The sequence below is a fragment of the Sorangium sp. So ce185 genome (assembly GCF_051526825.1).
Taxonomy (GTDB): Bacteria; Myxococcota_A; Polyangia; order Polyangiales; family Polyangiaceae; genus Sorangium; species Sorangium cellulosum_D.
This window is the reverse complement of the sequence record NZ_CP150316.1, coordinates 2,420,607-2,477,271: the sequence shown is the minus strand read 5'-3', so window position 1 is coordinate 2,477,271 and position 56,665 is coordinate 2,420,607. Positions and strand designations below refer to the sequence as shown.

Below are 56,665 nucleotides of genomic sequence, written 5' to 3'. Positions count from 1 at the left end.
CGCTTCCGCCCGTCCCTCCCTCGCCGCCCGCTCCGCCCGAGGACGCGCTGCCGGCGCCGGCGCCGGACGTGGTGGTGCTGCCGCCGGTCGTGACGCCACCGCCGCTGCCTGAGACGGCGGCCCCGCTCGTTCCGGCTTGAGGGTCGTCCCCCGACGAGCCCGTGCCGTCATCGCTGCACGCCGAGAGAGCGAAAGAGGCGACCAGGGCCGCGCATCGTGTGATTCGAGCGATAGCAGATTTGTTGGTCATTTGAATACCCAGGTGCGGCCTTGCCCCTCGCTGGCAGCGTTCCACGAAAGCGCGTCCTCAGCGTGAGGTGGGCCATTGTGAGCGCTCACATCTCCGGTGTCAATACTTGTCGGTGGGACCGTGGATATCATCGATCCCGAGGGGAGAACAAGGCTGGCGGAGCTCCCCCGGAGCGGCGCGTCAAGAGAGCGGGCGCCGGACCGCGGTGGCGACCGGGTGTGCCGGACCGCCCGACGGGCATCTCGTCGGTGATGGAGACGCACGGCGCGCCGCCGAGATCGGACTTCCACTCCGGCGGCAATCCCATTAACATCTACAAACATCTACAGTGTGAGCGTTCACACCCGACCGCGGCCTGATCCTGCCGGGGCGACGCAAGGCGTTCCCCAGCACGAACCGGCTCAGCGCAGAACCAGGACATGACAACAATGAAGAGACCTATCTTCTCCATGACGGCGGTGTTCCTCATCGGCGCCCTGCCCGTCTCCTGCGGGATCGACGAGCATGTAGCGCCCCTCTCGTATCCGCTCACGATCGAGGCGACGGGCGACGGGACGACCGACCCGCCGCCCGGGACCTACCTGCACGCGCCGGGCACCGTGATCACCGTCACCGCGACGCCCGCTCCGGGACAGAACTTCCTGGGCTGGAGCGGCGCCGATACAGGGCTGGACAACACGGCGACGTTCACCATGGGCATGGGCGGGACGCTGACGGCCACGTTCGGCGCCGCGTTCAGCCCGACGACGTACCAGAACCCGGTGCTGCCCGGCGATCACCCGGACTTGAACCTCTACCGGGAAGGCGACACGTTCTACGTGGTCGGGTCGAGCTTCCACACGATGCCCGCGTTCGAGATCCTGCGCTCGACGGATCTCGTGCGCTGGGAGCGCGTGACCCGGGTGGTCTCTTCGACCGCGGCCGCGCTCGACGAGCAGACCGGCCCTGGCAAGGGCACGTGGGGCGGCTTCATCGTCAAGGCCGGCGATGTGTACCGGGTCTACTACGCGATCGGCGCCACGCAGCATTTCTCCTCGGCGAAGAGCCTCGAGGGCCCGTGGTCGGAGCCCAAGAAGGTCGATATCTTCCCCTACACGCCGCCGGGGAGCGAGATCGCGTACGAGCGCAATACCGGCTCCGACAACTCGGTGTTCATCGATCCCGAGAGCGGCAAGACCTTCATGGTCATCAAGAACGGCCTGTGCAAATGGGACGCTGAGCACCCGAACGACTTCGGCATCAACCTGCTCACGGAGATCGATCCGGAGACCGGGATGCTGATTCCGGAGTCGACCGTCGATATGAGCTTCGTCAACTGGGACCAGGAGACCGGGGGCTGCGGGGACTTCACCAACCCTGACTGGAGCAAGTGGACCGAGGGGCCGACGATGGCCAAGCGCGGCGACTGGTACTACTACTTCGTGTCGACGCACACGGCCTGCGGCGGCCAGCTGCACGCCTGGGCGTCGAAGAAGCTGGTCGGCAGCACCGCCGAGGACTGGCACTGGCTCGGCTATGTGCTGACCGGCAAGGAGCCGTACGCCGGCTTGCAGCACGCCACCGCTCCGATCGAGCTCGAGGACGGCACCTGGTGGGCGCTCGCCCACTCCTACGACTGCACCGGGGTGGGCACCCAGGACTGGAAGAACGGCGAGTGGCAGGGGCTCGGCCGCGAAGGGCTGCTCCTGCAGGTGACCTGGGAGGAGCAGCAGGTGGATGGGGAGACGATCCCGGTCCCGAAGTTCCCGAGCGAGGTGCGCGATCTGCCGGCGCCGAAGCTGCCGACGAGCGACGTGCCCTTCCTGGTGCCCGTGAACGACGAGTTCTCGTCGGACACGATCAACCCGGCCTGGACCACCTACGGGATGTCGGAGGACAAGTACTCGGTGACCGAACGCGAGGGCTGGCTGCGGATCGAGCCGGGCGCCGGGAATACCACGCGGGTTGTGCAGAAGGACGCGCTGCACTCCAGCAGCATGACGGTGAAGCTGCAGTTCAAGCCCAAGGCGAACGGCGACGCGGCCGGCCTCCACGTGGGCAACGGCTACTGGGAGGACGAGCAGGTGATCGCGGCGCCGACGTGGATGGCCAGCGGAGAGGGCTTCATGCTCCCGGCCATCCTGGAGGTCTCCGTGGCGCGGGTCATGGAGGACAAGAAGGACCGGATCCGGTTCTCCTTCCGCTCGCGCTCGGTGAAGCCTCCGGTCGAGGAGGGGGGCGCGTACACCGAGCTCGATGAGCCCGTCGTGGTGGGCGCGTCGGCCCCGGCGCCCGAAGGCGATACGATCTGGCTGAAGCTTGTCCGCACCGGCCACAAGGCCACGGGCTGGTTCAGCGCCGATCGGCTCGAGTGGACGCAGGTGGGCGACGAGATCGACATCTCCACGCTCGACAACTTCTACGCCATGGCCCACACCTGGATCGGCAACCAGGCTGGGATGTTCGCGACCAACAAGCGCGCCGACTTCGATCTGTTCACGTACCGCGACGGGTTCACCTGGATCCCGGCTGCGGAGGCGAACCAGCAGTCGGGCGCCAGCGTCGCGTCGAGCAAGAAGGCGGGTCCGGTGCTGGACGGGCTGGAGAACGGCGACTGGGCCATGTTCGGCAGCGTCGACCTGGGCAGCGGCGGCGTGCACGCGAAGGCGATCCAGCTGAAGGCCTCGAGCGCCGGCCAAGGCGGCGCCGTGGAGGTCTGGATCGATCCGCTGGCCGGCGGCTCGGCCATCGGCACCTGCGACATCCCCGACACGGGCGACTGGGACAAGTGGGAGACCGTCACGTGCGACGTGAAGCCCACCGAGGGCACCCACGAGGTCTATCTCAAGGCGACCGGCGGCACGGGCGAGCTGATGCGCCTCGCGTCCCTGCGGTTCGTGCCGGCCAAGTGACGGCGCGGCGCTAGCGCACCGGCGGCTTCAGGTCATCCGGCAACCTGCCCGCGGGCGGCCGCGGCAGCTCGGGCGGGCGCTCGAGCGGAGACGCCGGTGACGCCGCGTCCGGCCCGGCGTCGGGATCGCCCGCGTCGGGCTGGCCGCCGGCGTCGGGTTTGCCGCCGACGTCGGGTTTGCCGCTGTCGCCCGCGTCGCTCCCGGGATCACCCGGGGGCGGGCGCGTGTCGTCGGTGCAGGCGCAGATCGCGCAGGCGGCGATGAGGAGGAGCCACGCTCGCATCGTCTGGCTCCCCGCTCAGTACTTGACCCAGATCTCGGTGCCGGGATGGATCGCCGTCAGCACCTCGGTATCCGGCTCGGTCATGATCAGGCTCTGGGTGTTCGGATTCGGGCTGTAGGCCGCCTTCCCCGCCCAGACGATGAGCGCGTCCTTGAAGACAGCGAAGTCGTGGACATGCTCGTTCACCGTGTACTTGTTCCACCCGGGCGAACGCGGCGGAAGGACCGCCAGCGACGGCGCTGGATTCATGGCCGGGGTGCCCGCGTCCGCGTCGTGGTTTCCGTGCTCGCCGGAGGTATCCACCCATTCGGCGATGGTCTCTGTGCCATCCGGGGTGCGGCAGGTCTGGAGGGTCGGGAAGAACAGCGTCTTGAACGGCGCGTCCGGGACCTTGAACCGCACGGTCAGCTTGTAATAGTTGGTGTCCGCCGGAAGCACGTCTGCAACGGGCTTGGTCCAGACGACGGCGGTGACGTTGCCCTCGCTGTCCTTCTCCAGGACGGCCTTGCCGAACGTGCTGTCCAGCGGCCGCACCGACGTCACCCCGGCCGGGATCTGGACCTTGACCCGGTAGGTGTCCGCGCCGTCACAGCCGTGGCCGACACCGAAGGTGGCCTCGTGCGTGGCGCCGGCGAACGCGGGGCCCGACACGGAGATGTGCGCGCGGGCGACGGTCGCGATGGACAACGAGCCAGCAACGATCAGGCAGCTCTGCAACACCCTGTTCATCCCAAGCACCTCCACCGAGGAAACCTCGAGCACTCTAGTGGGGCCGCCATCCCTTGGAAATGCGACCTGTTGTCGCAGCGCCCCGCGACCGCGCGCGCTGCGGCCGAGCGTGTGGCCCGGGCGGGGCGGGACGGCGGCGCCGTGTCACCCGCCGTCACGGGGGTCCCGGGATCGCCGGCCCCGCCGCGATCAGCCTGCTCCCCTCCATCAGCCAGATGGCCGAGAGCTCCTGCTCGGCGTTCGTCCAGAGCACGTCCGCCTCGCCGTCGCCGTTGAAGTCGTTCGCCGCGACGACGATCCATCCATCGCCGGCCGGCCCCGGGATCAGCGGCCCCGGCGCGAGCAGCTGACTTCCCTCCATCAACCACACCGCCGTCAGGTTCCGCTCCGGATGGTCCCAGACGACATCCCCCATGCCGTCGAAGTTGGCGTCGCCCACCGCGAGCGCCTTCCAGCCGTCGCCGGCCGGACCGGGGATGAGCGGCCCGGGCGCGAGCAGGCGGTTTCCTTCCATCAACCAGATCGCCATCAGGTTCTGTTCGGGGTTATTCCAGACCACATCGGCCATGCCGTCGCGGCCGTGGTCGGTCAGGTTCGGGACGATGACCCAGCCGTCGCCGATCGGCCCCGGGATGAATGGGCCCGGCGCGAGCAGCCGAGTTCCCTCCATCAGCCACACCGCCATCAGGTTCTGCTCGGGGTTGTTCCACAGCACGTCCGCCATGCCGTCGTGGTTGAAGTCGGCCGCCGAGGGCACGACCCAGCCGTCGCCGATCGGCCCCGGGATGAATGGGCCCGGCGCGAGCAGCCGAGTTCCCTCCATCAGCCACACCGCCGCCAGGTTCTGCTCGGGGTTGTTCCACAGCACGTCCGCCATGCCGTCGTGGTTGAAGTCAGCAGCCGCGGCAGCGATCCAGCCCTCGCCGAGCGGCCCCGGGATGGATGGGCCCGGTGCGAGCAGCCGAGTTCCCTCCATCAGCCACACCGCCATCAGGTTCTGCTCTTCGTCGCCCCAGAGCACGTCGGACATGCCGTCGAGGTTGAAGTCGGCCCCCTGCACGGCCTTCCATGCGCTGCCGTTCGCGCGCTGAGCCGCGGCGCCGAGCGACGCTCCCGCGGGCTCCAGGGTGCGCGGCCCTCCGTCTCGCTGGCCGACGTCCTGCGCGCAGCCCAGCGCGACGAGGAGCCAAGAGGCCGCACACAGGACCTCCGGCGCCCGCCTGAGGCCTGACCGCCGCATTCTCCTGCTCGAGGCGCGGGCGTCGGGATCAACCTCCGTCATACGGTCCCGGGATCATCGGCCCCGGCGCGAGCAGCTGGCTCCCCTCCATGAGCCACACCGCCATCTCGCTCGCCTCGCCCCGCTGCCACACCACGTCGGCCATACCGTCGAGGTTGACGTCGGCCGCGGTGCGCGCCACCCAGCCGTCGCCGATGGGCCCGGGGACGAACGGCCCCGGCGCGAGCAGCTGGCTTCCCTCCATCAACCACACCGCCATCAGGTTCTGCTCGGCGTTGTTCCACAGCACGTCCGCCATGCCGTCGCCGTTGAAGTCGGCGCCCCAGGCGATGGCCCAGCCATCGCCGATCGGCCCCGGGATCAGCGGCCCCGGTGCGAGCAGGTGAGTGCCTTCCATCAGCCACACCGCCATCAGGTTCTGCTCGACATGGCGCCAGACGGCGTCCGCCATGCCGTCGGCGTTGAAGTCCCCCACGGCGGCGACGTCCCAGCCGTCGCCGAGAGGCCCGGGGATGAACGGCCCCGGCGTGAGCAAACGGGTGCCTTCCATCAGCCACACGGCCATCACGCTCCGTTCCGCGTGGCTCCACAGCACGTCCGCCATGTTGTCGGCGTTGTAGTCGATCGCCCTCGCGAACCAGCCGCTGCCCCCCGGTCCCGGGAGGATCGGCCCCGGCGCGAGCAGCTGGCTTCCGTCCATCAGCCATACCGCCATCGCCCCCTGTTCTTCGTGGCGAAAGAGCACGTCGCCCATGCCGTCGGCGTTGAAATCGCTCGTCTTGGCGAACCAGCGAGCGCCGACCGGCCCCGGGATGAGCGGCCCGGGCGCGAGCAGCCGGTTCCCCTCCATCAACCACACGGCGACGAGGCTCCGCTCGGGGTCGTTCCAGAGCACGTCGGCCATACCGTCAGCGTTGAAGTCGAGCGCCTGGGTGATCAGCCATCCACCTCCGTTGGCCCGCTGCACCGCCGCGTCGAGGGTGGCCCCGGCGACCCCGGCGGCAGGCGCCTCGCGCTGCGGATCCACGCTTTGCGCGCAGGCGATGGGGGTGAGGATCGCACAGGCCACGATAGCGGCCTTCACGACAGCAGCAGGCTCTCTCATGCTCGCCTCGCTCGCACCTCGTGCGCGGTCATGGATCGGTCGCTGGCGGCGCGGCTCTGGCCTCCGTGAGCGCGCCGGTCACGCGCGCGGGGTGGCGGCAAGCGCCGGTCCATCGAATTCCGCACATGCGCTGGATCTCGGGGCGGCGCCCACATGCGCGCTCGACCCGGCATTCCCCGCTTCTTGCATGGCAGAGCGTCGCATAGGCCTGCTGTGCTCATCGAGCGGTTCGCACTCCAGGGATCCGGACCCACGCGGCGCTTCGTGAGCCGGCGTCTGCGCCGCGATCACCGGTCTCGGGAGGAGCGGCCTCGCGCGGCGCAGGAGCGCCGAGGAGGCGATCGTTCTCTGGAGCTCTCCACGCCTGGGTAGCTCGGCTCATCGCGATTCTGACGGCACCCCGAGGTTCAAGGATGTTTGCACCCGACGTAAAGATTGCGCTCGTGATGGCGGTGACGCTCGTTCCATCCCTCACCTGCGTGGGCCCGCGCGAGGCGCCGGGGCCCGCGGACGGCGGCGGCGAGCGCGCCGGCACCGGCGAGGCGCGCCAGGCCCTCTGTCACGGCCTGAGCATCGCGAATGTGACGGTGCTCCCGGAGACGTATCACTGGGAAGATGCCGCCCACCTGCTCAGCGTGTCGGAGGGGTTTGGACCGCGGACGCTCGAGCTCGCCGTGTCGTCGAGCGTCGAGCCCACCGTGAGCATCGAGGGGACCGCCACGGGCACCTTCCCGTCCGCGGGCAACCAGCCCGCGCCGGGCGCGCTGGGCATCCCGGGATTCCCTCCCCTCAACGAGCTACCGGGCGTGCCTGGCACGCTGTTCCCGCCGGGGGCGCCTGGCACCCCCTCCGCGCCGGGCACACCGCTTGGTCCTGGAGCGCCAGGCACGCCGGGCACCCGCTCCCCTGCAGACTGCCCGCCCTCGTGGTGGATGCCGGGCGGCTGCATGCCCTCGAACGGCCAGCCCTCGTGGAACATGCCGGGAAACGGCGCGCCCTCCAATGGCCAGCCCTCGTGGGACATGCCGGGGAACGGCGCGCCATTCAACGGCCAGCCCCCGTGGGACATGCCGGGGAACGGCGCGCCCTCGAACGGCCAGCCCTCGTGGAACATGCCGGGAAACGGAGCGCCCTCCAACGGCGCGATGCCGGGCATACCAGGCGGCTGCGCGCCAACGCTCTCGGACATCTCCGCGGCGGTTGGATTCAGCGTGAGCGAGAACGTCACGCTCCAGGCGAGCTCGATCTACTTCGTCCCGACGGCGGCGTACGCGCGCGTCTCCGCGTATCCCGTGTTCCAGAAGATCACCTGGGATATCGTCAGCCTCGGCGGCTGGAACCTGGGAATCGGTCCGGCGGGAGGCGTCGTGGTCGGCTCCGGCGTCGTGCTCAAGCCGGTGGGGGTCTACTTCGCGACGTACCGCATCTATGACCTCGCCGCGATGGGCGGGGGTGTGCTGAACCCGGGCCCGATCCTGGATCCTCCGACGAACGGCGCGGGCGGCAACGACCCTGGAGGCAATGGCGCCGGCGGCGCAGGCGCAGATACGGGCGCGGGCGGCGCTACGGGTGCAGGCGGAGATACGGGTGCAGGCGGCGCAGGCGGCGATATGGGCGCGGGCGGCGCAGGTGGCGGCGCAGGCGGCGGTCCTGGCGCCGGCGGCGCAGGCGGCGATGCGGGCACCGGTGGCGCGGGAGCTACCGGCGGTGCGGGAGCCACCGGCGGCACAGGCGGCGCCGGCGGTTCGGGCGGGGGCCCATGAAATCCGCCGCCGGGAGCTCGCGCGCTCGGCGCGCCTCGCGGGCCGGCCAGCGCCGTGACGCGCGCCGGCCCGAAGCGCCCTGTCAAGGTTTGACCAGCTCGACCGGAGGGATGGACTCGCACACGATATCGCTCAGGACGCTGACGTCCGAGCCGCGGACGGCGATGCCCACGCAGCGCGCATGGGCGTAACGGCCTGGTCCCACGCTTCGCCCGATCGTGACCTTGTACCGCAAGACGTGGCCCCGCCCGGCGATCGGCATGGCCTCCTCGACCCCTATCACGTCCATGTGGTACCGCCAGCCCACGAACTCGACGATGCGCTGGAGGCGATCGACGCCGAAGAGCGGCGCGTCGCCGAACACGATTCCACCGGGATCCAGCAGGTAATCGTGATGTCCGTTGTTGTCCCAGTACTCGCGCCCGGCGGCGACGGCCTGGATCGCGAACCGCGCCGGCTCCGGGGAGTCGGCAGGATAGAAGATCCCGGAGAACACCCACCGCTCGGGGGAGCCCCACGGCGGCGCGGAGTCGTACCTGGCCGGGGCGACCCGCCATTCTCCGGCGGCGTCCCGATAATGGATGAGCACCTGCTTATCGTAGGCGATGTTGTCGACGAGCACCACGCCGGAGACCTCCGACACCGGCGGATCGCCGCCGCGCCGGCGCTTCGCATGTTCCAGGCGAACCACGTTCGTGCCGCTCATTGCGCTCCCGCTGACCCAGCGCAGCACTCGCCGGGCCGCCTCGACGTGGGCACCGCGGGCACACGCCTCCTGGGCGCCGTGGCGTCCGCCCGCCTCGCGCTCGGGGCGTCGTGCGCCTGAGACGGCGCGCCGGGCGCTCCTCGGGCGGTCGTCAGGAGAGCTCCCCACCCTGGATCACGGCCGGTAGAGCTCGAGGCGCCACTGCTGCCGGAGCCCCAGCGGGAAGTGATGATCCAGGACGTCATGGGAGAGCGCCTTGAACGCCTGCCGCGGATGAAACAGCTTCTTCAGGGCGGCTTGCCAGGCCTTCGCGGCGGCATGGCCGTCTCCTGTGCCGATGGCCTCACGGATCCCTTTCACGTGGTGGTCGACTAGGTCGGACACGTGATCACCGTAATGGGTCACGAGCGCGGGGCGATCGAGCTTGAGGACTTGGATCGTCCTCTTGCCCCTGCGGCTCCCGCCGCGAGCTACGGGGATCCACTTCGCCTTTTTCCCCGCCCGGTGGAACGGCACGAACTGGATGTGATCCATCGGATCGTCACTGCCTGCAGGATCGACGAGGAGGGCTCGCTCGGGCCCCGGTGGGCTGTGCCCCACCGGCAGGATGCGGCTCCCCCGGACGAGGGGGAATTTGTTCTTCTTGTGCCTTCGATTGCAGTTGGGGCAGGCGAAGAGGAGATTCTCCCACGTCCATGCCAGCCACCAGTAGCCGTGCGTGGGGCGATCCCCGCCGCGGTGGGCGCGGGTCTTCGGCCGGAAGTGCTCGACGTCATTGTAGAGGCGGTCGATGCGGCGCTCGCAGTAGCAGCACGTCTGTCCCTGCGCTTTCCAGAGGTCGCGGCGAGCGATGTTGTACCTGTTGCCAAAGTCCGCCGCCTTCGGGGGCGCGCCCCGAACGATGGCCGCGAGCCGCTTCACCTCCAGCTTGCGGATGGCCTCCAGCCCTTCCGGCTTCGGGCCTCGGTCGACGCGGATCACCGGCCCCGCGCCTTCCTCGCTGGCCGCCTCTCGCTCGCCCTCGTCCGGGACACGGGCTCCCACTCGGGCTCGACGCCGGCGGCGCGGAGCTTCTCCCGCAGCGCGACCATCTCCTGCTCCTCCGCATTCGACCGACCGGGGTCGTTCGCGAGCAGGCCATAACGCTGCGCGGCGTCGCCGAGGTCGGTTGGATACAGGCGATCGATCCCGAAGAATTCCTCGTACAGCTCGCTGCCGGTCATGAGCGCGGGCGACTCGCCAGTCTTCCGGGCGACCACGTCGCCGTCCCGGTTGCGGCCGAGCCGGATGATCTCGTCCTTCGCGAAGCCGGGGAGGACCAAGGGTGAGTGGGTGGTCACCACGAACTGCATGCGCGGGAAGACCTTCTTCAACTTCGGCACCAGCTCGGCCTGCCAGCTCGGGTGCAGGTGGAGGTCGATCTCGTCGATGAGCACGAGGCCGCTCTTCTCCGAGGGATCTACCAGGGCACCGTGATCCGACGTAGTGGCCAGGATCTGAGTATCGGCCACGATCTGACCGATGAGGTCCGCGATCCAGGAGATCAGCCCCTGGTAGCCATGCGACAGCCACGTCGCGGGCAACGTGAACGTGGAGGAGCCCGATCGCAGCTCGAAGCGGTGCGCTTCCACGAGATCGGCGGCGCTCTTCACCCCGCCGCGGCGCCGGAGCTCCAGCCCGCGCACGCGCGGAAGCAGGCGGGACCGGCGAAAGAGGGCGTCGGACAGCATCTCGGCGTAGCGGGACGGGTCGATGCCGAGGTCCTGGAGGATGTCGGCGAACCCGGTGCCGAGGATCGGGGCGCCGTCGAACAGCGAGTCGAGCCGGCTCAGCGTCGGATCGTCCGGGCGCGCGGCGCCGTGCGGCTTGGGCAGGCGCCGGTTGACGCCGTACCCGGCCACGAACCACCATGGCGCGCCGATGGCGCGGGCTTCGCGCAGGGGACCCGGCTCGGCGCTGCGCGCCGGCTCGAGGTGTTCCTGTGGTTGCGCAGGGGGATCCCCGTAGTCGGACGAGCCCACAAACACCTTCCATCCGGGCGCCAGGCTGAGGCGGCTCTGCAGGAACTTTGGAGGCTGGCTCGGCTTGCCGCCCCAGCCCGGATATACGCGCGAGCGCCCCTCGGGCAGGGGGCCGAACGCGAAGCTGGCCGCGATCTCGAGGGCCTCCTCCGGGTGCCGCCGGTCCGGCAGCGACGGGATGTCGGCGAGCTGGTTGGCCCGGTCGGGACCGCTGGCCGCGAGCGCGATGGCCTGCAGGATGGACGTCTTGCAGAGGCCGTTCTCGCCCACGATGACGGTCCACATCCGCGGCTCGCCAGAGGAGGTGGTGAACGACAGCCGCAGATCGCGGAGCAGCTTGAGGTTCCGGATGTGGATCTCGCGGAGGTACACGGCGGCATCCTAGCGCAACGGGGGCGTGGGTGTTGCGGGCCGTGCACCAGGTTGAAGGCACGAGGCTCGGCGAGTAGTACTCATCTTTCCCGCTTCATCTCATACGGTACTCAAGCCGCAGCCATGCCGCTGCAGGGACAGCACGACGGTGGCGCGCCCCCGGTCGTTTCGTGTCAGAGAGGCCCCCCATGACCATGACCATGACCTCGCTTGCCGGCATCCCGGCGAAGCAGCTCGCGGCGGCCGCGGACGACAACCTGGCCGTCCACTCGAGCTGGGCGCAGGCGCATCTCCCCGGCGCCCACGTCGCGCGCGACGCCGACCTCGTCGTCGTCGACTCCGGGCTGCCCTGCGACACCTTCAACTTCGTCCTCCGCGCCCGCCTCGACGCCGCGACGGCAGAGGCCCGCGTGGCGCAGGCCATCGACCACTTTCGCCGCGCCGGCCGCCCCTTCTCGTGGTGGGTCGGCCCCGCCGACGAGCCGGAGAACCTCGGCGATCTCCTCCGCGCCGCGGGGCTCGAGGCCGCCGAGTCCGAGGTCGCCATGGCCGCCGATCTCCACGCGCTCCCCGCCGAGCCCGCGCCGCCGCGCGGCCTCGAGATCGCGCGCGTCAGGACCCCGGCGCAGCTGCGCGACTTCGCGCGCCTCCTCGCGGCCAACTGGACCCCGCCCGATCCCCACGTGATGCGGTTCTACGAGATGGCCGCCCCGGCGCTCCTGTCGGACGACGCGCCGCTGTGGCTCTACGTCGGCTACCTCGACGACATGCCCGTGGCGACCTCGGAGCTCGCCGTGGGCGGCGGCGTCGCCGGCCTGTACAACATCTCGACCCTCCCGTCGCACCGGCGGCGGGGGATCGGCCGCGCGCTGACGCTGCGCCCGCTCTTCGACGCGCGCGCGGCCGGGCTCCGGGTGGCCATCCTCCAGGCATCGGCCGACGGGCTGGGCGTCTACGCCCAGGTCGGCTTCGTCGCGACCGGCCAGGTCACGGAGTACAAGCCGCCCGGCGAGGCCGCCCCCTGAGGGCAGCCCGCGCCGCGGCGCCCCCGTCTCAGCGCGCCGCCCGCCCGATCTCCTCCGCCGCCCGCGCCCGCTCCTCCGCCGCCTTCGCGAGCGGCCCCGCGAGGAGCGCCTGCGCCTCGCGGAAGCGCGCGGCCACGTCGGCCCAGTAGCTCGGATCCGCGCCCTGCGGCGCCGCGATCTGCTTGATCAGCGCCGCGTCGTACGCCGCGATGCCCGCGTACGGCGAGGCCGGCTTCGCGCGCGCCACCCAGTCGAGCGCCGCGAGATCGCCCAGGCCGAGCCCGGTGAGCGGCGCCCGCCGCATCATGAGCGCCGCGTCCTCCGGGCCGTTGCGCAGGCCGAGGGCGAGCGCGAGCAGCGTCGTCGCCTCGGGCGGGCGCGCGGCGCCCTCGGGCCACGCGGCGAGCAGCGCCGTCGCCTGGTCGAAGTCCACGGCGCGCCAGTACAGCCGGCCGAGCTCGATCCGCGCCCTTGCATAGAGCTGCCGCGCCTCGGGCGAGAGCTCGGCGGAGCGCAGCGCGGCGCGGTGCTGCAGCGGGACGCCGCGGCCGACCAGGACGCGCAGGACCTCGGGCCGCGCCGCCATCTCGGCCGGGATCAGGCGGCCCGCATAATACGTCGGCAGCCGGGCCGCGAGCCGCTCGACCGCCGACGCGGGCGCGGCCTCCGGGAGCGGCGGCAGCTCCAGCGCGTCGAGCGCGTCGACGCGGCGGCCGCCGTAGAGGCGCGAGAGCATCGCGCGCGCCCCGTCGACGCGGGCGTCGCGGATCACGCCGACCGACGAGAGCTCGCGCAGGCCGACCAGCGCGGCGTCGCGGCCGCGGCTCTTCCAGGGCTCCAGCAGCTGGTCGAGCTCGCCGTAGTAGACGTTGCTGAGCTCCGCGTCCTTCCGCATGGCGTCGGGCAGCGGCGCCGACCTGACCGCCTCGACGAGCCGCATGTCGGCCCGCCCGGACTCCACGGCGACGATGCCCTTCGCGTAGAACGGCAGCTCGATCCCGAGCCGCCCGAGATCCTCGATCGCGCGGGCCTGGTCCGTCACCCACGCGAAGAGCGGCCCCTTGGTGAACGCGACGACGCGCTGGACGTCGTAGGGCGGCCGCAGCGCGGGCGGCTCGGTCGCGGTGCGCGCGAGCCGGGCGGAGAGCGTGAGGCCGAGCAGCACCTGGTAGAGGTCGCCCTTGAGCGTGGCGGGCGGCGCCTCGAGGTACGGCACGGCGACGGCGTCGCCGCACCCGGCGGGCGCGAGCTCGGCCCGGAGCGCGCGCGCGAGCCCCGCCTCGAGGCCCGCGCACGCCTCGACCCCCGCGAGCCGCGCGTCGCGCTTGGCGGCGTCCTCCTCGGCGAGCGCGGCGTCGAGCGCGTCGAGGGCGCCCCCGACATCGCCGCAGGGCCGCGCGGGCGCGACGGGGGCGCGCCGCGCGAACGCCGCGCAGGCGGCCGGCGGGGCGGGCACCCCGGCCGGCGCCGGGGGGACCAGCGCGGCCTTCGGGTCGAACGGCGCCTGCTTGAGGAGCGGCAGGAACTCGTCCTTGAGCGTGCCGTGGACGGCGAAGGCCTCCTGCTCGGGGAGCGGAGGCGGCGGCGGGGTCGCCGCGCGGGCGTCGCCCGGCGGGACGGGCGCGTGCGCCGCGGGCGGAGGAGCCGCGGCGCAGGCCGCGAGGGAGAGCCCCATCGCGGCGGCGAGGGCGGAGAAGATCGAGCGGGGGATCGAGCGCATCACGTCTCCTTGGACACGGGCGATCCGCAAAGGTTTCGCCGAGGCCGGCGGGCGGCCGTCGGGACCCGAGCGGTGCGCGGTCGTGGATATCACCGCGGCGACGGGGCGGGGGCGCAAGGTGACGATCGGGAGAGCGACCGGCCCTCCATCGACGCGCTCGAAGGGAAGCGCTGGCGCCCGGCCGCGCGTAGTGCGCGCCTCGAAGGAGCCGCAGGGCGCATGGCGCGGCTCGCCGCCGGCTCCATCGTCGAGTATCTTCTTGTGCATGCAGTCTGTCCCGGCGAACGCCGTATCCGAGGCCGAGCGACCGCGGCCCCGTCACGAGGAGAGCGACCAGCACGTCATCCTCTACGGCATGACGTGGAAGGACTACGAGATCCTCCTCGCCGTACGGGGGGACCGGGCCGGCGTGCGCATGTACTACCTGAACGGAGCGATCGAGCTGATGAGCCCGTCTCGCAGTCACGAGGGCGTCAAAAAGACCATCGCGCGGCTCCTCGAGGCCTATTGCGACGAGCGCGGCATCGAGCTCAGCGGATACGGCGCGTGGACGCTCCGCAACGCGCCGAAGGAGCGCGGGGCCGAGCCCGACGAGTGCTACATCGTCGGCGCCACGAACAAGGAGGTTCCGGACCTGGCCATCGAGGTCGTCTGGACGCACGGAGGTCTCGACAAGCTCGAGATCTATCGAGGGCTCGGCGTCCCGGAGGTCTGGGTGTGGGATCGCGAGGAGGGCCTCCGCGTCTTTGCGCTCTCGGACGAGGGGTATGAGCCCCGCGCGCGGAGCGCGTTCCTTCCCGAGCTCGACCCCGCGTGGCTCGCGGGTTTCCTCGAGCAGCCGACGCAGAGCCAGGCCGTCCGCGCGCTGCGCGCGGCGCTGCGGTGAGACAGACGCCGTAATCACCGCGGAGGCGGGCCCGCGAGCAGCGCGCGAGCCGCGCCGCACCTCAGGCCCTCCGCGCCGCGCGCGGCGTGATCCTGTACCCCTTCCGCGCCAGCGCGTACCGGAACCCGGCCTGAAGGTCCCGGTGCGTGGAGAGCTGGCCGAGCTCGATGCCGAGATCGATGACGGTGCGCGCGACGCCGGGCGAGGCGCCGACGACGCTGCACTCGGCCCCGAGGAGCTGCGCGGCGCGCGTGGCCTGGACCAAGTGGCTCGCCACCGCGGTGTCCACCGAGGTGACGCCGGTGATATCGATGATGACGAACTCGGCCTGGTGCCGCTCGACCGCGCGGACGAGCGACTCCATCAGCTGAGCGCCGCGGGAGCTATCCATCTGGCCGACGAGCGGGACGACGAGGATGCCCGGGTGGATGGGGATGCTCGGCGTCGAGAGCTCCTGGATGAGCTCGAGGAGCCGCCGCTGGGTCTCGAGGAGGATCGCCTCGTGGCGCTTGGCGTCCTCGATCTTCTTGCGCTCGGTGATGTCCTCGATGATCCCGAGGAGATAACGGCCCTTTCCCTCGGCGGCCTCCATGGGGATCCACCGGGCATGGCCGATGCGGGGCCCGAGGCGCGACGAGGAGACGTGGATCTCGGGCATCTCGACCGGCACGCCCCCCGCGAGGACGGCGCGGCTCTCGGCGTCGATCCTCGCGGCCAGCTCCTTCGGCAAGTAGTCGGCGACGCGCTTGCCGATCAGCTCTCCCGGCGCATAGCCGTGGAACTCCTCGAAGCTCCGGTTCACCCGCACGTAGCGGAGCTCCGCTTCCTCCTTGACGAAGAGCAGGAGCGGGAGGTTGTCGATGATGGCGTCGAGGAGGACGCGCGTGCCCTCGAGCGACGCCTCCGTCGCCCGGCGCTGGGTGACGTCCTCGTAGAGCACGGCGAGGCACCGCTCTCCCAGCGGGAACGACCACGTCGTGAAGACGCGCGAGCCCTCCTCCGCGGGCAAGACCACCTCGCCCTCGGCGGCGCGGCCGCCGCGGATCTGCTCCGCGTAGCGCTGCGGGAGGCCGACCCGGCGCAGGCTGGGGACGCTCTCGTCCATGGTCTGGCCGACGATCGCCGCCGTGGGCCTGCTCGAGATCCGCTCGGCGGCGGGGTTCCTGTAGATGTACCGGAGCGACCGGTCATCCGCCGGGTCGTCGAGGGTGAGGAACGTGCAGCCGAGCTGCATCGACGCGATCACCTGCGCGCAGCGGCGCTGGTGCTCCCGGGCGCGGCGCTCGCCCAGGTCGATGAGGCGGAGCAGCGCGCAGCGGCCGCCGCCGATCGAGCAGGAGAGCCCGCGGAGCGCCCAGCGCGGCGCGCCGGAGCCGTCGTCCGGCAGCTCGATCTCGGCGCGGTCGATCTCGCCTGAGAGGAGCGCCTGGATCCGGGCGAGGTCGACGGCCGCGGGGGATGGAGGCAAGAGCACGCGATCGCCCTCCGGCGACAGCGGCAGGATCGGCGCTCCTGGGCCCGCGAGGAGCCGCTCGAGCGGCTCGTTCTTGCACCGGATGGCGCCCCGCGCGTCGATGACGAGCGCGGGGTCGTCCAGGGCCTCGAGCAGCGGCCGCGGATCGATGCACAAGGTCTCTTCATCGTCGCCAGCTGCCATCTGCACCAACCCCACCCCCGTCGCGCGTCGTGCGAGGGCCGAGCGCGGCCCTCACGCCTGGATCGTCGTCCGGGGCGCATCATCGCGCCGTTCTTGGGGTTGTGCACTCCCCGAATCGGGGACGGGCCTGAGAGACGGCGGCTAGCGGGCGGGGTTCGCGCTCGTCAATACCACTCTCCGCCGAGCCCCAGCGTGAAGGTGAAGGTCGTGGCCTCGGGCATGAACACCGGGTGGAGCTCGGCGGCCAGGGCGAACCCGCTGCGGCGCGGCCCGTCGCCGGACAGGCCGCCGAGGATGAGGGCGCCCCGCGCGTGCGCGCCGAAATACCAGTCCGAGGTGCTGGCGCAGCCGGCGCCCGACTCGAGGCCCGCGAGCGTCGCGCCGCAGCTCGCGACGGCTACGTAGTCCATGGACGGCCCTGCGCCGAAGTCGAGGACATGAAACAAGGTGAAGCTCGCGAGGAGCGAGTTGTAGTCGATGAACCCGGCGTCGAACCCCGCGCTGTTGTCGGTGCTCTCGGGGGTGAGCGTCAGCATCGGGGTGTTCTGGTAGTAGATCCCGAACAGGTGGTTGATCTGGAGGCCGAGCCGGCCGGTCCACGCGAAGACGCCGCCGGTGCCCGTCGGCGCTTTGATGATCCCGCCGCCGAGCGTGCTGCCATACCGGAGCCGGACGCCGTCCCGGTCCTCGTCCTCGGGCTCCTTGTCGCCGGGCTCCTTGTCCTGCTCCTTCTCCTCCGGCTCGGCCGGTGAAGGCTCCGGCTCGTCCACGGTCACCGGGCCCGCCACCGGGGGCGGCGCAGCGCTCGGACGCGCCGGCTGGCTCCGGGGCGGACGCGGGGCGGCCGGCGGCGCGGGCGCGACGGGCGGCGGCGGCGCGGGCGCAACCGGCGGCGGCGGCGCGGGCGCGGGCCCGACCGGCGGCGACGGCCCATACGGCGGCGCCGGCGAATACGGCGGTGCCGGCGAATACGGCGGCGCGGGCGCAATCGGCGGCGCGGGCGCAACCGGCGGAGGCAGCGCGGGCGCGACCGGTGGCGGCGCCGGCGCAGCGGGCGGCGGCGCCGGCGCGGGCGGGACCGGCGGCGATGGCGACGGGATCGGCGTGGGCGCAGGCGCAGGCGGCGGCGCCGGCGCGGGCGGGACCGGCGGCGGGGACGGCGACGGCGTGGGCGCAGGCGGCGGCGCTGGTTGCGCGGAGGCAGACGGAAGCGGCTCCGGAGGAGGAGGCGGCGGCGGGAGGGGAGCGGCGTCCTGGGTCAGGGCCGTCGCCGAGACCGCCAAAGGAAGGGTGAGCGCCGCGAGCGCGGCAAGCCAGCGAGGGGGTGTCATCCGGTTTTCCTCGGCGCGCTCCTCGCAGCCGTCAAGCGCGCGGAGGTGCGAGCTGTCGGCCGCGGTGCGCAGCCGTGATGATCCCCCCGCACGCCAAGAAACGCCAGCCCACGGATCGCCGCCCGATGAGCCCCACATCCCCATCCCTCCACTTTTCATCACGGAACGCTGCGGCTCCGGCCACCAGCCCCCTCGAGCCATGCGTCGAGACCCCAAAGCCCTTCTGTGCGGCATCAGCCCCCTGCTCGGGATCTTCCTGTCCGTCGCCTGCGTGGGGGAATCTTTCCACCAGGACGCGAACGGCGATGGTGGCGCAGGAAACGTCCAAGAAGCGACCGGCGCGGGCGATGGCGGCGCAGGCCTCGTGGGCCCAGGCAGCACCGGCAGCGCGGCAGGGCACGGCGCCGGTGCGGGGGACAGCGCCAGCGCGGGCGGCGGCGCTGGCGACGGCGGCAGCGCGGGCGACGGCGGCAGCCCCGGCACAGGCGGCGGCGCGGGCGACGGCGGGGCGGCCGCGGGGCGCCCGTGCAAGCGCGGCATCGGGTACGGCTACCACTCGGTCGCCGACCTCTCGGCCCTCTCGGCCAGCGTCGGCTGGTGGTACAACTGGGCGACCGTCCCCGACGAGGCGCTCCGGGGCGGCGCCTACGTCGACCTGGGCGTCGACTTCGTACCGATGGTCTGGGGCGGCCGCTTCGACGCCGACCAGGTCAAGGCGGCGATCCCGAGCGGGGCGAAGTACCTGCTCGCGTTCAACGAGCCGAACTTCTTCGCTCAGGCCAACCTCTCCGCCGCCGAGGCCGCGGCGCTGTGGCCAGACCTCGAGGAGATCGCCGACGAGAAGGGCCTGGAGCTCGTCTCGCCGGCCGTGAACTTCTGCGGCGGCGGCTGCCACGAGACCGATCCGTTCGCGTACCTCGACGCCTTCTTCGCCGCGTGCGAGGGCTGCCGCGTCGATTTCATCGCGGCGCACTGGTACGCTTGCGACAGGCCGGCGCTCGAGTGGTACCTCGGCGAGCTCAAACGCTACCGGCGCCCGATCTGGCTGACCGAGTTCTCGTGCGGAGACGGCGCGGATCGGTCGCCCGAAGCCCAGGCGGCGTACATGCGAGAAGCGGTGCCCCTCCTCGAATCGGACCCCGACGTCTTCCGGTACGCCTGGTTCTCCGGGCGGACCGACGCGATCCCCAACGTGGACCTGCTCGGCGCGAGCGGGGAGCTCACCGCGCTCGGCGAGCTCTACGTCTCCCTGCCCCACGCGGAGAGGTGCAGCCAGTGACCGCCCGCGCGGCGGTCGCTCCGTCGACCCCGCCGCCGGCCGGCGCGGTCTCCGCCGTCGCCGCGGCCAGCCTCCAGGGCGCGCCGCCCGACTTCGCCGAGGTGTACGAGGAGATCTTCCCCTTCGTCTGGCGGACCGTGCGCCGCCTCGGCGTGGACGCCTCCGCGCACGAGGACGTGTGCCAGGAGGTGTTCGTGGTCGTGCACCGGCGGCTCCCGGAGTTCCGGGGCCGCTCGTCGCTGAAGACGTGGGTCTTCGGGATCGTGGTCAACGTCGTGCAGACGCACCGGAGATCGCTGCGCCGCAAGAGCCCCGCCCACCGCGGGACGGGGGAGACGGTGGATCCGGAGCAGCTCGCAGGGCCGAGCGACCTCAGCCCCTACGAGGCCATGACGAGGGCGGAGGCCGCGCGCGTGGCGCACGACCTCCTTGCGTCGCTCGACGAGGAGAAGCGCGTGGTGCTCCTCCTCGCCGAGCTGGAAGAGATGCCGGCGACGGAGATCGCTCAGGGTATCGGCGTGAACATCAACACCGTATATGCGCGGCTGAGGGCCGCCCGACAGGCATTTTCCGACGCGGTGCGCCGCCACCACGCCAGGATCCGAGGAGGCCGCGATGGATGAGCTGGGGCCTGGGGAGCGGGCGCTCCTGAACGCCCTCCGCGACGAGGACGAGCCGACCGACGACGATCGGCGGCGGATGCGCGCGGCCGTGTGGGCGAGGCTCGGCCTCGCCGGGGCGGCGGCCACGGCCGTGACCGCGAGCGCCAAGGGCGCCGCGGGGGCCGGCGCCGTCGGCTCGGCGAGCGCCGGGGCCGGAAGCGCCGCGAGCGCCGCCGGGGCGGCGCACACGGTCGGCTCCGCCGCGGGCGCGGGCGCGGCCGCGAGCGCGGGCGCGGCGGTCGCGAAGGGGGCGGCCGTCACGCTGCTCGGCGCCCCGCTGAAGATCGGGCTCGCGACGCTGATCGTGGGCCTCGCGACGGGCGCGGCGCTCTACCTCCCGGCGTCGGGCGAGGCGCCCGCGCCGCACGCGGCGGAAGCGCCGAGGGCCGCGGGCCTGACGCCCCGAGCGCCGCGCGCCGAAGCGCGCTCCGGCGCGCCGGGCGACGAGGCGCCTCCGCCCGCCGAGGCCAGCGCCTCCGCCGAGGAGAGCGCCTCCGCCGAGACCAGGGCCGCCGCGCAGGCCAGCTCCTCTACCGGGGTGAACGCCCCTCCCCCGGCCAGCGAGCCCGCCGGGGCCAGCGCACCCGCGGCCAGCGCCGCGCCCGCAGCGGCCGTCGTGTCGCGCGGGTCGGCGTCGCGCGCGCCGGCGCCGACGGCCGCCGCCGCGAGGCCGGGCGCCGAGGGGCTCGACGCGGAGGTCGCGCTGCTGCGCGACGCGCAGCAGGCGCTGCAGGCGGGCCAGTTCGCGCAGGCGCTCTCGAAGCTGAACGAGCACGGGAGCCGCTACCCGCGGGGCGTGCTCTCGACCGAGCGCGAGGCCTCGCGCGCGATCGCGCTCTGCCGCTCCGGCCGGGCGGCGGCCGGCAGGGCGATCGCGGCGAAGCTGCTGGCGCAGAGCCCGGGCTCGCCGCTCGCGACGCGCGTGCGCGCCGCGTGCGGGCAGGAGGAGTAGAGTGCGCGGGTGCACGTCTCAAGAGCGGCCTGGGCCCCGTCGGCCCTGCAGGCGCTGATCGTCGCGGCGGGGCTGCTGCCTGCCCGCGCGCGCGCGGCGCCCGCCGAGCCGCGCACCATCGATCTGCGCTGGGAAGCGCCGGACGGGTGCCCGCCGGCCGACGAGGTCCGGAGCGAGATCGACCGGCTGCTGGGAACGTCGGCGCAGCGCCAGCCGATCGCGGTCGAGATCGCCGTCGCCCGCCGGGGCGGCGCGCGCCTCCGGCTCGATCTGCGCATCCGCGCGCCGGTGCCCGGCGAGCGCGCGATCCACGGCGACGACTGCGCGGCCATGGCGCGGGCGGCGGCGCTGATCGTCGCGATGTCGATCGACCCCGACGCGGCCGCGCGGAATGCCGCCGCGCCGCCGGCGCAGCCCGCGCGACCTCCGGCGAGCGGCGGCGACGGAGCGGCCGCGCCGCGCCCGCCGCCGCCCGCCGCGAGCCCGCCGCCGCCCGCCGCGAGCCGACCGCCTGCGCCGGACGAGCGCCGCGTGGAGGGGGCGCTCTGGCTGAGCGCGCAGGTCGAGCAGGCGCTCGTCCCGGCGATCGGCGTCGGGGTCGCCGCGGGCGGCGGGCTCCGCGTCGGCTGGCTCCGCGCGGACGGGGCGGCCGGCGTGGTGCCGTCGAGCTCCGGCCGCATCGCCGGGCTGACCGCGGGCGCCGACTTCCGGCTCTGGTTCCTCGAGGTCGACGCGTGCGCGCGCGCCCTCGGCCGTCCCCTCGGCGTGTACGTCTGCGCGCTCGGCCGCCAGCACTGGCTCCTCGCCCGGGGGCGCGACGTCGACGAGCCCTTCACCCGCACGGCGCCGATCTTCGCGGCCGGCCTCGGGGCGCTGCTCGAGTGGCGCGTCGCCGCCCCCCTGAAGGTCGAGGGGGCGCTGCACGCCCTCGTCCCGCTGCAGCGGCCCCGCTTCGTCGTGGAGAACCTCGAGGGGACCGTCTATCGCCCCCCGGCCGCAGGTCTCAGCGCCCGCCTCGGCCTCGCGCTGGCCTTCTGAGCGTCACGGCCGATCCGGACCGGTGGTCCACGCGGCCTCGATCGCGCAGCCGGCCAGCGCCTCGCCGTAGATGCGCAGCTCGTCGTAGCGCCCTCCGAAGTACGGATCCTGATCGAACTGGGACCGCCCGAGCCAGTTGTTCACGTCCTGGATCGCCGAGAGCGGAAAGCCGACCGGCGCGCTGCCGAGGAGCGCGCCATCCAGGTAGAGCGCCAGGGACGCGGCCGCGCCGTCGAAGACGACGGCGACCTGATGGATCTCGCCGTCGTCGAGCGTCGGCGTGGTGGGGATCGCCACCTCGCCCGCCGCGCCGCTGTCGCTCGCGAGCGCGGCGACCCCCCGCGCATCGAAGCCCGTCGAAGGGGTGATGACCAGGTAGGACTCTCCCACGCTCCCGTCGCCCTCGACCGGATCTTCGCCCCCGCTGCCGATGCCGAAGTCGATGATGCGCAGGTAGGCGCCTCCGCCGTCGCGGGCGACCCAGGCCATGACGGTGACATCGCGCAATCCGGAGAGGATCCCCGCGGGCAAATCGACGTAATCGTCGTCGCCGTCGAGGGCGAGCACCCCTCCGCCATCGAGGCTCGCGCCGCCGAGGATCTCGCCGTCGGCGCCGCCGACGGTATCGGCGACGATCGCTCCCGTCCCATCGAATGTGTACCGATGTATGGGAGACGGCAGCGCATCGCACGGAGTCGTACCACTACCCCCTTCACCGCCGCTGCCCGCCTCACCGCCGCTGCCCCCTACCCCGCCGCTGCCCCCTACCCCACCGCTGCCCGCCTCACCGCCGCTGTCCGCTCCGCCGCCGCTCGCCGGAGGCGCCGGGTTCATGCGACCCACCGCGATCTCCACGTCCGCTCCGCACCCGGACAGCCCGAGGAGCAACACCATCACCGTAGTCTTCTGCGCACAGAGCACGGCCTGATCCTAGCGCGCCTGTGCTGTCGATTTGATCACGAACGCAGCGCGCTCCGGCCACGAGGGGGTATCTGCCGATTCACACGCGGGAGCCGACGATGACGTTCAGACTTGACCGGGTGTTCGCGCGCCCCTGGCTCGCTGCCGGGGGGTGTCTCCTGAGCATCTCGTGCACTGGCATCCTCGGGAGCGAGGACGCTCCGGAGCAAGACGCCCCCTCCGCCGCGCCAGGCGGGATGCCTCTGCACCACATGACGGCGTCGGAATACAACAACACCGTCGCCCACCTCCTGGGGACGCGCCTGAGGCCCGCGGACGGCTTCCCGGCCTTCGGCGCGAAGGGCTTCGACGCGAGCGTCAGCGCGCTCTCGAACCTGTCCCAGGTCCTGGTCCAGGGGTATTACGACGCCGCCAGGAAGCTCGCCGAGGACGCGTTCTCGAACGAGGCGCAGCGCGCGAAGATCCTCGTGTGCGACCCGGCGCAGGGCGCGGGCGACGGGTGCGCGCGCGAGATCATCGAGCGCTTCGGGCTGCGCGCCTTCCGGCGCCCGCTCGAGGCGGCGGAGCTCGAGCGGTACGCGGCGCAGTACGCGGACGCGCTGAGCACCCTCGAGATGTCCCCGGTCCAGGCGGTGCAGCACGTCGTCCGGAGCCTGCTGACATCGCCGCATTTCCTCCTGCGGATCGAGGCGGGGCCCGATTCGGAGCGATCGCCGGGCGCCCTCAACGGCTACGAGATCGCCTCGCGCCTCTCGTACCTGCTCTGGAGCTCGCTCCCGGACGACGAGCTCTTCGACGCGGCGGAGGGCGATCGCCTGGCCACCGAGGACGAGCTCCGGCAGCAGGTGGACCGGATGCTGGGCGACCCGAAGACCGCCGCCTTCTTCCAGAACTTCTTCGGCCAGTGGCTCGGCACGCGCACGCTCCCCAGCCACAACGTCGACGCGTCCCTGTTCCCGCTCTGGAACGACGAGGTGAAGGGCGCGATGCTCGATCAGGCCAACGCCTACTTCGCCGAATTCACGACCGGCGAGCGGCCGTGGTCCGAGTTCCTCACGGCGCCCCACCCGGCGAATCCGCTGCTCGATCCGCTCACCGCGCGCGATCCCGAGGGCGTCCGCGGGGGTTTCCTCACGCTCACCGCCTTCCTCACGCTGTCGTCGCGCGCGGATCGCACCTCGCCCACGTCCCGCGCGAAGACGATCCTGGCGCAGCTCTTCTGCGTTCCCCTGGCGCCGCCCGCCAACGTGGACATCCCCGAGCTCGACGCCCCGGGCAGCGGCTCGGGCGCGGTCGACAACGTCCGCGCGAAGCTCGAGAAGCACCGCGAATCGCCCGACTGCGCGAGCTGCCACGACGTGCTCGACCCGATCGGGCTGAGCCTCGAGAACTTCGACGCGATCGGCGCCTACCGGACCGAGTACCCGAACGGCGATCCGATCGACGCGACGGGCAAGCTCGAGGACACGGAGTTCCAGGACTTCTCCGGCCTCCTGCCCAAGCTCCAGGCAGACCCCCAGCTCGGGGTCTGCCCCTCCGAGCAGCTCTTCACCTACGCCCTGCGCCGGCGCCCGACCGGCGCGGACATGTCCACGTTCAGGGAGATCGCCGCGCGCTGGGACAGCGGCACGCTCGCGGATCTCGTGAAGCACGTGGTGACCAGCGACGCCTTCCGCCTCCGCGGAGGCAAGGGCGAGGCGCAGTGAGGCCGCGGGCGCGCTTGTCGAACGACACCGGTCACGAAGGAGCGATGCGCACATGAAACGCTTGATGACACGCAGGAACCTGTTGCGCGGCGCGGGCGTCTGCCTGGCGCTTCCGTTTCTCGAGAGCCTCGCGCCGCGCCGGGCGCGCGCGGGGGAGCCCGGCACGCCGAAGCGCTTCGTGCTCTGCACCTTCCCGAACGGGGCGCCCCACCACTGGTGGGAGACAGCGCCCGCGTTCGGCAAGACGCTGAAGGGCGCCGATTTCAAGCTGCCGAGGGTGCTCGAGCACTTCGCGCCGGTGAAGTCGAAGATGCTCATGATAAGCCGCCTCGGCAACTACACCTGGAGCAAGGAGCAGAGCCCGTTCATCGAGCCGTCCCACTCGCGCTGCGCCGCCGCGCTGTCGACCTGCGTCGACGCCGATCAGCTGGGGAGAGCGGCGGGGCAGGACCTCGGCGAGTGGGTGGGCAACGGCGTCTCGGTCGACCAGCTCATCGTCCAGAAGGCCGGCCCGGAGCAGGCGACCCGCATCCCGTCGCTGCAAACGGGGCTCGGGGTCAAGCCAGGCTTCTTCGACGGGCGCAGCTACGCCTACAACCAGGCCGTCTCCTGGAAGGGCCCGCGCGAGCCGCTCAAGCGCTCGGTCAACCCGAAGGCGGTGTTCGACGCGCTCGTCGCCGCGGGCGCGGCGCCCGCGGCACCCGTGCCCGGGCAGACCGACGAGCAGGCCAGGATCGAGGCGGAGCGCCGCGCGGCGACCGAGAAGAGCGTCATCGACGCCGTGCTCGCGGACGCGAACTCGCTCATGAACCGGGTCGGCTCGGACGATCGCAAGATCGTCCAGCAATACCTGGACTCGCTGCGCGCGATCGAGAAGAACGTGACCCGCGTCCAGTCGACGATGACGCCGGGGCAAGGGAGCCTCGGCTGCAGCCCGATCCGCGAGCCCGGCGTCGTCCCAGAGCCGCCCGGACAGCAGGAGGGGCTCAACGAGAACGACAGCACGGAGGCCGGCGAGTACAAGCACGACGATCACGCGAACGTCATGATCGATCTCATCGTCATGGCCATTCAATGCGACGTGACCCGCGTCGTCACCCACATGCTCGACGACGCGCGCTCCGAGTTCGAGTACCGGTGCATCCCGGCGGACGTCCGCGCGAAGGTGGGCCTCGAGTACCGGGAGGGCAGCAGCCTCCATTATCACTCCTGCCAGCACGGCCCGGGCAACCTGGGCAGCACGAACGAGGGCGGCCGCTACGCGGTCGTCGAGGAGAGCAACCTCGATTTCGCGGCGATCAACTGCTGGCTCGGCCAGAAGACGGCGCAGCTCGCGCAGCGGCTCGACGCGATCCCCGAGGGCGACGGGACGGTGCTCGACCACTGCGTGATGATGTACATGAGCGAGATGCGTACGCACGATCACGACGCGTACGATCTGCCCATCGTCCTTCTGGGCGGCGACGGCGTCTTCCTGAACGACGCGCACGTCGCCTACGACGCGCTCGGCAACGATCGCCAGCTCCGCGATCTGTGGTTCACCGTCATGAACCAGTATTACGGCCTGGGCGTCGCGTCGTTCGGCGACGATCTCCGCGGCGAGCCGAACCGGCTGCTCGAGGAGATCCTGCGGTAGCGCGGGGAATCTCGGTTTTTCTGGATGGGCTCACGTCGGAGGGTAGCGCGATGATCGAACGCCGCTCACGTCGGCTATTGTCTCGGGGTCTCCACGTCGCGCTCGGGCTGCTCGCGGCCTGCGCGGCAGGGCTCGGGTGCTCGGGCGACCCGTCGCCGGCGTCTCCCCCGCCGGGCGGCGGGGGCGCGCCGCCGGACGGCGGGGGCGGCGGAGGCGATCCCCCTCCTGCGCCGTGCGTGGAGGCGGACGGCGGGCCGTCGCTGCCGCGGGCGTTCGCGCTCAATTGCGGCGGGTGCCACAGCGCCCACGGCGGGACGAGCGGCGGGTTTCCCGATCTGTTCGCCTTCGACGGCTCCCTGGAGGCGTTCACGGCGCAGGTGCGCACCGGCAAAGGCCGCATGCCGGGCTTCGGCGAACAGGCGATCACGTCGGCCGACATCGAGGCCATCTACGCCTATTTCTCCTCGGGTGCGCCGCCCGCCGCGACCTGCCCCGGCGGCGAGGTCGACCCCGGCGAGTGCTCCGGCGTGAGCGGCCAGATAGCCCCCCTGTTCCCCGCGGCCGCGGGCGGCGAGGCGATCACCACGACGGCCGCGGACGGGACGATCACGCTCGAGGCGGCGGGGCGCGTCCGCGGCCGCCACGAGCGAGAGGAAGAGTTCAGCCCGTTCCAGCCGCGCTATTTCGAGAACCGCAGCTACAAGTTCGTCGTCGAGGACGCGATCCCGGCGGGCGGCAGCACGGTCAAGTTCACCTGGCTCCCGAACGCGAAGGCGTCGGACACGCAGGTGATCAACTTCCGCTGCTGGTACACGGGCGACGGCAACGTGTTCCACTCGAACAACGGCATGGACCGCGTCACGAGCACCCACTGGGAGTTCGTCGTGGATCGCAACGCCAGGGAAGGCAGGGAGATCCGCGAGGGCGATCTGCTCGAGTTCGAGTTCGGGGTGTTCCTCGACCCGGCCACGGTCGAGGGGAGGACCAGCTATTACAGCGACACGTTCCGCTACCGCGTCGGCAGCGGCGAGCTGACGCCGTTCGACCAGCCGAACGAGGCTGCGCTGTCGGGCGGTGACGGGACGATCCCGTACATCTACGCGGAGCCGCACCTCTATTACGAGCAGATGGCGCTGAACATCCAGGAGGGCTCGATCCAGCGCTTCCTCGAGGGGCGCCGCCTGTTCCACACCGACTTCGCCACCGGCGAGCACACCGAGGGCGGCAATCCCGCCTTCGACGAGCACGCGGGCAAGGCGGGGCCGCTCTCGAACCAGACCACGTGCGCGGGCTGTCATATCCACAACGGTCGCGGCGCCCCGCCCGAGCCCGGGGAGGCGATGGAGACCGCCGTCGTGAAGCTGTTCGGCGCCGGGGCGGGCGCAGACGGCAAGCCCGCGACAGACCCGATGTACGGCCGGCAGCTGCAGGACAAGGGGCCCGACGGGCGCCCCGGCGAGGGCACGGCCACCGTGGCCTACACGGAGGAGCCCGGGCAGCTCCCCGACGGCACGCCGTATGTCCTGCGCCGGCCCACGTTCCGCTTCGACGGGCTCTCCGCGGGGCAGATCGCGAGCTACTCGGTCCGCGTCGCCCGGCCGGTCGTGGGCATGGGCCTCCTCGAGGCGATCGCGGAGGAGGCGGTGCTCGAGCGCGCGGACGGGATGGACTGCAACCAGGACGGCATCTCGGGCCGTCCGAACCTGATCCCGGATCCGGTCTCGGGGGCGCTGCGGCTGGGGCGCTTCGGCTGGAAGGCGGGCAAGGTGAGCGTGCCCCACCAGGTCGCCGACGCGCTGGTCGCGGACATGGGCGTGACGACGAGCCTGTTCCCGGTCGAGGAGTGCGGCGAGGAGCAGGCGGGCTGCCGGGCCAGCGCGAGCGGGACGCCGGAGCTCTCCGACGAGGATCTCGACCGGATGGCGGCCTACATGAGCGCGCTCGGCGTGCCGCCGCGCCGCGACACGGCGGACCCGGCGGTCCAGCGCGGCGAGGTGCTGTTCAGCCAGGCAGGGTGCGCGAGCTGCCACGTCCCCTCGATGAAGACGGGCAGCCATCACCCGTTCGTCGAGCTGCGCGATCAGATCATCCACCCCTACAGCGATCTGCTCCTCCACGACATGGGCGAGGCGCTCGCGGACACGTCGACGAGCGAAGCCCTGGCGGGGCCGCGCGAGTGGCGGACGCCGCCGCTCTGGGGCATCGGGCTGCTCGAGGCGGTGAACGGCCACACCCAGCTCCTGCACGACGGCCGCGCGCGGGACGTCGTCGAGGCGATCCTGTGGCACGGCGGCGAGGCGGACGCCGCGAAGCAGCGCTTCGTGGCGCTCCCCAGGGAGGACCGCGACGCCGTCGTCGCCTTCCTTCGCTCGCTCTGAGCGCTCAGAGCCCCGAGCGGCGCGCCATCCGCTTCGAGATCCAGCGCATCGGGCCGGGCGCCACGCGGGCGGCGAGGCTCGCCGTCTTCACGAAGAGGCTCGTCTCCCAGACGTCCTGGCGCGCCTCGACGGCGCGCACGATCCCCTCGGCGACCTCCTCGGGGCTCTGCGGCTTGTGGCCCGGCGGGCGGTAGCCGACGTTGTCGTCGGTGACCACGGCGTTCGCGTGGAACGGGGTCGCGACCGGGCCCGGGCGCACCACGAGCACGCGCACGCCCCGCGAGGAGAGCTCCGCGCGGAGCGACATCGAGAGCGCCTCCAGCGCGAACTTCGACGAGGCGTACGCGCCCATCCGCGGCGCGGCGACGAGCCCCGCGATCGAGGAGACCATGACGATCGTCCCCTGCGCGGCCGAGAGGGGCTCGATCGCGAGCTGCGCGAGGCGCACGGGCGCGACGACGTTGAGCCGGTAGATCGCCTCGAGCTCGGCGGGGTCGATCTCCAGCGACGGCGCGTAGTAGCCGCGCCCGGCGTTGTTCACCAGCACGTCGATCCGGCCGTACGTGTCGAGCGTCCGCTCGCAGAGCGCCTTGCGGTCCTCCTCGGCGGTCACGTCGCCGGCCACGGCGAGGGCGTCGCCGCCCGCCGCGCGCACCTCCTCGACGACGCGCTCGAGCGCCTCGCGCCCGCGCGCGCTCAGCACCACGCTCGCCCCGCGCTTCGCCCAGGAGAACGCGAGCGCCCGACCGATTCCGCTGGATGCACCGGTGATGACGACGACAGGAGCCATGTCGGCGAGAGTATACGCTCCTCGGGTGAGCTGAGGAAAATACGCAGTCCCCCGCCCTCCAGCGTCGGCCCAGGCGGCGCGCGTCGCGCGTCACGGCGCGAGGTGCGGCCCGAGGCGCCGCGACGCCGATGTCGCACCGCGCCCGCGCCGCTCGCAGCACGCCGGACATCGAGGGACCTCTCCTCGGCGCCGATCGGAGTCCTGGGCCGCTGCGCGCGTGCTGTCTTCCACCGCGCGCACCGCGCGCGCGCCTACCATGCGGGCCTTGCTTCGCTGCGCGCAGCGGCGACACGACGCCGCCCGCTCCGCGCGCGTCGTCGAACCTCACCGGGTGAACATGAAGAAGCTGATCAGCGCGTTGCTCACGGGATCCTTCGTTGTCGCGGTGGCCGCCTGCGGCGACGACGGTCAGGCCGATCCGCCCTCGGGCACGGGAGGAAGCGGCGGCTCGGGAGAGGGCGGGAGCGGAGCAGGCGAAAGCGGCGGCGGCGACGGCGCCGCCGGGAGCGCCGGCGGCGGCGGCGACGGCGGCGACGGAGGAGGCGTCCGGTGCGCCGGATCGGACCTCGTGTGCCCCGAGGGCACGCGGTGCGAGATCGACGCGGAGGGCAAGCCGTCGGGCTGCACGGCCGCGTGCGAGGAGGCGCGCGCCTGCGGCGACGCGGCGTGCTGCAGCCCCGGCGCCGCGTGCGTGGACGGCGGCTGCGCGGCGGCGGACCTCGTGCTCGAGCCCGCGCAGCGCGGAGAGCCCGTCACGTTCGCCGCGATCACCGTGGGCGAGGACGCGTGCGAGCTGATGCACGGCTGCGTCGGCGCGAGCGGGCGGCGGGCGCTCCTGCGCTTCAACGTCTCGCTCAGGAACGCCGGCGACGTGCCGCTCGACCTCGGCGCGCCCTCGGAGAGCGCCGTGTTCGAGCCGAATTTCTGCGAGGACAGCTACGTCGTCCCGCGCTTCTTCCGCGCGCGCCTCAAGCAGGGCGAGGCGGCGGTCGCCGAGGCCGAGCTCGACGCGCGCTGCGTCGCGATGCCGGGCGGCCAGTACAGCTGCAGCGCGCAGGGCCTCGGCCCGGGAGAGCGCGTCGATCAGCCCGGCACCGTCGCGTGCAACGCCGTCGACGTGACCGGCGTGCCGGCCGGGCTCTACGAGCTCGAGATCACCGTCAACCCGAACAGGACGATCGCGGAGGCGAGCTTCGACAACAACACGCTCGTCCTCCCCGTCGACTACCCCGCCTGCGACGGCGCGATGTGCGGCGGCGCGTGCTGCCCGAGCGGTCACGCGTGCGCGGACGGGGTCTGCATGGTGCCCGACCTGCGCCCGAACAAGGAGCGCATCGTCGACACGGTCCAGTTCTCGTACCAGACGTTCCCCGCGGACGCCTGCGAGATCGTGGAAGGGTGCATCGCCGGCCCCGGCAGGCGGCACCTCCTCCAGTTCGAGGGGCGCATCGAGAACGCTGGCCCCGCCCACCTCGACCCGGGCTCCGAGTTCGACAACCCGCTCTTCGAGTACGCGCAGTGCCACGGGCACTTCCATTTCAGGGAGTTCACCGATTACCGGCTGGTCGACGCGAACGGCGAGGTCATCGCGCGGGGCCACAAGCAGGCGTTCTGCCTGACGGACATGGAACCGCTCGATCTCGAGTCCCCGGCGACGCCGGGCTTCCCGACCTCGGGGGGCAATGGGTGCAACTTTCTGAGCGCGGGGTGGGCCGACATCTACGACGTCGGCGTGCCGTGTCAGTGGGTCGACGTGACGGACGTGCCCGAGGGGGATTACATCCTCCGCGTCGCCGTCAACCCGACCGGCGCGGTCGCCGAGCAGTCGATCGAGAACAACGTGGTCGAGGTGCCCGTCCACGTCCCGGCGTACACGGCGTGCGTGCCCGAGCCGGAGATCTGCGGGGACCTCCTGGACCAGGACTGCGACGGCGTCTCCGACAACGGCTGCGCGGGCGCGGGGTGCGTCGTGCCGCTCCCCGAGGTGTGCGGCAACGAGGTCGACGAGAACTGCAACGGCGTCCCCGACGACGGCTGCGCGCCGATCCCGGGCGCCGACAGCTGCGAGACGCCAGGGGAGCTCGCGGCGCCGATGGATTACGCCGCGCAGATCACCGCGGAGAACACGTCGGACGTGGCCCTCTCGTGCGGCGGCGAGGGCGGCGAGGTGTTCTTCCGGTTCACGCTGCCGTCCGAGCAGGTCGTCTACCTCGGGACCCTGGACTCCGAGCTCGACACGGTGCTCGCGGTGCTCGAGGGCGACGGGTGCGGCGGCGCCCCGGTCGGCTGCGCGGCCCGGAGCTGCGGCCGCTCCATGCTGGGGGCGCACTTCGCGGCGAAGCTCCCGGCCGGCGCCTACACGGTGGTGGTCAAGGCCGTGAGGCCCGGGGACTCCGGCCTGGTGCGCCTCCGGTTCGAGCGCCCGACGTGCCTCGGCGAAGGCGCCGGGGTGATCGCGGGCAGCGGGCTCTTCAGCGGCGACACCACCGGGGCGCCGATCCCGCCCGCGGCCGTGTGCGGCCCGAGCAGCCCCGAGCAGCCGTACTATGTCCCCGTATGCCCGGGGGTCCCCATCCTCGTGTCGTCGTGCGGCCTGACGGAATTCCCGATGACGCTGAAGACCGCGGACGATGCCTGCAATCCCATCAATGTCCAGTGCTCCAGCGCCCTCGGGGCGTGCACGGGCGCGCAGGACGGGGCCAACGCCTCGATCTTCGGGATGCGCTCGGGAGGGGGCCTCGGCTCCATCACCGTGAGCGGACGCACGCCGGTGGATTTCGGGCCGTACCAGCTGTTCGTCACGCCGTTCTTGTGACCGGAGCGCGCCGCCGGGCGTGACCCGCGCGGCGGCGCTCCTCGCGCGCCACTAGCGAAGTTTGCGCTCGGCCTCGGGCGATCTGCGCTAGAACCGCGCCCATGCGAGCCAACCATCCGTCCGAACGGAGGCGCCTCCGGGCGCTCTCGTCCCTGTCCAGCGCGCTCGTCGCCGCGCTCGGCCTGACGTTGCCCGCCTACGCCGCGCCCCCCGCGGCGGCGCCCCCGGCCGCAGCGGCGCAGCCCGCGACGGCCGCGCAGCCCGCGACGGCGCAGCCCGCGACAAAGCCGGCCGCAGCGGCGCAGCCCGCGACGGCGGCGAAGCCCGCGGCCGCGCAGCCCGCGACGGCCGCGCCCGGGGCCAAGCCGGCCGCGCCGGCGCCGGCAGGGGCGACGCCGGCCACGACGAGCGTGAGCGTCATGATCCCGGTCGAGAAGTACACGCTGGAGAACGGGCTCGAGGTGATCCTGCACGAGGATCGCCGCACGCCCGTCGTCGCCGTCAACCTCTGGTACCACGTCGGCTCCAAGGACGAGCCGAAGGGGAAGAACGGCTTCGCCCACCTCTTCGAGCACATCATGTTCCAGGGCTCGAAGCATGTCGGCGAGGACATGTTCTTCAAGTACCTGGAGCGGGCCGGCGCGAGCGATCGCAACGGGACGACCAACGCCGACCGCACGAACTACTTCGAGACCGTCCCGGCGAACGAGCTCGGGCTCGCGCTCTGGCTGGAGAGCGACCGGATGGGGTGGCTGCTCGATCACGCGAACGAGGAGACGTTCGCGAGCCAGCGCAACGTCGTGAAGAACGAGCGCCGCCAGAACTACGAGAACGCGCCCTACGGCCTCGTGCCGCAGTTCCTCCGCGCGGCCATGTTCCCGGAGAGCCACCCCTACCACCTGCTGACCATCGGCACGCCCGAGGACCTCGACGCCGCGCGGATGGAGGACGTCCGGGCCTTCTTCAAGACGTTCTACGTGCCGAACAACGCGACCCTCGTCGTGGCGGGCGACATCGATCGCGCCCGGGCGAAGGAGCTCGTCGAGAGGTACTTTGGCCCGATCGCGAAGGGCGCCCCGCCGCCCGTCGTGACGAAGCCCGACCCCGGCGACCTCGCGACCGAGAAGCGCCTCGAGATCGAGGCGGACGTGGAGCTGCCCCGCGTGACGATCAGCTGGGTGACGCCGCCGATGTTCGCGCCCGGCGACGCGGAGCTCGACCTCGTCGCCAACGTCCTCGCCTCGGGCAAGACGAGCCGGCTCTACAAGAAGCTCGTCTACGACCTCCAGATCGCGCAGGACGTGTTCGCGGCCCAGCAGTCGAGCCAGCTCGCCAGCACGTTCCAGATCACGGCCACGCTGAAGAAGGGCAAGTCGCCCGAGCAGGCGCTGAAGTTGATCGACGCCGAGCTCGAGAAGCTGCGCAAGGCGCCGCCGACCCAGGACGAGCACGACCGGGCCCGGGCGAAGCTGCTCTCGGACCTGATCTTCAGCATGGAGCAGGTGACCAACCGCGCGAACGCCATCAACAACTACAACCAGCTCACCGGCGATCCGGGGTACTTCCCGAAGGACGTGGCCAGGTACGAGCAGGTCGCGGCCGCCGACCTGCAGAAGGCGGCCGCGGATCTCCTGCCCCAGGGCAGGCGCGTGATCGCGCTCGTCACGCCGAAGCCGGGCGCCCCGAAGGCCGGGCGCCTCGTGAAGCACACCGCGGCCGCTGCGCCGGTGGCTGCGACGCCGGCGGGCGCGAAGCCCGCGGCGGCGGCGCCCACGGTCGCCGCGCCGGCGGGCGCGAAGCCCGCGGCGGCGGCGCCCGCGGCGCCGGCAGCGCCGGCGGCCGACCGGCCCGAGCCCGCGCCGGCCATCAAGAAGCCCGCGGGCGACAAGCCCGCCGTCGACAAGCCCGCGGCCGGCACGGCCGCGCCGAAGGGGGGTTGAGCCATGCGCATGAAACGAATCCTCTCCGTCTCGCTCGCCGCCGCGGCGCTCGCCGCCTGCGCCTCGAACCCGCCGGCGCCGCCCGCCGCGACCGCCAAGGCGCCGCCCGCGTCGCCCACCGCCGCGGCGCAGCCCCCCGCGCCCGCGGACGCCTTCCGCCGCTCGCCGCCGCCCCCCGGGCCGGAGGTGGTCTTCGTGCCGCCCCGGATCGAGGAGGCGAAGCTCGCGAACGGGATCCGCGTCCTCGTCGTGGAGCGGCACGAGCTGCCGATCGTCGCGGTGGACGTGACCACCGTCCGGGGCGCCGACCAGGCCGGTCCGGGCGTCGGCGCGTTCGCGGGGGCGATGCTCACGCAGGGCACCAAGACCCGCTCCGCGCTCCAGTTCAGCGACGCGCTCGGCAAGCTCGGCGCGAGCTTCTCGTCCGGGGTCAACTTCGACGGCGGCGGCGTGCAGGGCCAGAGCTTGACGCCCCGCTTCGGCGAGATGCTCACGCTGCTCGGCGACGCGTACATGAACCCGGCGTTCGCGCCGGCCGAGATCGAGCGCGAGCGCTCGCGCCGCATCACCCAGCTCGCCGAGCTGAACGACCGGCCCGCGTCGCTCCTCTCCATCGCCCAGGGCCTGGTCCTCTACCCCGAAGGTCACCCGTACAGCGCGCCGCTGATCGGCACCGAGGCGGCGCTGAAGAAGATCACGGCGGGCGCCCTCGCGCGGTTCCACGCCGCGCAGTTCCGGCCGGAGCTGACGACCGTCGCCATCGCCGGGAACATCACCAAGGCCGACGCGGTGAAGGAGGTGGAGCGGGTCTTCGGCGCCTGGAAGGGCCCGACCGGCGCGCCGCCCGTCCCGGCGAAGGCGGAGCTCCCGGCCGAGCCGCCGGCGCTCGCGGCGGGCGCGCCGCGCGTCGTGATCGTCGACCGGCCCGGGCTCACGCAGTCGTCGGTGACGGTGACGCTGCCGGGCGTGCCGCGCGCGACCAAGGACTACGACGCGCTCCTCGTGATGAACACCCTCCTCGGCGGGCAGTTCTCGAGCCGGCTCAACCTGAACCTGCGCGAGAAGCACGCCTACACCTACGGCGCACGCTCCAGCTTCGACATGCGCCACGGGGCGGGCCCGTTCTCGGCGGCCGGCGCCGTCGTGCGGGAGAACACCGGCCCCGCCGTGAAGGAGATCTTCGCGGAGATCGAGCGGATGCGGAGGGAGCCGGTCACGATCGAGGAGCTCGCCGACGCCAAGGCGAACCTCATCCGCCAGCTGCCGGCCCGCTTCGAGACGGCGGGCGCGACCGCGTCGACGGTCGCGAGCCTCGCGGTCTACGATCTGCCGCTCGACGAGTTCGCGACGCGGCCCGCGCGGATCCAGCGGATCACGCCCGCGGACGTGCAGCAGGTCGCGCAGAAGTACCTCGTGCCCGAGCAGCTCCGGGTCGTGCTGGTGGGCGACGCCGGCGCCGTCGGAGAGCAGCTCTCGGCGCTGCAGCTCGGCGAGGTCATCGTCCAGAAGGCGCCGGGCGCGACGGCCGCGCCGCCGGCGGCCGGCAAGCCCGCGGCGCCCCAGGCCGGCAAGCCCGCGGCGCCCCAGGCCGGCAAGCCCGCGGCCCCCGCGGTGCCCCAGGCCGGCAAGCCCGCGGCGCAGCCGGCAGCTCCCCCCGCAGCGAAGAAGCCGTGAAAGCCGCGGCGCCGCTCGCCTTCGCGTGCGCGCTGGCGTGGAGCCCGACGGCCGCCGCGCAGGCAGGCCCGGCGGCGCCCGACTGGGCGTTCGGGACGCCGGGCGGCGAGGTGGCCGTCGCCGCCGTCTGCACCGCCTCGCTCGGGGCGTACCTGCTCCCCCAGCGCCGCTCGACATGGGGCGCCGCCTCCAGCGAGGAGCGCAACGAGACCATCGGCCTCGTCAGCGACATCACCGGCGCCGCCGTGGGCACGATGCTCGTCCTCGGCAGCGGGTACGCCCTCGAGGGCGGCTACCTCGCGGGCGCCGGCGTCCGCCGCCCCTTCTCGCGGGCGCTCAGGACGTCGCTGATCGAGGTCGAGGCCGCGGCGCTGTCGACCGGCCTCTCGAGCGTGATCAAGCGCCTGGCGGGCCGGTGCCGGCCGCGCTCGTGGCGGACCGATCGATGCGGAGACACCGATCTCGACTTCGACGCCTTCCCGTCGGGCCACACCACCCCGGTCGCCGCCATCGCGGGCGCGCGGCTCAACCTCGCGCTGCGCACGACCGGCGACGCCGCGCCGCGCCTCGGCGCGCTGGCCATCGCCGAGGCGGCCACCGTGGTGACGATGGCGCTGCGGATCGGCTCGGGCGCGCACTCGTGGCAGGACGTCGGCGCCGGCATGATCCTGGGCCACGTGACGGGCTTCGCGATCGCGGCCATCCACCCGATCGCGCCGAGCAAGGCGCCGTATGCGGCAGGTGCGCTGCCCGAGCCGACGCCGGAGCCCGCCGCGTTCACCTGGTCGTGGACGTTCTGATCGAGCGACGCCGGCCGTTCGGCCGTCACCGATCCCGGCTGCGCGGACGTCGCGGCTCGGGGCCGGCCCCCGCAGCGAGCTTCGCGCCGGCCCGCGCCGCGCCGTCGAGCAGGCTGACCAGGACGTGCTTGCCCGAGGCCTCGAACAGCAGGGTGAGGCGCAGCGTCCGGTCCTTCAGCGTCTGCGCGAGCTTCTGCCGCGCCGGCCCTGCGGGGGTGCGCGCGATGGCCTCGCGCAGGTCGGCGATCTCCCGCAGGAGCTGCACCTCCTCGGGCGCGCTCCCCGCGCACCGCGCGAGGAGGACCTCCATCCGCTCGTCGCGGCTCAGCCCGCTGAGGTCGTCCTCCTTGAGCGGCTTGCCCTGCCCCGGGAGCCGGTCGAGCTCTCCGCGCGCGATCGCGCCCTGAATGCGCGCTTCGACCAGCTGATCCAGCCCTCTGAACGCCATGCTGCCGTCCTCTCCATCCGCTGGCCGGCCGGCCGCCGGCCCCGGGAAACCGCGCGCCGCGCGCCCCGTGCAGCTTCTCTAGGGAACGCTCTCGACCTCGGCCAGCTCCGGCGCCTCAGAGGCCCATGCAGTTCGCGTAGTACGTCACGGTGGCTGGCCAGTCGGAGAAGACGCCGCGGACGCCCACGCCGCGCGCGAGCACGTCGAGCATCACCATCGTGTCGCCGTCGTTGTCGATGCCGTCCGCGACCGACTGGTAATAGTAGTCGCCGCCGCTCGCCAGAGGACCCGAGCGCTCGAGCGTCCACGTGATGATGTCGAGGCCCGCGGCCTTGGCGGCCTCGGCGTACTCCGAGGGCACGATCTCCCCGTCGCCGTCGAGCGTCACGAGCGCGAACAGGGGCGGCGCGACGATCTTCACGCCCTGCGCCGCGAGGCTCTCCATCCCGGAGACCGCCTCCTCGTAGCCCTCGGGCGTGTCGACGCGGCTGTCGAGGTACACGGCCTGCGCGCCGAACTCCGGCTCTTCCTCGAGCCAGTAGAGCACGTCGTCGAGGCTGAACGACTGCGCGAACACGCTCTTGGGGTCGACGCCGGCCGCCTTGTACTCGTCGATCATCTGCTGCGCGTAGTCCCGTTGCTCGTAGTCGCCCTCGTACGGCATCTCCACCTCCGGGGCCTTGAGCTCGGGCGTGAACTTGACGCCCAGGCTCGAGAAGAGCTCGATGCTCTCGGCGTGCGTGAGCAGCGCGCCGCAGGTGGCGTACAGGTCCGTGCGGAAATCCGGCGTCGACGCCATGTACTCCTCGACCGTGGCGGCGTCCGGGTTCGCCGAGTCCATCTTGCCGCAGAGCTGCCTGAACTCGGCGAGCGTGATGTCGCTCGTGCAGCACTTCGCCGACGCAGGCGTGCCGGCCTCCGCGTCGGCCGGGACGAACGGCTCCGAGCACTTCTCGGCGAGCTCCGGGATCGCGAGGATGTTCGTCGTCGTGTGGAGATCGCACTGCGCGTGACGGCACACCAGCTGGCGATCCTTGGTGAAGGTCACGTCGCACTCCACGATGCCGGCGCCCATGCGAGCGGCCGCCTCGTACGACTCCCTCGTGTGCTCGGGGAACTGCATGCACGCGCCGCGGTGGCCGATCGAGAAATCGGTGCGCTCGAAGGGCCCCTCGGAGCACGCCATCAGCTGCTCCTTCAGCTCCCCGTCGTCCATGTCCTCGACGAGGTAGTACGGCCGCGGGCCGAGCTGCACACCGTGCGACGCGGCCTCTTCGGACGGAGATTCCGGCCGGCTCGCGGGCTGCAGCGACTCATCGCCGGAGCAAGCGCTCGTCGCAGCGACGGGCAGCGCGATAAGCGCCAAGGCGGTGCCAATTCTGGCGCTCTTCTTGATCATGTGAAGCACTCCCTCTGTGAATGGCTTGAAGCTCGGACGTTCTGCGCATGCTCGTGTGCGAATGTGTCTCGCGCGAAACAATGAGGCGACATCTCCGCCCTCTCCCGCGTGCCGTCGCTTCCAGAGGGCGGGTGGCGCTCGAGGGCGGCACCCGGGCGCGAGCGCGGACGGCATCCGGGCGCGCAGGCCCCCGTGGGTCGCGTCGCGCCTCCGACCGCGCGCCGATCCCGAGGGAGAACGCGCTCGGTCGGCGCGCGGTCGGAGGCGGCGCCGGCGCGCGCGGGCGCGCCGGCGGGCCGCGATCCATGCTCGCGCCATGCCCATCTTCGAGAAGCGCACGCGCATCGCCGCGCCCCCCGAGCGGGTCTTCGCCTTCCACGAGGAGCCCGACGCACTGGAGCGGCTCACGCCCCCCTGGGAGAAGGCGCGCGTCCTGGAGAAGACCGGCGGCATCCTCGTCGGCGCGCGCGTGGTCCTGGAATCGCGCGTCGGCCCCGTCCCGGTGCGCTGGGTCGCGGAGCACACCCGGTACGAGCAGGGCAGGATGTTCCAGGACACGCAGCGCAGCGGCCCCTTCAAGCGCTGGGTCCACACCCACCGCATGGACCCCGACGGCTCAGGCGGCTGCTATCTCACCGACCACGTGGAGTACGAGCTGCCGCTCGGGCCCCTCGGCCGGCTCGGCGGCGGCCGCTTCGTCCGGCGCAAGCTGGAGCGGATGTTCGACTACCGCCACGAGGTGACGCGGCGGGCGTGCGAGGCCCCGCCGCGGTAGCCCCTCCGCGTCCAGCCGCCGCGGCGGCCACGCCGGGCGCGCCCCATCGCGCCGCGCGCGGGGACCGCAGCCCCTGCGCCGCGCGCGGGGACCGCAGCCCCTGCCCTGCATCAGCGGCGCGGATCGCCCTCGGGCCGCCCCCCCGGGTGCGCCGGATCGAACTGCGCCGGCCGGTCTTCGTGCGGTCCGTCCGCCGTGTAGCCCCGCTGCGAGGCGCCCTGCTGGCGAGCGATCTTCTCGACGTCGCTCGATCCCTGCGTCGTCTCGTCGTCGAGCTGCCGCGTCGGCGCCCCCGGCTGCTGCTGTTCGCTGCCGACATGCTGCTCAGCCTGCTTGCTCGGTCCTGCGTGCTGGTTCGTGGGTTTCATCATGTCACCCTGGAGCCCGATCGCTGACTGTAAAGCCCCTGGTTGCGAAGACGGGCGCCAGCCCCAAATGCCTTACAATGCCGCGTCACGCGGCGACGCTTTCCATCGAGCGCCGCGCAGCGGTGCAGCAAACGCGGCGGTGAGGGATCGTCGATTCCGCTCACCTCGACGCGCCCATTTGGGTTTCTGCGTGGCCCCGATGCGCCGCAATGGCGTGAGCGCGGGTGGGCGAACGGAACTTGGCCGGCGACTGCCCTCTCGGCGTAGTCACGGCGCGTGCCGAGCACACCGCACGAGGTCCTGATCGTCGCATTGCGCGAGCAACCGGGGTTGCTCGGCGCGCTCGTCTCCAAGCTCACCGGCGTGAAGCTCCCGCGGAGCCTCAAGCCGGCCGACGCCACGCTCCGCTTCGTGAAGCCCGCAGAGCTGCGGCTCGATCTCGTGCTTCAGGGCGGCCGGCGCCGCTGGGTCCTGGTCGAGCTGCAGCGCGGCGTCGATCCGGCCAAGCGGAGGCGGTGGCCCCTCGCGGCCAGCTTGCTCTTCAGTCAGACCGGCGCGATGGGCGACGTGATCGTCATCACCGCGCGCCGCGCCGTCGCCCGCTGGGCCGAGCGCGTCGCGTGCGTGCGCACGCGCCTCGGGACCGAGCTCCAGCTCAGGCCGGTCGTGCTCCACCTCGGCGCCGATGAGAGCAAGGCGCTGCTCGACGAGCGCCACCCGGAGCTCGCGCTCTTCGCGGCGTGGGCCATGCAGCACCGCCATGGGCCCGGAGCGCGCGCCGTCGTCGAGCGGGCGTTCGAGCTGACCGAGCGGCTGCCGCGCGCGTTGCGACGGGCCCAGCAGCGTGCGATCCTCTCCGTGCTCAGCGAACGCATGCTGGAGCTCCTCAGGGAGGCCTCGATGAACCCCGACAAGATCCCGGAGACCCCCGCCGCCAGGAAGCTGCGCCTCTTCCTCGAAGCGCAGGGGCGGAAGAAGGGCCGGGCCGAGGGCGAGGCCAAGGGCCGGGCCGAGGGCGAGGCCAAGGGCCGCCAAGACGCGCTCCTCACACTGCTGCGGGCACGTGGGCTCTCGCCCTCACAGGACGACGAAGCCCGCATCCGGGCCTGCGCCGACGCAGCGAAGCTCGACCGGTGGATCGCGCAGGCCGCCACCGCGACGACCGTGCGCGAGGCCCTCGGGACGAGGACCCAGAGCGCGAGGGCTCGCCCCCGCACGCCGGCTCGCTCCCGGCAGTCCCCCGCGTCGCGCTCCTGACCCGCGCCGGCGGCGCCTCAGCCGATCCACGCAGCTGCGCGACCGCACCCGCTTTCCCGAGCGGACGCGCCCCGCCGCCGAGCGACGCGCCCCGCCGCCGAGCGACGCGCCCCGCCGCCGAGCGACGCGCCCCGCCGCCGAGCGACGCGCCCCCTAGCCCGTCCCTGGAGCGCGCGACGACGTGCTCGGCTCTGCCCGCCCGAACGCCGCGCCCGCCGCCCCGCCGCGCACCGCGCGGTAGCGCGCCAGCTCGCCGAACTGCGCGAGCCGGGCGCGCACGATGTTCCTGCTGATGCCGAGCAGCCTCGCCGTCTGGAGCTGATTGCGATCGCAATAACGGTACGCCGTCCGGATGATCGTCTCCTCGATCTGCTCGTGCAGGTTCGGCAGGTTCTGCTCGAACAGCGCGAGCAACGCGCCCTCCAGCGACGTCGCCTGCGGCGTCGGCCGCACCTGGGACACGGCCTCCGCGCCCGCCCGATCCGACGGCGGAGGGCTCGTCCCCGCCTTCGGCTGGAGCGCCGTGAGGCGCAGATCCGCCGGCGTGACCTCATGCCCTCTGCAGACCAGGAGCGCGTGGTGCATCGCGTTCTCGAGCTCCCGGATGTTCCCGGGCCACGGGTGCTCCAGGAGCCGCGCCGTCGCCTCCGCCGAGAGCGCGGCCGGCGCCGAGCCGAGCCGCTGCGCGTACAGCTCGAGGAAAAAACGCGCCAGCGGCAGGATGTCGCCCGGCCGCTCGCGCAGCGGCGGGAGCGAGAGCGTCGCCACGTTGAGCCGGTAGAAGAGATCCTCGCGGAATTTCCGCGCGATCACCGCCTCCTCCAGGTTCACGTTGGTCGCCGCGATGAGGCGCACGTCGATCGGGATCGGCTGGCGCGAGCCGAGCCGCACCACCTCGCGCTCCTGCAGCACGCGGAGCAGCTTCACCTGGAGCGGCAGCGACAGATCGCCGATCTCGTCGAGGAACAGGGTGCCGCCGTCCGCGGCCTCGAACCACCCGGCCTTCGAGGTCGTCGCCCCGGTGAAGGCGCCCTTCTCGTGGCCGAACAGCTCGCTCTCGACCAGCGACTCCGACCAGGCACCGCAGTTGACCGCCACGAAGGGCCGGCCCCGCCGGTGGCTGAGCGCGTGGATGTGACGCGCCACGAGCTCCTTGCCCGTGCCGGTCTCCCCGGTCACGAGCAACGTCGCGTCGCTGGGCGCGATCTGACGGATCCGGTCGAGGAGCGCCTGCGACCGGGGATCCTCGAAGACCAGCGCCTTCGCGCGCAGGGAAAGAGCCAGCGAGCTCGGGTTGGGAAGCGTGAGCAACGGCATCGTCATCGGGCTTTACTCACCATGATAGCGGATGTTCCGTCCATTATAACGGACGACCCTGGCATGCGCCAGAGATCTTTCTCCGGCGCAGCCTTACCGGGGGCCCCGGACGGACCCGGGGCCGTTCGTGCTACGCCTCGAGGAGGTAGCCGCGCACCTCGTCGGTGAGCGCCTTGATGTCGTGATCCGTGCGCGACCGGGGTCGCGGCACGCCGACGGGGACGATGCGCTTGATCCGCCCGGGCCTCGGCTCGAGCACCACGACCCGATCGCCGAGGAACACGGCCTCCTCGACGTCGTGCGTGACGAGGATCATGGTGATCTGCTCCTTTTGCCAGATGCGCTGGAGCTCCTGCTGCAGCTTCGTGCGGGTCAGCGCGTCGAGCGCGCCGAACGGCTCGTCGAGGAGCAGGATCCCCGGCCGGTTGACCAGCCCGCGCGCGATCGCCGCCCGCTGCGCCATCCCGCCGGAGAGCTGGTGCGGGTAGGCCCGCTTGAACGCCGACAGGCCCACGAGCTCGAGGTGCTCATCGACCGCGCGGACCTTCTCGGCCCGCGTCCACGCCGAGTTCTCGAGCCCGAGCGCGACGTTCTGCTCGATGGTGAGCCAGGGGAAGAGCCGGTGCTCCTGGAAGACGATGCCCCGGTCGAGGCTCGTCCCCTGGACACGCGCGCCGCCGACGAGGATGTCGCCCTCGTACTCGGTGTCCAGCCCGACGAGCAGCCGGAGGAGCGTGGACTTGCCGCAACCGCTCGTGCCCACGACGCTGATGAACTCGCCGGGGTGGATGGTCAACCCGATCCCCTGGAGCACCTCTAGGGACTCGTCCTTGACCACGTACTTCTTGTTCACATCGCGGATGTTGATGACTCCAGGCGAGCTCATGGATTCCTCCTCGAAGATGTTCACACGCCGCGGACGCGCCAGCGGAGCAGGCGCTCCTCCGCGGCCGTGGCCAAGAGGTTCAGGCCGAAGCCCACGAGGCCGGACACGATGAGCCCGACCAGCACGACGTCCATCGCGAAGCGCTCGCGCCCGTCGACCATCAGGCTGCCGATGCCCGGCGCGGGCTCGAGCAGGTACTCGGCCCCGAGGGTGCCGAGCCACGCGTAGATGAGCGCCTGATGGACGCCCGCGAAGAGCGACGGCGCGGCGGACGGCAGGACGACCTTGCGGACGACCTGCCAGCGCGAGAAGCGGAGCACGCGCGCCACCTCGATGTGCTCGACACCGACGCTCCGCACGCCCTCGTAGGTGTTCACGACGACCGGATAGAAGGCGGAGAGCGCGATGAAGGCGACCTTCGCCTGCTCGCCCACGCCGAGCCACACCGACATGAGCGGGATCCACGCGAACAGCGCGACCTGCTTCGCGGCGTGGAAGCTCGGCGAGAACAGCCTGTCGGCGGTGCGCGAGAGCGCGAGGAGGCCGCCGACCGCCGTGCCGGCCAGCGTCCCGAGCGCGAACCCGAGGAGATCCCGGCCCAGGCTGGCCCGGAGGTGGGCCCACAGCTCCCCGCTCTCGTGCTGGGCCTTCGCGGCCTCCCACACCGCGAGCGGCGGGACCAGGATGCGCGTATTGGCGAGCTCGTAGCGGCAGACCACGATCCAGGCGAACACGACGAAGATGGGCAGGACCAGGCCGCGCCGCAGCCGCGGCTGGACCAGAGCTTGCGTGATGGCGCTCATCGTTCGGACCTCGCGGGTGTCACAGGGCGGCGCGCCGCCAGCGGAGGAGGCGGGCCTCGATCTTCTCGAGCCCCTTGTCGAGGACGAGCCCGAGGACGCCCACGACGAGGATCGCCGCGAGCACCACGTCGAGCTGGAAGAGCTGGCGGCCCCAGACGATCAAGAACCCGACGCCCTCGGAGGAGGCCAGGAGCTCGACCGTCACGAGCGACAGCCACGCTTGCGTCAGGCCGTACCGGATGCCGACCGCGATCGACGGGACCGCGGAGGGGAGCACGACCTTCCGGAGCAGCTGGACGTTGCTGAACCGGAAGACCCGGGCGACCTCGATGTAGGATCGAGGGACGTTCTTGATGCCCTGGAGCGTGTTGAGCGCGACAGGGATGAGGCTCGCCTGCGCGATGAGGATCAGCTTCAGCGACTCGCCGATGCCCACCACCATCATGAACAGCGGCAGCCACGCGAGCACGGGGACCTGCGCGAGCGCCTTGAAGAGCGGGTGCACGTAGTCCTCGATCCGCCGCGAGAGCCCCATGGCGACGCCGAGCAGCAGGCCGGCCGCGCCGCCGACGGCGAAGCCGCCGAAGACGCGCCCGAGGCTGATGGCGATGTTCGTGTGCAGATCTCCCGAGCTCGCGAGCTCGGTCAGCGTCTGGAGGACGAGCCCCGGCGCCGGCAAGATCTGCGGCGGGATCAGCTCGCGCTGCGAGGCGAAGCTCCACGCGAGGAGGAGCGCCGCCGGGAAGATGAGCCCGACGGCGACGTTGCCCACCCGCCGCGACAGGAGCCGCGCGGCGCCGCCCGCGGGCAGCGCCACCTCGGGCGCCGCGAGCTTGTAGGCGGCCTGGGTCTGGCTTTCTTGGATTCCCTGCTGCGTCATCTTGGTTGCCTTTCGATCGTGGCCGTGCGCCGTGCCGCGCGCGCTCCTCTCACTGCCTTCCGGGGTGCTTGACCTTCCCGTTCGCGTCGAACTCGGGCCAGTAGCCCTCGAGGTTCAGCTCCTTGAGCGCCGCGTTCAGGAACCGCAGGTCGATCCACGAATCGACGTCGAACGTATTCCTGATGAGGCCGAACCGCTTCGCGTCGGCGACGGCCGCCTTGTAGCGGGAGATCAGGTACTCATCGAACAGCGGGCTCGCGCGCACCTTGAGCGAGTCGCCCGTCTGGTCCGCCTTGAAGTTCGCGTAGGGCGTCCCCGACTTGGACCAGAGCTGGTAGATCGGCGCCGGGTTGGCCTCGTTCTGCGCGATCCAGTGGGCGGCCTGCACGACCACCTTCACGACGCGCTTGGTCACGTCCGGGTACTTGTTCGCGAACTCCTCGGTGACGATCAGGTGAGCGTGCCGCAGGTAGGCCGGCGAGTCGTTCTTCGTCGTGTAGACGATCTTCGCGATCCCCTGGTCCTGGAGCGTGAGGAGGTCGTACCCGCCGAAGGCGGCGTCGATGTCCCGCGTGGCCAGGGCCGCCTTGGCGGTCGCGGAGTCCATGTTGAGGATCCGGAGGTCGCGCTCCGACAGCCCGCTCCCCGCGAGGATCTTGTTGACGGCCAGCTGGAGGTTCGTGCCCTTGAAGAGGGCGACCTTCTTCCCCTTGAGGTCGGCGAGCGACGAGATCGACGAGTCCGAGGGGACGGCCAGGTACGTGTGCTGGCGCGTCGACACGCCCGCGAGCAGCTTCGTCTTGAGCCCCCCTGCCCTGCCGATGCTCGACGGCAGGTCTCCCTGGAGCGCGAAATCGAGGAGGTTGTTCGCGTACGCCTCGTTGACGGCGGGGCCGGCGCCCTTGAAGAAGGACCACTCGATCTTGATGTTGTCCTTCTTGAACTCCTCCTCGAGGAGCCCGCGCGCGTGCACCACGCTGAGGCTGCTGCCGCCCACGAAGGGACGGTTGCCGATGCCCACGCCGGCGAACGCGACGCGGATGACGCGCGGCGCGTCCGCCCGGGCCGCGTGCGACGAGAAGGTCAAGAGCGCCGCGATGAAGATCTGTAGAATGATAAGAGCTCGTCTCATGCTTTCCTCTCCGAATCCGATGCTGCGCGCCGCGGGACGCGTCAGAAGCCGCCTTGCAGCTGGGCGAGCAGCTCGTGCTGCGCCCCTTCTTTGTTCGTGCGGTCGTCCCGTCGGTTGAAGTTGAGCTGGAACTTCGTCGTCTCCGCGAAGAAGACGTTGAAGCCGAGCGTGTAGACGTCGACCCGGTTCTCGAGCACCTCGGTGCTCGGATCGAAGAGGTCGACGCGGATGAACGGCTGGTAGGTCTTCGGCCACCAGTCGTCGTATCGACCCTGGTTCCGGTACCCCCTCAGGAACTGCTCACCCCAGTTGTAGAAGAACGTCGCCACGTGCGACAGGCTCGAGAGCCTCGTCTTCTGGGGGTCCTCCAGCGTCGTCCCGAGCGTGACGTCGTCCTGGCCGTAGATGAACTCGTAGGTGACGCCGATCGGGTAGTGGTTGTAGTAGATATCGCCGCCGTACCGGCGCTTCGCGCCCTTCCCGGACAGCGTCTTCTTCTCGTCCTTGAGGAACGTGTTCTGCCAGCCGATGTACACGCTGCCGCCCAGCGTGATCTGCCGGAGGATGGAGTTGTAGTCGGACGGCACGGTGAACGCGAGGCGGCCGATGATGTCCTTCTCGCTGTTGTCGTCGGGCGTGTTCGGACCGCTCCCGTTGACGAGGCCCACGGCGTAGGCGAGGATGGGCGCCCGGTAGTTGTAGCCGTAGTCCACCTGCGGCAGGATGTCGCCGCGGACGATGAGGCCGAGCTCGCGCCGGTTGAGCCCGAGCCGCGTCGTGAACTGCGCGTTGGTGATGACGGGCTTGAGCTCCTCGCTCGCCGGCACCTCCAGCCCGAACGGCAAGAGCTGCTGTCCGAGGGTGATTTGCAAGACCCAGTCCTCGGGGGCGAGGGTGGGGAGCACGGAGTACGACAGCTGGGCGTCCAGCAGGTTGAGGAAGCTGTTGTTGCTCGCCTGCTGGGGCGAGGCGCCGAAGCGGAGGGAGTAGGTGAGGTTGCGCCCTTCCTCGTAGTCCTTGTAGAGGATGCCGTTGAACGAGAGGAGCGCGGCGCCCGTGTCGAACGTCACCTTGCGATCGTTCGAGGTCGCCGAGTTCACCGGCTGCTCCGACCACCCGATGCGCGTCTGGACGACGCCGCCGATGGTGAGGGAGCGCGTGGAGATGGCGGTGTGGAGATCGCGCTCGCGCTGCCACTGGAACTTGAAGTTCTCGAGGTCGGTGACGAGCCCTTGCAGGTCGTCCCGCGTGACGGCGTTGGGATCGGGCTCGACGAAGGCCTCCGCGGCCGCGTCCCCCGCGGGCGCCGAGACCGGGGATGGCACGCCCGGGGCTGCGCCGGGCGCCGCAGGAGCCGCAGCGGCGGCGCCCGGCGCGGCGGGCGCGGCGCCCGGTGTCGCGGCTGGAGCCGCGCCGGCAGGCGCCGGCGCCGCGCCGGCAGGCGCCGGGGCCGCGCCGGCAGGCGCCGGGGCCGCGCCGGCGGGCGCTGGGGCCGCGCCGGCGGGCGCTGGGGCCGCGCCGGCGGGCGCCGGGGCCGCGCCCGCTGGCGCCGGGGCCGCGCCCGCTGGCGCTGGCGCGGGTCGCTCCCCCTGGGCTCGGCCGGGCGGGGTCTGGGCGCTCGCCTGGGTCGCGCAAAGGGCGATGGCCGTCGCGAGGATCGTGGAGACAGATGTTCTTGAACGGTCAAGCAGACGCATGAATGGATCCAAAGAGGTTCGTTAGATTCGCCATCACCGCCGCGCGGGGCTGCTTCCGTCAGCCCCGCGCGGCGCATCTCCGTCAGGCCGCCTTGCTCTTCGGCAGCTTCTGCTCGACCGCGGTCCCTGCGAAGAAGCCGGGGTTCTTGCCGGCGAAGAAGTTGTACGGGTGGGTGAACACGAGATCGCGGAAGTTCGCCTCCGTGAGCGCCCCGCGCTCGACGAGGCTCCAGGTGTCGGCGAGGACCTCGGTCAGATCCGGCACGTCCCAGTGCCCGCTGTCCGACGCCCAGAAGGCGTTGAGCTGCACGCCGAGCGGGTTGACCTTCGTGTTGAACGCGTACGCGATCGTCGGGTCGTCCGCCTCCGAGCCGAAGTAGAAGTTCGGCACGTACCGATCGCGGATGTCCTCGATCCGCTCGATGCCCGCCGCCCCGAAGTCGTCGAGCGCGGCCGGGTCTTGCGGCTGGCGGCGCGAGTTGTTCGACACGCCGAGCGCCCCCCCGAGGACGGCGTTGATGTCGCCGAGCCGCGCCTCGACCTCCTGCCCGCCGTACTGCTGGTACAGCGCGTACAGCAGCTTCGCGTCGATCAGGTCAGGGTTGTAGTTCTGGACGGCCCGGCCGTTGCGCTTCTCCCAGTGACCGACGAGATCGGCGAAGAGCGTCGCGCCCCACGCCGCCCCACCCTCGAGGAAGCCGACGCGGAGATCGGGGAACCGCCGGGTCACGCCGCTGAAGAACAGCGACTTCGCGAGCGCCTCGGAGGCGGAGGCGAAGTGGCCGATGTGGTTGTACATGTAGTTCGAGAACGAGCTGCGGCTGGTCCACCCCATGCCGGCAGAGTGGGTGGTCAGCACGGTCTTGAGCTCGACCGCCTTGGCCCAGAACGGGTCGTAGTTGTATTCGCTGTCCACGCCGAACGTGTCGAGCCAGTTCGCGTGCCGCGCGACGTCCGGATGGTGGCGGGACGGGTACTTCTCGGCCACCGCCCGGATCGGCCGGCGGAGGTTGCCCGGGATGAGCGCGACCTTGAGGCCGAGCTCGCGCACCGCGAACTCGAGCTCCTCGACCCCCTCCTCCGGCGTGTGCAGCGGGATCGCGGCGACCGGCGTGAGGCGGTCGGCGTACGGCCGGTACACGTCGGCGTGATACGCGTTCACCGCGCGGATGAGCACCCGGCGCAGATCCTCCTTGCCGACGTGGGTGGCGAACGTGGAGACGTTCGGGAACAGGACCGCGTAGTCCGTGCCCGACTCGCCGAGCCGCTCGTGCAGGAGCCTGGGCAGCGACACCGTGGCGAGGTCGAGCGTGTTCTTCGTCGGCAGGGCCCACCACGGCGGGCGGACCGAGCGCTGCGCGGCGCGCTGCTCGGGCGTGAGATCGTACCACTCGTTGCTCAGGTAGCCGAAGCCCCGGTTGATCGCCTGGCGGAACTCGTCGACGTACTTCGCGCCGCCGTACTTCGCGATGTAATCCTCGAGGATCGGGGCGAACTCGATCGTGTGCAGATCGGTGTCGATGACCGGGTAGTCGAGCTTGTCTCGCACCGCCCGCGAGCGGGAGGTCTTCTTGCCGTCTTTCAGCGAGAGATGAGAGGATGAGATGCTCATGACGATGTCTCCAGGGTGCGACCGTGCCGCGCGCTCGCTTCCGGCGCGGGGCAGCCGCGATCAAGGCGCATGAGGCGGCGCGCCGAGGGGCGACCGCTCCTGTGCTGAGAACGTGAGAGGCCTTCGAGCTAGAGCGCCGCGAGCGCGGCGCTCGGACAGCGCGTGGCCGTCCATCGCTCGACGTCAGCGCCGACCCGGCGGGGCGCACCCTGCGGCGAGCGCCGGAGGGAGGAGCGCGCCTGCGCCGGCGCGCCGATGGCAGCGCTCGTCGCGACGCGGCGCCGCACGACGGTCCGCGCGCCTGGACGGGCGTTCGTCACGATCGTGCCGGCGAGGATGGATGGGATCGCATCGAGCGCGATCACGGGGTCTTTCATGGCTGTCTTCACGTGAACGCTCGCCCTGACGCATTGCATTGGGCGGACCAATGCGTTTGCTGGCTTCAGCAGGGCAGGCCGGGCGGAAGCCGATCGAAGCGCTCCGCGTCGCGAGCGCGACCGCCCTCTCCTGAGCGCCGTCCCGGGGGAAAACAGAGAGGGCCTGAAGAGCCCGACGCCTCCCGATGGCGAAGGAAGATCAGCGGGTCGCAGCGCGCGCGGCGCACCCGGTCAGAAGAGCAGATCGACGAGCGTTGCTCCGCTGTCGCTTCCGTTCTGCACGCGCCGTACCAGGCTTATGTCCGCTCCAAAAGACGCGGATCCGTTATACCGGATGCCGCCGTGCTGCTGGAGCAGCAGGCGTGTGCTGCGGGGGTGCTGCTCCAGCAGCAGTCCCCGAGCGGGTGCGTCATCGCGGGGACGGCGGCGCGGCGGCCGGCAGGTTCGTCGCGGTCGCGAACGCGATGCCGCTCTGCAGGTCGCGGCGGGTCACGATGCAGGAAAGGTCGATGTCGAGGCCGACGATCGCCTGGGACACCTCGGGTCGGATGCCCGTCAGGACGACCTGCGCCCCGAGCAGCCGGACCGCCCGCGCGACCTGCAGGAGGGCGTTCGCCGAGGCCGTGTCGATGTGCGGCACGCCCGTGACGTCGATGATCGCGACCCGCGCCTGCCGCTCGACGACCTTGCTCAGCAGGTTCTCCATCATCTGCTGCGCCCGCACCGTGTCCAGCGCGCCGACGAGCGGCAGCACGAGGACGCCCTGGCTGATGGGCACGATGGGCGCCGACAGCTCCAGGAGCGTCTTCGCCTGCATCCGGAGCTGGTCCTCGAGCTGCTTTCGCTTGGTGATCACCTCCGTGAACAGCATGATCCCGCCGATCTCGCCGTTCGGCGCGTACCACGGGAAGATCTTCCACATCCCCCATTCGACGTGCCCGTCGCTCCGCGGGAAGGGCTCCTCATCATTCCCTTCCGAGGCCCCCGCGAGACAGCGCTGGTGGATCGCCTTCCAGTGCTCGGGGACGTCGGGGAAGATCTCATAATGGCTCCGGCCGACGAGCTCCTGGTCGCCCAAGCCGAACTCCGCCCGGTAGCGGTGACTGGCCATGACATAGCGCATGTCACGATCGAACATGGCGAACGCTGCCGGTGTGTAGGTGACGAAGAGGCGCACATGCTCCTCGCTCCGGCGCAGCGCCTCCTGGAGGCGAGCCCGCTCCTCCTCGACACGCTCCAGCTCCCGGATGCGCTGCCTCAGGCGCTCGTTCTCGGCAACGACATCGTTGTAATCTACGTTACAGGTCATCCGGATCCCCGATTCTGTCCTGGACTTATACCAAAGACGGAGGACCGGTGGCGACCGAAGGGGCGCCGCATGTGTGCTGCCGACGACGGAGGTGCGCCCCATCGCCGGGACGTGCCCGGAGCGCGAGGGATCGCCACCACGCCTTGCTCGGGCAGCCGCTCGCCTCGGTCAGACCGAGCTGCTGGCGGCAGGCGCCGCGCCGGCGCTCAGCGCGCTTCGTGTGCGGCCTTGAGGCCGGCGATGTCCAGCTTCACCATCTTGAGCATCGCCTCGGAGACGCGGCGCGCCTTCTGGGGGTCCGGGTCGGCCATGAGGTCGCCGAGGACGGTCGGCACGATCTGCCAGCACACGCCGAACTTGTCCTTGAGCCAGCCGCACTGCTCGGCGGAGCCGCCCTCGAGCAGCGCGTTCCAATAGTGATCCACCTCGGCCTGGTCGTCACAGCTCACCACGAACGAGATGGAGTGGTTGAACGGGTCGAGCGGGCCGGCGCTGATGGCCATGAAGGGCTGACCGCACAGCGTGAACTCGACGACCTTGACCGAGCCGGCGGGGCCGCCCGGCGTGTCGCTCGGCAGCGGGGTCACGCGGTCCACCCGGGAGTCGGGGAAGATCGACGCGTAGAACCGGGCCGCCTCCTCCGCCTCCTTCGCGTACCAGAGGTGCGGCGTGATCTTCTGGACCCTGGTGCCCGTCTTGCTCTCCTCGCCGCCCGAGTCGAAGAGGACCGCGAACCCGCCCCAGATCATGCGCTTGGGGTCGAACGGCGGCGCTTCCGTCGTCTGCATGCGCGGGTCGGCCATCACCTTCGCGCTCGCCTCGTCGCGCACCTCCTTCGAGGGCCACACGATCCAGGAGAACACGATGGTCTCGCCCGCCTCGGCCTTCACCGCGCCCTTGAAGTCGGTGATCTTGCCATCGGGGACGTCGTCGCCCCAGCACTCGACGACGCGCGTCGCGCCATACTCCCGGAAGACCTGCGCGGCTTGCGCGCAGAGCTCGCGATAAGCCTCCTTTTTGCCCGTGGGTACCGGAGTCACGAAGCCGTCGATGTAGCTCATGGCGCGAGTATGCAGATCCGCCGTTTATGCCGTCAAGCACGGCGGATCCAGACGAACGGCGGGCTCGACCATGGACGAGAGTCGATCGCTCCGGGATCGGCCGAGCGGATCGCGGCCAACCGACCCACGGCAGCGAGCAACGGCCCGGAGAGGGAGAAACCGAGACGCGCATTCGGAATGCATCCTGCGCGCCCCTCGGAGAGGGGCGACTCGCGATCTCCTCTTCGAGCCTTCCTGTCCTGCCGCGCGGCTGCCGAGCCGTGTCGAGCTGGCGCCGACGCGCCGCCGCTCCAGCTCGGCGCAGCGTCGAGGCGACCGCGACCGCCGTCGGGCGGCCGCGCCCGTGCCTCAGCGGGACGTCACGGTCGGCCGCGCGAGACGTCCTGCGCTTCCCGGCGCATCTCGCGCAGGAGGGCGGCGGCGACCGTGCCCGGGTGGGTGCGCTCCGGCGCGGCGCCGAACGCGGCGAGGACCTCCGCGAACGGGCGGGGCTCCTCGCCCGCGGGCGGCGGCCCGCCGAAGCGCGCCGCCGCGACGAAGAACCCCGCCGCGTAATAGGCGAGGGCGATCGCGCGCGCCACGCGCGCCCGCGCGCGGTCGTCGTCGCTCGCGGGCCTCCCGAGGTACGCCTCGAGCAGGGCCTCGCGCTGCTCGGGCCGCGGATAGGCGAACACGCCGAGCTGCGCGAGGTCGACGAACGGATCGCCGGCGCCCGCGGTGGACCAGTCGACGAGGTACACGCGGTCGGCCGCGACGAGCACGTTGTTCGGGTTGACGTCGCGGTGACACGGGGCCGCGTGCGCGTGGGGCCCGCTCACCCGCTCGAGCGCGTCGGCGGTGCGGACGAGCTCCGCCGGGAGGCCCACGCCCGCGAGCGCGGCGCACTGCGCGTCGAGGGAGCGCAGGAAGTCCATGCGCGACGGGCCGCGCGGAAACGGCGGACCGTCGTGGAGCCGCCGCAACGCCGCCGCGACCCGCCCGAGCAGCGCCGGGTCGCGCGTCGGGCGGAGCGGCGTCCCCGCGATGCGGTCCATGATCGTGACGCCCGCCCGCGCGTCCGCGTGGCGCAGGCGCGGGGCGACGCCGCGCTCGGAGGCGGCGCGCATGCACGCGGTCTCGCGCGCGAAGCGCCCCGGATCGCTCGGATCGGGCGCGCAGCGCTTCGCGACGTACGGCGCGCCGTCGACCGCGAACGCGACCAGCGTGGCGCCGGAGAACCCGCCGGACAGCGCCGTCACGTCGGTCACCGGGCGCCCGGGGAACGCGGCCTCGAGCGCGGCGGCGAGGTCGGGGTGCAGCTCCGGGGCGCTCATGCCGTCCCCCGCGTCGCGGCGAGCCGCTTCGCGTAGAGGCGGCTCCGCGCGGCGAGGTCGGCGGGCCGCGCCCAGTCCCATCCGATCGCCCGCCAGTCCGGGTCGTCGGGATCGAGCCCGAGCGACGCGACGAACGCGCGATCGGCGACGAAGAAGTGGCGCTTGTACGTGAGGAGATAGCTGCGCGGCGCCTGCGGCAGCGCCTCGAGGTGAGCGCGCGCCTCGTCGTAGGTCGTGAACCAGTGGTGCAGCACGCCGGCATCACGGCCGTAGAGCAAGGCCCCGAGCTCGGGCGCGCCGGGCTCCCCCGCGAGGGCGAGGCGCGCGCGCTCCCAGCTCGAGAAGCCGCACTCGCGCGCGACCACGGCGAGGCAATGCTTGCGGCGGATGCCGGGGACGGCCGCGGCGAGCGCGGCCTCGTCGGCGCGCACGAGCTCGGGCAGCGCGCGCAGGCGCGAGAGCGCCTGGGCGTCGTTCGACGCGAGCCGCTTGTGCAGCAGCTCGGCGCGGATCTTCAGCTCGCGAACGGGATCGTTCATGGACGTCTCCTCTCGAATCGGCCGCTGCCCGCTCCCTCGGCCCGAGGATCTCGACGTGCTCATGACGGTGCGAGGTGACCCGCGATCGTCGCGTTGCAGGGTGAAAGGCTTCTTTCCGGCGGGGAGGGCGCCCCTGCGCACCCAGAGCGACGTCCATAGCGCTTCACGCCCGGACGCGCCAGGTGGAAGATAGTCGCATGATGCCGCCGCTGCTCATGGTTCCTGGTTATTCCGGCTCGGGGCCTCGCCACTGGCAGACGCTCTGGGAGCAGAAGCTCCCTTTCGCGCGCCGCGTGGAGATGCCCGACTGGGCTCATCCGGACCGGCGCGCGTGGGTGGAGGCGCTCGACCGGGCGGTCGCAGACAGCGCCGCCCCTCCGGTGCTGATCGCGCACAGCTGCGGTGTGAGCACGGTGGTCCACTGGGGGGCGTCGGGCGCGCGGCCCGTGCGCGCCGCGTTGCTCGTCGCGCCGGCCGACACCGAGTCTCCGAGCCATCCGCGCGACGCGTCGACGTTCCACCCCTTGCCCAGCGTCAGGCTCCCGTTCCCCTCGGCGGTCGTCGCGAGCGCGAACGATCCCTACTGCACCCCGGAACGAGCCGAGGCCTTCGCGCGCGCCTGGGGGAGCCAGCTCATCCACGCTGGACCGTGCGGGCACATCAACACCGACGCCGGCTTCGGGCCATGGCCCGACGGCGAGCGGATCCTCGCCGCGCTGATCGGCGAGCCCGTCTCACGGGTGTTTCGCGCCTGACGCGTCGATTGCTGACGACCCGCCGGATCCGCGCATTGTCGCGCCTACGCGCGGCTCGCCTCGAGCTCGCGCGGCCGCTCGTGGCCCCATTGTCGACGGATCGAGGGGGCGCCTGGCGACACCATCACATCACCGCGCCTCCCCTCCCGTCCCCTCCTCATCCGGCGCCCCGCCGTCCCTCCGGCGCTCCACGCAGCGGCCCATCGCCTTCTGGATCATCGGCAGCGGCAGCGCCAGATCCATCGAGAAGCGCCCTTTGCGCGGGCTCACCCGCGCCAGGTCGAGCAGCTCGACGAGCTGCTCCTCCCCGTCCGACTGCGCCTTCAGCCGGGCCAGCGAGAGCGCGGTCCCGAGCGTCTTGCCGAGATCGTCCACGTCGGCCGCCACGGGCCCCGTCACGTCGGCCACGATCGCGACGTCCTCCGACGCGTCGACGTGCAGCTCCACCTGGCCCACCGCGCCGCGCAGCCGCTCGGCGATGTCCGGCTCGCTCCCCTCGAGGAGCTCCGCCACGTCGTCGGCCGAGAGCACCCCGTACGCGTCTCCATAGCTCGCCCACTCGGGGATCACCGGCGGCGCGGGCGCCACCTTGTCCTCCAGCCTGTCGATCGCGGCCTCGATCGCCGCCGCGTCCCTGCCGAGGAGCAGGAGGCCGTCGCCCCAGCGGCCGAACACCGGCACGCGCCCCTCCTCCTCGAACAGCGTCCCCCGCGCGCCGTACGCGCGGCGGCTCCCCCGCAGGGAATCGAAGCGCGCCGACGGGAACTCGCCCGACACCACCACGAGGGCCCCCGACGTCGCCGCGATCCGGTCGATGTCCTCGAGCACGTCGATCCCGAACTCGTCCTCGATCTCCTCGAAGCTATCCATCTCGACGTTCGCGAGCATGCAGTCGAGCCAGAGCTTGCCGGCCGGCGACTCCTTGATGGCGCTCGCCTCGAAGACGACGGCCGACGTGGCCCTGTCCGTGGGCAGCGCCGTCAGCAGCGGGTCGCGCGAGGGCCTCGGCGCCGCGCTCGGGTCGAGCGCCGGCGGCGGCAGCGTGCGGCGGCGCAGGCTGCGCTCGAGCTCGGGCTCCCGTGGGCCGCGCGGGAACTCCACGCGCGCCTTCTTCGGGGACGTCGCCTTGACGTCGCCGCGCGACATGAGCCACGCGGCGAGGCCGAGGAGGAGGACCGCAGCGAGGAGCCAGGCTCGGTGGCGCATGGAGCTCAAAAATCCTTCTGTTCGAATCCCCAGATGCCGAAGGCGACCGCGGCGAGGCCGAAGACGGCGATCCCCGCGAGCTGGCTCGCGAGATCGAGCGCCTCGACGGGCGCCGAGGCGGCGAGCTCGGCGGAGGTGTCGGCCAGCGTGGAGACGCGCGGCAGGAGCGCGGTGACGGCGCGGAAGAGCGCGCGGGGGGCGCCGGACTCGAAGAAGCTCGAGAGGCGCTCGCGGTAGCCGGCGACGATGCCCGCGACGAAGAGGGCGCCGCCCGTGGCGGCGGAGAGCGCGGCGCTGCGCGCGAACACGGCGACGGCGAGCATGGCGCCGTAGAGGGCGGCGAAGGTGACGCTCGCGAGGAAGGCGGCGAGGACGGGGCGCAGCGTCCAGACGCCGGTCTTCACGGCGAGCAGGAGCGTGAAGCCGCCCGCGCCGTAGAGCGCGCCGGCCAGGGCGAGGGCGAGCACGCCGAGGAAGGTGCCGGCGAGCAGCTCCCAGCGCTGGACGGGGAGCGCGAGGAGGTGCTCGATGCGGCCGGGCGCGAGCAGGCTCGGGGCGAAGTCGGCGCACGCGAGGACGCCGAAGCCGAGGCCGCCGTAGAAGATGACGTACGCCGCCGCCCGGAAGATGGGCCGGAGGGCGACGTCGACGGACCGGATGTCGGTGGGGACGACCTGGCCGAAGAGGCGCGTGGCGGCGAGGGCGCCGTCGACGACGTCCATGCGCAGGGTGAGGCCGGCGACGCCGAGCAGGAGCGTGATGCCCGCGCCGAGGGCGAGGAACCACCGGCGCGAGGCGGCCTCGCGGACGAGGTCGAGCGCGACGGCGAGGACGGTCTTCACGACGGTCCTCCGGAGCTCGGCCTGCCCTGCGCCCCGAGGGCCTCGGCGAGGACGTCCTCGAGGTCGCGCATGTCGCGGGCGAGCTCGATGAGCAGGGCGCCCCGGGCGCGGGCGCCGTC

49 protein-coding genes and 1 pseudogene (2 of these 50 only partly in view) are annotated in these 56,665 nt (G+C 72.2%); 18 read left to right on the top strand and 32 right to left on the bottom strand.

Translation table 11 applies throughout. From position 1 onward, the window contains the following. A protein-coding gene (locus tag WMF26_RS09165; protein ID WP_438000001.1) for an alpha/beta hydrolase family esterase crosses the window boundary here: on the bottom strand, positions 1–250 show its start. The gene continues 821 nt to the left of window position 1, outside the view; the window shows 250 of its 1,071 coding nt (coding positions 1–250); its start codon is at positions 248–250; its stop codon lies beyond the left edge, outside the window. A 428-nt stretch (positions 251–678) separates the two neighbouring features. On the opposite strand from WMF26_RS09165, the gene WMF26_RS09160 reads away from it, so the two are divergent. Continuing rightward, positions 679–3,141, top strand: a complete 2,463-nt coding sequence (locus WMF26_RS09160) for a family 43 glycosylhydrolase (RefSeq protein ID WP_438000000.1) — start codon at positions 679–681, stop codon at positions 3,139–3,141. Positions 3,142–3,151: 10 nt separating this feature from the next. Here WMF26_RS09160 and WMF26_RS09155 read toward each other — a convergent pair whose 3' ends face one another. The 4 genes from WMF26_RS09155 to WMF26_RS09140 form a co-directional block, all read right to left on the bottom strand. Next, positions 3,152–3,424: a hypothetical protein gene (locus WMF26_RS09155; RefSeq protein WP_437999999.1), complete on the bottom strand. Its 273-nt coding sequence runs from the start codon at positions 3,422–3,424 to the stop codon at positions 3,152–3,154. 15 nt (positions 3,425–3,439) lie between these two features. Next, positions 3,440–4,153 carry a DUF1775 domain-containing protein gene (locus WMF26_RS09150; protein WP_437999998.1) on the bottom strand — a complete coding sequence of 238 codons (714 nt, stop codon included), beginning with the start codon at positions 4,151–4,153 and terminating at the stop codon, positions 3,440–3,442. Between the two features lie 154 nt (positions 4,154–4,307). Then, on the bottom strand, positions 4,308–5,393 hold the full coding sequence (locus tag WMF26_RS09145) for an FG-GAP repeat domain-containing protein (RefSeq protein ID WP_437999997.1): 1,086 nt from the start codon (positions 5,391–5,393) through the stop codon (positions 4,308–4,310). A gap of 28 nt (positions 5,394–5,421) precedes the next feature. After that, a complete protein-coding gene (locus WMF26_RS09140) occupies positions 5,422–6,462 on the bottom strand; it encodes an FG-GAP repeat domain-containing protein (RefSeq protein WP_437999996.1) in 1,041 nt (346 codons plus the stop codon). 479 nt (positions 6,463–6,941) lie between these two features. On the opposite strand from WMF26_RS09140, the gene WMF26_RS09135 reads away from it, so the two are divergent. Further along, the gene (locus WMF26_RS09135; protein ID WP_437999995.1) at positions 6,942–8,261 is read left to right on the top strand and encodes a hypothetical protein; all 1,320 of its coding nucleotides are present in this window, start codon (positions 6,942–6,944) and stop codon (positions 8,259–8,261) included. Positions 8,262–8,343: 82 nt separating this feature from the next. Here WMF26_RS09135 and WMF26_RS09130 read toward each other — a convergent pair whose 3' ends face one another. The 3 genes from WMF26_RS09130 to WMF26_RS09120 form a co-directional block, all read right to left on the bottom strand. Continuing rightward, positions 8,344–8,952: a hypothetical protein gene (locus WMF26_RS09130; RefSeq protein WP_437999994.1), complete on the bottom strand. Its 609-nt coding sequence runs from the start codon at positions 8,950–8,952 to the stop codon at positions 8,344–8,346. Positions 8,953–9,141: 189 nt separating this feature from the next. Next, positions 9,142–9,948: an HNH endonuclease gene (locus WMF26_RS09125; RefSeq protein WP_437999993.1), complete on the bottom strand. Its 807-nt coding sequence runs from the start codon at positions 9,946–9,948 to the stop codon at positions 9,142–9,144. Then, a complete protein-coding gene (locus WMF26_RS09120) occupies positions 9,945–11,360 on the bottom strand; it encodes an AAA family ATPase (RefSeq protein ID WP_437999992.1) in 1,416 nt (471 codons plus the stop codon). Before WMF26_RS09120 ends, WMF26_RS09125 begins: the two co-directional genes overlap by 4 nt. A gap of 200 nt (positions 11,361–11,560) precedes the next feature. On the opposite strand from WMF26_RS09120, the gene WMF26_RS09115 reads away from it, so the two are divergent. Further along, the gene (locus tag WMF26_RS09115; RefSeq protein WP_437999991.1) at positions 11,561–12,385 is read left to right on the top strand and encodes a GNAT family N-acetyltransferase; all 825 of its coding nucleotides are present in this window, start codon (positions 11,561–11,563) and stop codon (positions 12,383–12,385) included. 28 nt (positions 12,386–12,413) lie between these two features. Here the strand turns inward: WMF26_RS09115 and WMF26_RS09110 are convergent, their stop codons facing one another. Continuing rightward, a complete protein-coding gene (locus WMF26_RS09110) occupies positions 12,414–14,105 on the bottom strand; it encodes a hypothetical protein (protein ID WP_437999990.1) in 1,692 nt (563 codons plus the stop codon). Positions 14,106–14,370: 265 nt separating this feature from the next. On the opposite strand from WMF26_RS09110, the gene WMF26_RS09105 reads away from it, so the two are divergent. Continuing rightward, positions 14,371–14,991, top strand: coding sequence for a Uma2 family endonuclease (locus WMF26_RS09105; RefSeq protein ID WP_437999989.1), 621 nt, complete (start codon positions 14,371–14,373; stop codon positions 14,989–14,991). Between the two features lie 61 nt (positions 14,992–15,052). Here WMF26_RS09105 and WMF26_RS09100 read toward each other — a convergent pair whose 3' ends face one another. Beyond that, the gene (locus tag WMF26_RS09100; protein ID WP_437999988.1) at positions 15,053–16,648 is read right to left on the bottom strand and encodes a PAS domain-containing protein; all 1,596 of its coding nucleotides are present in this window, start codon (positions 16,646–16,648) and stop codon (positions 15,053–15,055) included. Between the two features lie 164 nt (positions 16,649–16,812). Beyond that, positions 16,813–17,424, bottom strand: a complete 612-nt coding sequence (locus tag WMF26_RS09095) for a hypothetical protein (RefSeq protein WP_437999987.1) — start codon at positions 17,422–17,424, stop codon at positions 16,813–16,815. Positions 17,425–18,178: 754 nt separating this feature from the next. Between WMF26_RS09095 and WMF26_RS09090 the strand changes: the two genes are divergently transcribed. The 4 genes from WMF26_RS09090 to WMF26_RS09075 are packed head-to-tail and all read left to right on the top strand — an operon-like array spanning position 18,179 to position 21,910. Further along, positions 18,179–19,258: a glycoside hydrolase family protein gene (locus WMF26_RS09090; RefSeq protein WP_437999986.1), complete on the top strand. Its 1,080-nt coding sequence runs from the start codon at positions 18,179–18,181 to the stop codon at positions 19,256–19,258. Then, positions 19,255–19,881 (top strand): RNA polymerase sigma factor, encoded by a 627-nt coding sequence (locus tag WMF26_RS09085; protein ID WP_437336777.1) that lies wholly within the window; start codon positions 19,255–19,257, stop codon positions 19,879–19,881. The genes WMF26_RS09090 and WMF26_RS09085 overlap by 4 nt, the downstream gene beginning before the upstream one ends. After that, positions 19,874–20,872: a hypothetical protein gene (locus WMF26_RS09080; protein WP_437999985.1), complete on the top strand. Its 999-nt coding sequence runs from the start codon at positions 19,874–19,876 to the stop codon at positions 20,870–20,872. The genes WMF26_RS09085 and WMF26_RS09080 overlap by 8 nt, the downstream gene beginning before the upstream one ends. Before the next feature lie 9 nt (positions 20,873–20,881). Continuing rightward, positions 20,882–21,910: a hypothetical protein gene (locus tag WMF26_RS09075; protein ID WP_437999984.1), complete on the top strand. Its 1,029-nt coding sequence runs from the start codon at positions 20,882–20,884 to the stop codon at positions 21,908–21,910. Positions 21,911–21,913: 3 nt separating this feature from the next. Here the strand turns inward: WMF26_RS09075 and WMF26_RS09070 are convergent, their stop codons facing one another. Next, positions 21,914–22,804 (bottom strand): LamG domain-containing protein, encoded by an 891-nt coding sequence (locus WMF26_RS09070; RefSeq protein WP_438002392.1) that lies wholly within the window; start codon positions 22,802–22,804, stop codon positions 21,914–21,916. A 125-nt stretch (positions 22,805–22,929) separates the two neighbouring features. Here WMF26_RS09070 and WMF26_RS09065 point away from each other — a divergent pair, with 125 nt between their 5' ends. Genes WMF26_RS09065 through WMF26_RS09055 form a run of 3 tightly spaced genes read left to right on the top strand, consistent with a single transcriptional unit; the run spans position 22,930 to position 28,551 of the window. Further along, positions 22,930–24,537, top strand: coding sequence for a DUF1592 domain-containing protein (locus WMF26_RS09065; RefSeq protein WP_437999983.1), 1,608 nt, complete (start codon positions 22,930–22,932; stop codon positions 24,535–24,537). A 52-nt stretch (positions 24,538–24,589) separates the two neighbouring features. Further along, positions 24,590–26,173, top strand: a complete 1,584-nt coding sequence (locus WMF26_RS09060; protein WP_437999982.1) for a DUF1552 domain-containing protein — start codon at positions 24,590–24,592, stop codon at positions 26,171–26,173. A gap of 50 nt (positions 26,174–26,223) precedes the next feature. Further along, positions 26,224–28,551: a di-heme oxidoredictase family protein gene (locus tag WMF26_RS09055; protein WP_437999981.1), complete on the top strand. Its 2,328-nt coding sequence runs from the start codon at positions 26,224–26,226 to the stop codon at positions 28,549–28,551. A 4-nt stretch (positions 28,552–28,555) separates the two neighbouring features. Here WMF26_RS09055 and WMF26_RS09050 read toward each other — a convergent pair whose 3' ends face one another. Continuing rightward, the gene (locus WMF26_RS09050; protein WP_437999980.1) at positions 28,556–29,341 is read right to left on the bottom strand and encodes an SDR family NAD(P)-dependent oxidoreductase; all 786 of its coding nucleotides are present in this window, start codon (positions 29,339–29,341) and stop codon (positions 28,556–28,558) included. A 337-nt stretch (positions 29,342–29,678) separates the two neighbouring features. On the opposite strand from WMF26_RS09050, the gene WMF26_RS09045 reads away from it, so the two are divergent. The 4 genes from WMF26_RS09045 to WMF26_RS09030 all read left to right on the top strand — a co-directional run bounded on the left by WMF26_RS09045 (position 29,679) and on the right by WMF26_RS09030 (position 36,570). Further along, entirely contained in the window at positions 29,679–32,156 is a 2,478-nt protein-coding gene (locus WMF26_RS09045; protein WP_437999979.1) for a lysyl oxidase family protein, read from the top strand. Positions 32,157–32,257: 101 nt separating this feature from the next. After that, positions 32,258–34,096, top strand: coding sequence for a M16 family metallopeptidase (locus WMF26_RS09040; RefSeq protein ID WP_437999978.1), 1,839 nt, complete (start codon positions 32,258–32,260; stop codon positions 34,094–34,096). Between the two features lie 9 nt (positions 34,097–34,105). Continuing rightward, positions 34,106–35,770 (top strand): M16 family metallopeptidase, encoded by a 1,665-nt coding sequence (locus WMF26_RS09035; protein ID WP_437999977.1) that lies wholly within the window; start codon positions 34,106–34,108, stop codon positions 35,768–35,770. Continuing rightward, positions 35,767–36,570, top strand: a complete 804-nt coding sequence (locus WMF26_RS09030; RefSeq protein WP_437336766.1) for a phosphatase PAP2 family protein — start codon at positions 35,767–35,769, stop codon at positions 36,568–36,570. The genes WMF26_RS09035 and WMF26_RS09030 overlap by 4 nt, the downstream gene beginning before the upstream one ends. 25 nt (positions 36,571–36,595) lie before the next feature. Here the strand turns inward: WMF26_RS09030 and WMF26_RS09025 are convergent, their stop codons facing one another. Beyond that, positions 36,596–37,018 (bottom strand): DUF1992 domain-containing protein, encoded by a 423-nt coding sequence (locus WMF26_RS09025; protein ID WP_437999976.1) that lies wholly within the window; start codon positions 37,016–37,018, stop codon positions 36,596–36,598. Between the two features lie 115 nt (positions 37,019–37,133). Next, on the bottom strand, positions 37,134–38,417 hold the full coding sequence (locus tag WMF26_RS09020; protein WP_437945707.1) for a glycerophosphodiester phosphodiesterase family protein: 1,284 nt from the start codon (positions 38,415–38,417) through the stop codon (positions 37,134–37,136). A gap of 316 nt (positions 38,418–38,733) precedes the next feature. On the opposite strand from WMF26_RS09020, the gene WMF26_RS09015 reads away from it, so the two are divergent. After that, positions 38,734–39,192: an SRPBCC family protein gene (locus WMF26_RS09015; protein WP_437999975.1), complete on the top strand. Its 459-nt coding sequence runs from the start codon at positions 38,734–38,736 to the stop codon at positions 39,190–39,192. A gap of 110 nt (positions 39,193–39,302) precedes the next feature. On the opposite strand, the gene WMF26_RS09010 is transcribed toward WMF26_RS09015, so the two are convergent. Next, entirely contained in the window at positions 39,303–39,563 is a 261-nt protein-coding gene (locus tag WMF26_RS09010; RefSeq protein ID WP_437999974.1) for a hypothetical protein, read from the bottom strand. A 273-nt stretch (positions 39,564–39,836) separates the two neighbouring features. Here WMF26_RS09010 and WMF26_RS09005 point away from each other — a divergent pair, with 273 nt between their 5' ends. Continuing rightward, positions 39,837–40,817 carry a hypothetical protein gene (locus WMF26_RS09005; protein WP_437336762.1) on the top strand — a complete coding sequence of 327 codons (981 nt, stop codon included), beginning with the start codon at positions 39,837–39,839 and terminating at the stop codon, positions 40,815–40,817. 153 nt (positions 40,818–40,970) lie between these two features. Here WMF26_RS09005 and WMF26_RS09000 read toward each other — a convergent pair whose 3' ends face one another. The 13 genes and pseudogenes from WMF26_RS09000 to WMF26_RS08940 form a co-directional block, all read right to left on the bottom strand. Further along, a complete protein-coding gene (locus tag WMF26_RS09000; RefSeq protein ID WP_438002391.1) occupies positions 40,971–42,134 on the bottom strand; it encodes a sigma-54 interaction domain-containing protein in 1,164 nt (387 codons plus the stop codon). Between the two features lie 130 nt (positions 42,135–42,264). Continuing rightward, a complete protein-coding gene (locus tag WMF26_RS08995; RefSeq protein WP_437999973.1) occupies positions 42,265–43,020 on the bottom strand; it encodes an ABC transporter ATP-binding protein in 756 nt (251 codons plus the stop codon). 20 nt (positions 43,021–43,040) lie between these two features. Beyond that, positions 43,041–43,823 carry an ABC transporter permease gene (locus tag WMF26_RS08990; RefSeq protein ID WP_437945702.1) on the bottom strand — a complete coding sequence of 261 codons (783 nt, stop codon included), beginning with the start codon at positions 43,821–43,823 and terminating at the stop codon, positions 43,041–43,043. A gap of 19 nt (positions 43,824–43,842) precedes the next feature. Continuing rightward, positions 43,843–44,703: an ABC transporter permease gene (locus WMF26_RS08985; RefSeq protein WP_437336759.1), complete on the bottom strand. Its 861-nt coding sequence runs from the start codon at positions 44,701–44,703 to the stop codon at positions 43,843–43,845. A gap of 49 nt (positions 44,704–44,752) precedes the next feature. Beyond that, positions 44,753–45,835 (bottom strand): ABC transporter substrate-binding protein, encoded by a 1,083-nt coding sequence (locus tag WMF26_RS08980; protein WP_437945700.1) that lies wholly within the window; start codon positions 45,833–45,835, stop codon positions 44,753–44,755. 41 nt (positions 45,836–45,876) lie between these two features. Then, positions 45,877–47,160 (bottom strand): hypothetical protein, encoded by a 1,284-nt coding sequence (locus WMF26_RS08975; protein ID WP_437999972.1) that lies wholly within the window; start codon positions 47,158–47,160, stop codon positions 45,877–45,879. Positions 47,161–47,614: 454 nt separating this feature from the next. Continuing rightward, the gene (locus tag WMF26_RS08970; RefSeq protein ID WP_437336756.1) at positions 47,615–49,144 is read right to left on the bottom strand and encodes an amidohydrolase family protein; all 1,530 of its coding nucleotides are present in this window, start codon (positions 49,142–49,144) and stop codon (positions 47,615–47,617) included. A 128-nt stretch (positions 49,145–49,272) separates the two neighbouring features. Beyond that, on the bottom strand, positions 49,273–49,521 hold the full coding sequence (locus WMF26_RS08965) for a hypothetical protein (RefSeq protein WP_437336755.1): 249 nt from the start codon (positions 49,519–49,521) through the stop codon (positions 49,273–49,275). 409 nt (positions 49,522–49,930) lie between these two features. After that, positions 49,931–50,830, bottom strand: a complete 900-nt coding sequence (locus tag WMF26_RS08960) for an STAS domain-containing protein (protein WP_437999971.1) — start codon at positions 50,828–50,830, stop codon at positions 49,931–49,933. 206 nt (positions 50,831–51,036) lie between these two features. Next, on the bottom strand, positions 51,037–51,579 hold the full coding sequence (locus WMF26_RS08955) for a VOC family protein (protein ID WP_438002390.1): 543 nt from the start codon (positions 51,577–51,579) through the stop codon (positions 51,037–51,039). A 21-nt stretch (positions 51,580–51,600) separates the two neighbouring features. Beyond that, positions 51,601–51,891, bottom strand: a pseudogene (locus tag WMF26_RS08950) (DUF1428 domain-containing protein); the annotation flags it as partial. A gap of 359 nt (positions 51,892–52,250) precedes the next feature. Beyond that, entirely contained in the window at positions 52,251–53,204 is a 954-nt protein-coding gene (locus WMF26_RS08945; protein ID WP_437999970.1) for a phosphotransferase, read from the bottom strand. Beyond that, entirely contained in the window at positions 53,201–53,743 is a 543-nt protein-coding gene (locus WMF26_RS08940) for a hypothetical protein (protein ID WP_437939627.1), read from the bottom strand. The genes WMF26_RS08945 and WMF26_RS08940 overlap by 4 nt, the downstream gene beginning before the upstream one ends. A gap of 197 nt (positions 53,744–53,940) precedes the next feature. Between WMF26_RS08940 and WMF26_RS08935 the strand changes: the two genes are divergently transcribed. Next, positions 53,941–54,498 carry an RBBP9/YdeN family alpha/beta hydrolase gene (locus WMF26_RS08935; protein WP_437999969.1) on the top strand — a complete coding sequence of 186 codons (558 nt, stop codon included), beginning with the start codon at positions 53,941–53,943 and terminating at the stop codon, positions 54,496–54,498. A 129-nt stretch (positions 54,499–54,627) separates the two neighbouring features. Here the strand turns inward: WMF26_RS08935 and WMF26_RS08930 are convergent, their stop codons facing one another. The 3 genes in view from WMF26_RS08930 to WMF26_RS08920 are tightly spaced (at most 5 nt apart) and all read right to left on the bottom strand, a layout consistent with a single transcriptional unit that may run on beyond the window. Beyond that, positions 54,628–55,704, bottom strand: a complete 1,077-nt coding sequence (locus tag WMF26_RS08930) for a hypothetical protein (RefSeq protein WP_437999968.1) — start codon at positions 55,702–55,704, stop codon at positions 54,628–54,630. 5 nt (positions 55,705–55,709) lie between these two features. Further along, entirely contained in the window at positions 55,710–56,546 is an 837-nt protein-coding gene (locus WMF26_RS08925) for an ABC transporter permease subunit (RefSeq protein ID WP_061627048.1), read from the bottom strand. Beyond that, a protein-coding gene (locus tag WMF26_RS08920; protein WP_437945690.1) for an ABC transporter ATP-binding protein crosses the window boundary here: on the bottom strand, positions 56,543–56,665 show its end. 813 nt of this gene lie beyond the right edge of the window; 123 of the gene's 936 nt are visible here — the last part of the coding sequence; the start codon falls outside the window, past its right edge; it ends in the stop codon at positions 56,543–56,545. The genes WMF26_RS08925 and WMF26_RS08920 overlap by 4 nt, the downstream gene beginning before the upstream one ends.

Coding starts and splice junctions, on each gene's coding strand:
- WMF26_RS09160 (WP_438000000.1), top strand. CDS start 679: ATGAAGAGACCTATCTTCTCCATGACGGCGGTGTTCCTCATCGGCGCC.
- WMF26_RS09155 (WP_437999999.1), bottom strand. CDS start 3,424: ATGCGAGCGTGGCTCCTCCTCATCGCCGCCTGCGCGATCTGCGCCTGC.
- WMF26_RS09150 (WP_437999998.1), bottom strand. CDS start 4,153: ATGAACAGGGTGTTGCAGAGCTGCCTGATCGTTGCTGGCTCGTTGTCC.
- WMF26_RS09145 (WP_437999997.1), bottom strand. CDS start 5,393: ATGCGGCGGTCAGGCCTCAGGCGGGCGCCGGAGGTCCTGTGTGCGGCC.
- WMF26_RS09115 (WP_437999991.1), top strand. CDS start 11,561: ATGACCTCGCTTGCCGGCATCCCGGCGAAGCAGCTCGCGGCGGCCGCG.
- WMF26_RS09110 (WP_437999990.1), bottom strand. CDS start 14,105: ATGCGCTCGATCCCCCGCTCGATCTTCTCCGCCCTCGCCGCCGCGATG.
- WMF26_RS09105 (WP_437999989.1), top strand. CDS start 14,371: ATGCAGTCTGTCCCGGCGAACGCCGTATCCGAGGCCGAGCGACCGCGG.
- WMF26_RS09100 (WP_437999988.1), bottom strand. CDS start 16,648: ATGGCAGCTGGCGACGATGAAGAGACCTTGTGCATCGATCCGCGGCCG.
- WMF26_RS09090 (WP_437999986.1), top strand. CDS start 18,179: ATGCGTCGAGACCCCAAAGCCCTTCTGTGCGGCATCAGCCCCCTGCTC.
- WMF26_RS09080 (WP_437999985.1), top strand. CDS start 19,874: ATGGATGAGCTGGGGCCTGGGGAGCGGGCGCTCCTGAACGCCCTCCGC.
- WMF26_RS09070 (WP_438002392.1), bottom strand. CDS start 22,804: ATGGTGTTGCTCCTCGGGCTGTCCGGGTGCGGAGCGGACGTGGAGATC.
- WMF26_RS09065 (WP_437999983.1), top strand. CDS start 22,930: ATGACGTTCAGACTTGACCGGGTGTTCGCGCGCCCCTGGCTCGCTGCC.
- WMF26_RS09060 (WP_437999982.1), top strand. CDS start 24,590: ATGAAACGCTTGATGACACGCAGGAACCTGTTGCGCGGCGCGGGCGTC.
- WMF26_RS09055 (WP_437999981.1), top strand. CDS start 26,224: ATGATCGAACGCCGCTCACGTCGGCTATTGTCTCGGGGTCTCCACGTC.
- WMF26_RS09050 (WP_437999980.1), bottom strand. CDS start 29,341: ATGGCTCCTGTCGTCGTCATCACCGGTGCATCCAGCGGAATCGGTCGG.
- WMF26_RS09045 (WP_437999979.1), top strand. CDS start 29,679: ATGAAGAAGCTGATCAGCGCGTTGCTCACGGGATCCTTCGTTGTCGCG.
- WMF26_RS09040 (WP_437999978.1), top strand. CDS start 32,258: ATGCGAGCCAACCATCCGTCCGAACGGAGGCGCCTCCGGGCGCTCTCG.
- WMF26_RS09035 (WP_437999977.1), top strand. CDS start 34,106: ATGAAACGAATCCTCTCCGTCTCGCTCGCCGCCGCGGCGCTCGCCGCC.
- WMF26_RS09025 (WP_437999976.1), bottom strand. CDS start 37,018: ATGGCGTTCAGAGGGCTGGATCAGCTGGTCGAAGCGCGCATTCAGGGC.
- WMF26_RS09020 (WP_437945707.1), bottom strand. CDS start 38,417: ATGATCAAGAAGAGCGCCAGAATTGGCACCGCCTTGGCGCTTATCGCG.
- WMF26_RS09015 (WP_437999975.1), top strand. CDS start 38,734: ATGCCCATCTTCGAGAAGCGCACGCGCATCGCCGCGCCCCCCGAGCGG.
- WMF26_RS09010 (WP_437999974.1), bottom strand. CDS start 39,563: ATGATGAAACCCACGAACCAGCACGCAGGACCGAGCAAGCAGGCTGAG.
- WMF26_RS09000 (WP_438002391.1), bottom strand. CDS start 42,134: ATGCCGTTGCTCACGCTTCCCAACCCGAGCTCGCTGGCTCTTTCCCTG.
- WMF26_RS08995 (WP_437999973.1), bottom strand. CDS start 43,020: ATGAGCTCGCCTGGAGTCATCAACATCCGCGATGTGAACAAGAAGTAC.
- WMF26_RS08990 (WP_437945702.1), bottom strand. CDS start 43,823: ATGAGCGCCATCACGCAAGCTCTGGTCCAGCCGCGGCTGCGGCGCGGC.
- WMF26_RS08985 (WP_437336759.1), bottom strand. CDS start 44,703: ATGACGCAGCAGGGAATCCAAGAAAGCCAGACCCAGGCCGCCTACAAG.
- WMF26_RS08980 (WP_437945700.1), bottom strand. CDS start 45,835: ATGAGACGAGCTCTTATCATTCTACAGATCTTCATCGCGGCGCTCTTG.
- WMF26_RS08970 (WP_437336756.1), bottom strand. CDS start 49,144: ATGAGCATCTCATCCTCTCATCTCTCGCTGAAAGACGGCAAGAAGACC.
- WMF26_RS08965 (WP_437336755.1), bottom strand. CDS start 49,521: ATGAAAGACCCCGTGATCGCGCTCGATGCGATCCCATCCATCCTCGCC.
- WMF26_RS08960 (WP_437999971.1), bottom strand. CDS start 50,830: ATGACCTGTAACGTAGATTACAACGATGTCGTTGCCGAGAACGAGCGC.
- WMF26_RS08955 (WP_438002390.1), bottom strand. CDS start 51,579: ATGATCTGGGGCGGGTTCGCGGTCCTCTTCGACTCGGGCGGCGAGGAG.
- WMF26_RS08945 (WP_437999970.1), bottom strand. CDS start 53,204: ATGAGCGCCCCGGAGCTGCACCCCGACCTCGCCGCCGCGCTCGAGGCC.
- WMF26_RS08940 (WP_437939627.1), bottom strand. CDS start 53,743: ATGAACGATCCCGTTCGCGAGCTGAAGATCCGCGCCGAGCTGCTGCAC.
- WMF26_RS08935 (WP_437999969.1), top strand. CDS start 53,941: ATGATGCCGCCGCTGCTCATGGTTCCTGGTTATTCCGGCTCGGGGCCT.
- WMF26_RS08930 (WP_437999968.1), bottom strand. CDS start 55,704: ATGCGCCACCGAGCCTGGCTCCTCGCTGCGGTCCTCCTCCTCGGCCTC.